Annotated in this window: 33 protein-coding genes, 1 tRNA gene and 3 pseudogenes (1 of these 37 running past the window's edge); 26 read left to right on the top strand and 11 right to left on the bottom strand. The window is 69.8% G+C overall.

Features of this window, described 5'->3' with window-relative positions; translation table 11 throughout:
* Positions 1-715 carry the 3' portion of a MarP family serine protease gene (locus ABIA38_RS37975; RefSeq protein WP_424643540.1) on the top strand. 470 nt of this gene lie to the left of the window's left edge, so only the last 715 of its 1,185 coding nucleotides appear in the window; its start codon lies off the left edge, out of view; the stop codon is at positions 713-715.
* Positions 716-1,119: 404 nt separating this feature from the next.
* Here ABIA38_RS37975 and ABIA38_RS37970 read toward each other — a convergent pair whose 3' ends face one another.
* From ABIA38_RS37970 to ABIA38_RS37950, 5 genes are all read right to left on the bottom strand, one after another.
* Positions 1,120-2,040 (bottom strand): alpha/beta fold hydrolase, encoded by a 921-nt coding sequence (locus ABIA38_RS37970; protein ID WP_424643539.1) that lies wholly within the window; start codon positions 2,038-2,040, stop codon positions 1,120-1,122.
* A gap of 76 nt (positions 2,041-2,116) precedes the next feature.
* Entirely contained in the window at positions 2,117-2,536 is a 420-nt protein-coding gene (locus tag ABIA38_RS37965) for a phage holin family protein (RefSeq protein WP_424643538.1), read from the bottom strand.
* 110 nt (positions 2,537-2,646) lie between these two features.
* On the bottom strand, positions 2,647-3,969 hold the full coding sequence (nhaA, locus tag ABIA38_RS37960) for a Na+/H+ antiporter NhaA (protein WP_424643537.1): 1,323 nt from the start codon (positions 3,967-3,969) through the stop codon (positions 2,647-2,649).
* Between the two features lie 300 nt (positions 3,970-4,269).
* Entirely contained in the window at positions 4,270-5,373 is a 1,104-nt protein-coding gene (locus ABIA38_RS37955) for a hypothetical protein (RefSeq protein ID WP_424643536.1), read from the bottom strand.
* A 438-nt stretch (positions 5,374-5,811) separates the two neighbouring features.
* On the bottom strand, positions 5,812-6,813 hold the full coding sequence (locus ABIA38_RS37950; RefSeq protein ID WP_424643535.1) for a sulfite exporter TauE/SafE family protein: 1,002 nt from the start codon (positions 6,811-6,813) through the stop codon (positions 5,812-5,814).
* A gap of 257 nt (positions 6,814-7,070) precedes the next feature.
* Here ABIA38_RS37950 and ABIA38_RS37945 point away from each other — a divergent pair, with 257 nt between their 5' ends.
* Together ABIA38_RS37945 and acs are read left to right on the top strand one after the other, a co-directional pair.
* Entirely contained in the window at positions 7,071-9,434 is a 2,364-nt protein-coding gene (locus ABIA38_RS37945; protein ID WP_424643534.1) for a SulP family inorganic anion transporter, read from the top strand.
* Positions 9,435-9,580: 146 nt separating this feature from the next.
* Positions 9,581-11,581, top strand: a complete 2,001-nt coding sequence (acs, locus tag ABIA38_RS37940; protein WP_424643533.1) for an acetate--CoA ligase — start codon at positions 9,581-9,583, stop codon at positions 11,579-11,581.
* 58 nt (positions 11,582-11,639) lie between these two features.
* Here acs and ABIA38_RS37935 read toward each other — a convergent pair whose 3' ends face one another.
* Positions 11,640-12,620 carry an ATP-binding protein gene (locus ABIA38_RS37935; RefSeq protein WP_424643532.1) on the bottom strand — a complete coding sequence of 327 codons (981 nt, stop codon included), beginning with the start codon at positions 12,618-12,620 and terminating at the stop codon, positions 11,640-11,642.
* Between the two features lie 204 nt (positions 12,621-12,824).
* Here ABIA38_RS37935 and ABIA38_RS37930 point away from each other — a divergent pair, with 204 nt between their 5' ends.
* On the top strand, positions 12,825-13,631 hold the full coding sequence (locus tag ABIA38_RS37930; RefSeq protein ID WP_424643531.1) for an oxidoreductase: 807 nt from the start codon (positions 12,825-12,827) through the stop codon (positions 13,629-13,631).
* A 403-nt stretch (positions 13,632-14,034) separates the two neighbouring features.
* Here the strand turns inward: ABIA38_RS37930 and ABIA38_RS37925 are convergent, their stop codons facing one another.
* On the bottom strand, positions 14,035-14,841 hold the full coding sequence (locus ABIA38_RS37925; protein WP_424643530.1) for an HAD family hydrolase: 807 nt from the start codon (positions 14,839-14,841) through the stop codon (positions 14,035-14,037).
* Between the two features lie 733 nt (positions 14,842-15,574).
* Between ABIA38_RS37925 and ssd the strand changes: the two genes are divergently transcribed.
* The 7 genes and pseudogenes from ssd to ABIA38_RS37890 all read left to right on the top strand — a co-directional run.
* A complete protein-coding gene (gene ssd, locus ABIA38_RS37920) occupies positions 15,575-16,669 on the top strand; it encodes a septum site-determining protein Ssd (RefSeq protein ID WP_424643529.1) in 1,095 nt (364 codons plus the stop codon).
* The gene (locus tag ABIA38_RS37915; RefSeq protein WP_424643528.1) at positions 16,666-18,087 is read left to right on the top strand and encodes a TadA family conjugal transfer-associated ATPase; all 1,422 of its coding nucleotides are present in this window, start codon (positions 16,666-16,668) and stop codon (positions 18,085-18,087) included. Before ssd ends, ABIA38_RS37915 begins: the two co-directional genes overlap by 4 nt.
* Before the next feature lie 975 nt (positions 18,088-19,062).
* On the top strand, positions 19,063-19,863 hold the full coding sequence (locus ABIA38_RS37910; protein WP_424643527.1) for a type II secretion system F family protein: 801 nt from the start codon (positions 19,063-19,065) through the stop codon (positions 19,861-19,863).
* Positions 19,860-20,573 (top strand): type II secretion system F family protein, encoded by a 714-nt coding sequence (locus ABIA38_RS37905; RefSeq protein ID WP_424643526.1) that lies wholly within the window; start codon positions 19,860-19,862, stop codon positions 20,571-20,573. The genes ABIA38_RS37910 and ABIA38_RS37905 overlap by 4 nt, the downstream gene beginning before the upstream one ends.
* Positions 20,574-20,617: 44 nt before the next feature.
* Complete coding sequence (locus ABIA38_RS37900) at positions 20,618-20,827, top strand: DUF4244 domain-containing protein (RefSeq protein WP_424643525.1); 210 nt, start codon at positions 20,618-20,620, stop codon at positions 20,825-20,827.
* Positions 20,814-21,197 carry a TadE family type IV pilus minor pilin gene (locus tag ABIA38_RS37895; RefSeq protein ID WP_424643524.1) on the top strand — a complete coding sequence of 128 codons (384 nt, stop codon included), beginning with the start codon at positions 20,814-20,816 and terminating at the stop codon, positions 21,195-21,197. Before ABIA38_RS37900 ends, ABIA38_RS37895 begins: the two co-directional genes overlap by 14 nt.
* Positions 21,194-21,520: pseudogene (locus ABIA38_RS37890) on the top strand (Rv3654c family TadE-like protein); the annotation flags it as partial. The gene ABIA38_RS37895 and the pseudogene ABIA38_RS37890, both read left to right, overlap by 4 nt.
* A 972-nt stretch (positions 21,521-22,492) precedes the next feature.
* On the opposite strand, the pseudogene ABIA38_RS37885 reads toward ABIA38_RS37890, so the two are convergent.
* Positions 22,493-24,814: pseudogene (locus tag ABIA38_RS37885) on the bottom strand (DEAD/DEAH box helicase); the annotation flags it as partial.
* Between the two features lie 126 nt (positions 24,815-24,940).
* On the opposite strand from ABIA38_RS37885, the gene ABIA38_RS37880 reads away from it, so the two are divergent.
* The 15 genes and pseudogenes from ABIA38_RS37880 to ABIA38_RS37810 all read left to right on the top strand — a co-directional run bounded on the left by ABIA38_RS37880 (position 24,941) and on the right by ABIA38_RS37810 (position 49,288).
* On the top strand, positions 24,941-25,282 hold the full coding sequence (locus ABIA38_RS37880) for an STAS domain-containing protein (protein WP_424643588.1): 342 nt from the start codon (positions 24,941-24,943) through the stop codon (positions 25,280-25,282).
* Between the two features lie 74 nt (positions 25,283-25,356).
* Positions 25,357-25,824, top strand: a complete 468-nt coding sequence (locus ABIA38_RS37875) for an ATP-binding protein (RefSeq protein WP_424643523.1) — start codon at positions 25,357-25,359, stop codon at positions 25,822-25,824.
* A 254-nt stretch (positions 25,825-26,078) separates the two neighbouring features.
* Entirely contained in the window at positions 26,079-28,433 is a 2,355-nt protein-coding gene (locus ABIA38_RS37870) for a sodium-translocating pyrophosphatase (RefSeq protein ID WP_424643522.1), read from the top strand.
* A gap of 125 nt (positions 28,434-28,558) precedes the next feature.
* The gene (locus tag ABIA38_RS37865) at positions 28,559-29,332 is read left to right on the top strand and encodes a hypothetical protein (protein ID WP_424643521.1); all 774 of its coding nucleotides are present in this window, start codon (positions 28,559-28,561) and stop codon (positions 29,330-29,332) included.
* A gap of 27 nt (positions 29,333-29,359) precedes the next feature.
* A complete protein-coding gene (locus tag ABIA38_RS37860) occupies positions 29,360-30,892 on the top strand; it encodes a DUF7059 domain-containing protein (RefSeq protein ID WP_424643520.1) in 1,533 nt (510 codons plus the stop codon).
* Positions 30,893-31,312: 420 nt separating this feature from the next.
* Positions 31,313-34,192 carry a type I DNA topoisomerase gene (topA, locus tag ABIA38_RS37855; protein WP_424643519.1) on the top strand — a complete coding sequence of 960 codons (2,880 nt, stop codon included), beginning with the start codon at positions 31,313-31,315 and terminating at the stop codon, positions 34,190-34,192.
* Between the two features lie 200 nt (positions 34,193-34,392).
* On the top strand, positions 34,393-37,587 hold the full coding sequence (gene tmk, locus ABIA38_RS37850) for a dTMP kinase (protein ID WP_424643518.1): 3,195 nt from the start codon (positions 34,393-34,395) through the stop codon (positions 37,585-37,587).
* A gap of 127 nt (positions 37,588-37,714) precedes the next feature.
* Positions 37,715-38,899 carry a DNA polymerase III subunit delta' gene (locus ABIA38_RS37845; RefSeq protein WP_424643517.1) on the top strand — a complete coding sequence of 395 codons (1,185 nt, stop codon included), beginning with the start codon at positions 37,715-37,717 and terminating at the stop codon, positions 38,897-38,899.
* Between the two features lie 258 nt (positions 38,900-39,157).
* Positions 39,158-40,522: an alpha/beta hydrolase-fold protein gene (locus ABIA38_RS37840; RefSeq protein WP_424643516.1), complete on the top strand. Its 1,365-nt coding sequence runs from the start codon at positions 39,158-39,160 to the stop codon at positions 40,520-40,522.
* A 100-nt stretch (positions 40,523-40,622) separates the two neighbouring features.
* Positions 40,623-42,254: an alpha/beta hydrolase gene (locus ABIA38_RS37835; protein WP_424643515.1), complete on the top strand. Its 1,632-nt coding sequence runs from the start codon at positions 40,623-40,625 to the stop codon at positions 42,252-42,254.
* Between the two features lie 131 nt (positions 42,255-42,385).
* Positions 42,386-43,930: an alpha/beta hydrolase gene (locus ABIA38_RS37830; RefSeq protein WP_424643514.1), complete on the top strand. Its 1,545-nt coding sequence runs from the start codon at positions 42,386-42,388 to the stop codon at positions 43,928-43,930.
* A gap of 81 nt (positions 43,931-44,011) precedes the next feature.
* A tRNA-Thr gene (locus tag ABIA38_RS37825) sits at positions 44,012-44,085 on the top strand.
* 256 nt (positions 44,086-44,341) lie between these two features.
* Positions 44,342-44,820: pseudogene (locus ABIA38_RS37820) on the top strand (site-specific integrase); the annotation flags it as partial.
* A gap of 900 nt (positions 44,821-45,720) precedes the next feature.
* The gene (locus ABIA38_RS37815; protein ID WP_424643513.1) at positions 45,721-46,698 is read left to right on the top strand and encodes an AAA family ATPase; all 978 of its coding nucleotides are present in this window, start codon (positions 45,721-45,723) and stop codon (positions 46,696-46,698) included.
* A gap of 154 nt (positions 46,699-46,852) precedes the next feature.
* Positions 46,853-49,288, top strand: coding sequence for a S8 family peptidase (locus ABIA38_RS37810; RefSeq protein ID WP_424643512.1), 2,436 nt, complete (start codon positions 46,853-46,855; stop codon positions 49,286-49,288).
* A gap of 9 nt (positions 49,289-49,297) precedes the next feature.
* On the opposite strand, the gene ABIA38_RS37805 is transcribed toward ABIA38_RS37810, so the two are convergent.
* From ABIA38_RS37805 to ABIA38_RS37795, 3 genes are read right to left on the bottom strand one after another with little or no spacing between them, the layout of a single operon-like run.
* Positions 49,298-52,333, bottom strand: a complete 3,036-nt coding sequence (locus ABIA38_RS37805; protein ID WP_424643511.1) for a type I restriction endonuclease subunit R — start codon at positions 52,331-52,333, stop codon at positions 49,298-49,300.
* Positions 52,330-53,724 (bottom strand): restriction endonuclease subunit S, encoded by a 1,395-nt coding sequence (locus ABIA38_RS37800; RefSeq protein WP_424643510.1) that lies wholly within the window; start codon positions 53,722-53,724, stop codon positions 52,330-52,332. Before ABIA38_RS37800 ends, ABIA38_RS37805 begins: the two co-directional genes overlap by 4 nt.
* Positions 53,721-56,093 carry a type I restriction-modification system subunit M gene (locus ABIA38_RS37795; protein WP_424643509.1) on the bottom strand — a complete coding sequence of 791 codons (2,373 nt, stop codon included), beginning with the start codon at positions 56,091-56,093 and terminating at the stop codon, positions 53,721-53,723. The genes ABIA38_RS37800 and ABIA38_RS37795 overlap by 4 nt, the downstream gene beginning before the upstream one ends.
* Between the last annotated feature and the right edge of the window lie 1,578 nt (positions 56,094-57,671).

The following is a 57,671-nucleotide window of genomic DNA, read 5'->3' as shown; positions in this document are numbered from 1 at the left end:
CAACCTGCTCGACCGCAACGGCTTCCCGCAGGTGTTCAGCCCGTTCGTGCGCGAGGACATCCCGCAGGTCCCGCCGCCGGACCCGAAGCTGCTGTCGATGCCGGCCGTACAGGACACCCGGAACAGCATCGTCAAGATCGTCGGCACCGCGAAGAGTTGCGGCAAGGTGATCGAGGGCTCCGGCTTCGTCTACGCCCCGCAGCGGGTGATGACCAACGCCCACGTAGTGGGCGGGGTCAAGAAGCCGACCGTGCAGATCGGCGGCGAGGGCCGCGAGTATCAGGCCGAGGTCGTGCTCTACGACTGGAAGCGCGACATCGCGGTGCTCAAGGTGCCCGGACTCAAGGCCGCCCCGCTGCAGTTCGAGCCGAAGGTGGAGAGCGGCGCGGACACGATCGTGGTCGGTTTCCCGGAGAACGGTGCCTTCCACGTCGAGCCGGCTCGGGTGCGGGCCCGGATCCAGGCCGGCGGCCCGGACATCTACAAGCGCGGCACGGTCAGCCGTGACGTCTACTCGCTCTACGCGAAGGTCCGCCAGGGCAACTCCGGGGGGCCGCTGATCTCGCCGAACGGCAAGGTGGCCGGCGTGATCTTCGCCAAGTCGCTCGACGACGAGTCCACCGGCTACGCGCTCACCGTCGAGGAGGTCCGCGCGGACGCCGAAGCGGGCGCGGTCGGCGACCGCCCCGTGGACACCCAGAGCTGCGCGATGTGACCCACCCGTGCCCGATCGCTCAGCGCGGCAGGCGCAACCGCAACGTCAACCAACGCGCTCGTCGGCGCAATATGCCCACCAATCCCGGGAAATGATCCCCCCGGTCGGCAACCGCGCCGGCCGGCGCCCCTCGCGTGTGCTCGAACCCTTGAGCGCCAGTGGTGTCGATCTCAACCATGAGGGTCTCTGCCGTCTCCGACCGGGTGTCCCCGGCCCCCGCCGCCATGCTCGGAGCGTTGTACGTCCGGCTCATAGGGGGGCGCCTACCCGGGTCACCGACGGCGTAATCGCGCCGCTGTGGCGGGCCGAAAACGGTTCCTCGACCCGGCCGGGCGATCTGTGACGAAGTGTCGGATATCCCCGTCAAGATCACCCGAGGAACGGCCGAAACCACTGTCGGAACTTCAGCGTTCGGGTTCCGGGTCCTTCAGCCAACCCAGCAGTTCCTCGGTGAACGTCGCGGGCTGCTCCTCGTGCGGGAAGTGGCCGACGCCGTCGAGCAGTCGCCAGCGATACGGCGCCTCCACATAGCGTCCCGAGCCGGCCGCCGTGCGCGGCAGCACGACCGGATCCAGCGCGCCGTGCAGATGCAGCGTGGGCACCTCGACGGGGGCCTTCATCCGGGCCGAATACTGGATGCCGTCCGGGCGCGGGATGGAGCGGATCAGCCAGCGGTAGTGCTCGGCCGCGCAGTGCGCGGTGCCGGGTACCAGCATCGCCTGCCGGTAACGCGCGATCGAATCGTCGGCCGGCCGGCCCGGTGCCGACCACGCGCGCAGCATGTCGCCGACCATCGCCGCGCCGTCCCGGATCAGTTGCCGCTCGGGCACCCACGGTCGCTGGAAACCGAAGACGTGCGCGCTCGCGGCCATCTGGTGACGATCCGTCAGCAGCGCGCTGCGCAGTTGTCTGGGGTGCGGCATCGACACCGCGACCAGCCGGCGAACCACCTTGGGCCGCAGTACGGCCGCGGTCCAGCCCAGATAGGCGCCCAGGTCGTGGCCGACCACGATGGCGTCCGGCTCACCCAGTGAGCGGATCACTCCGGTCACGTCCAGGGCCAGGGTGATCGGATCGTAGCCGCGCGGGGTGCGGTCGCTGCCGCCGTAGCCGCGCAGATCCATCGCGACCGCGCGGTAGCCGGCCCGGGCCAGCGCCCGCATCTGATACCGCCACGCCCACCAGAACTGCGGGAAACCGTGCAGCAACAGCACGACCGGCCCCTCGCCCAGTTCGGCGATGTGGAACCGGGCGCCGTTGGCGGCGATGTCGCGGTGCGTCCAGGGCCCGGCCACGTTGACCACGGTGCTCTCGGGAACCGTCATGCCGAGCAGGGTTGCACACTCGCGATCGCACTCCGGATTTCCCGGACCGATCGGCCGGCCCGGGCGTGCCGCCGGGTCAACCGACGTTCTTGAGCGTGGCGATCGTGTCCTGGGTCGTGCTGATCGTCCGCTCCGGCGCCCGCACCTTCTTGAACGACTTGATCCCGTAGAACGCGAGCCCGCCCGCGAGCAACAGGTAGAAGCCGCCGACGATCAGGAAGCTCCACGCCACGCCCAGGCCGAGTGCGTGGATGCCGTAGACGATCGCGAAGCTCAGGAAGATGAACGCGAACACGGCGACGAAGGCCGCCGCGCCGAAGGCGCCGCCACCCTTCGCCACGTTGACCGCGCTGACCTTGACCTCGCTCTTGGCGAGCGCGATCTCGCTGCGGACCAGCGTGGACATGTCGCGACTGGCGGAGGAGAACAGCTCGCCGAGGGAACGTTGCGTGTCGACGGGCACGTCCTGGGCCGGGGACCTGTCGGTGCCTGCCATGGTCACTCCTCGTACGGGTACGGATAATCCGCCCCCGATCATGCCCTGCTGCGGCGATACGTATCCACTGGGGCGCGTCGTACGAGTGTTTCGGATGGGAAACGAAGTAATCAGGAGGGTCCGAGCCGCTCTTCGTGTGGTGTGTCGGCACTCGCTCGATAGATGTCGGGCACGCCGTCGCCGTCGTCGTCGCGGTTCTCCTCGGCGCACAACCGGGCGTAGGAGTTGTTGCGTATTCGCAGCACGATCGAGGCCGCCACGGCCGAGAGCACCGAGCCCACGAGCACCGCGGCCTTGGCCTGTTCGGTCAGTGCCGGGTCGTCGGTGAAGGCGAGTTCGCTGATCAGCAGCGACACCGTGAAACCTATGCCGGCCAGCATCGACATACCGAACACGTCCGCCCACGCCAGGTCGTCGCTGAGTTGGGCGCGGGTGAACCGGGCGACCAGCCAGGTGCCCGCGAAGATGCCGACCACCTTGCCCGCGATCAGTCCGATCATGATGCCCAGCGTCGGCCGCTCGGTGAACACGTCGCCCAGGACCGGGCCGGAGATCGCGACGCCCGCGGAGAACAGCGCGAAGATCGGTACCGCGAGACCCGCCGAGATCGGTCGCACCAGGTGCTCGACGTGCTCGGCCGGCGAGGTCCGCTCGTCCCGGTCCGGGACCACGCGCATCAGCAGCCCCATCGCGACGCCCGCGACGGTCGCGTGTACACCGCTCTCGTGCATCAGGGCCCAGATCACCAGGGCGAGCGGCACGTAGTACCACCAGCCGCGCACCCGGAAACGCTGGAGCAGGTAGAAGACCACGAGCAGGGCGAACGCCGCGGCCAGGGCCAGGAAGTTCACCGAGTCCGTGAAGAAGATCGCGATGATCAGGATCGCACCGAGGTCGTCGACCACCGCGAGGGTGAGCAGGAACGAGCGCAGCGCGGACGGCAGGCTGGTGCCGATCACGGCGAGCACGGCCAGTGCGAAGGCGATGTCGGTCGCGGTGGGGATCGCCCAGCCGTCGGGCGAGCCGCCGCCCGTGTTGACCGCGAAGTAGAACAGCGCGGGCGTGAGCATCCCGCACGCGGCGGCCACCACGGGCAGTATCGCCTGGGCCGGGTTGCGCAGATCGCCGACCACCAGTTCGCGCTTGAGTTCGATGCCGGCCACGAAGAAGAACACCGCGAGCAGGCCGTCCGCGGCCCAGGCGCCCAGGGACAGATCGAGGTTGAGCGCCGCCGGCCCGAGCCGGAAATCGCGCAGGTCCTGGTAGGCGTCGCTCCACCCGGTGTTCGCCCAGATCACCGCCACCACCGCGGCGATCAGCAACAACGCGCCGCCGACGGTCTCGGTGCGCAGCGCGTCCGCGACGAAGTTGCGCTCGGCCGGCGTGGACGGGCGGCGGAAGAACTTGTTGCGTGGTGCGGGGTCGGCACCCACGGGACCTCCAGGTCGGCGGCGGTTCGCGGGCGTATACCGCCTCGCGAAAACGACAAAACAGCGCCGACCAGACTTCCCGGCATGTCTCCCGGGGGAGACCCACGACCCGGGACGCCCAAGTCGCCCCCGATCCCCGTCAGTGTATCGACAAGATTTGCCCAACCGGAGAACGGATTTTCGAATCTGGCGCTAGTGGCGGCCGTCGTGCGCGGCAACGCGCGAGCCCCGCGCCGAAGTTGCCTTCGATGCGGGGCTCGCGGGTGGGGTGCCGTGCGGCCGGTGCGGTTGGTGCCCGCCGGCTCAGTCCTGCCGGCGGGAGAGCACCGCGTGCTCCTCGCCGCCCAGCGACCGGGAAGCGGCCGGCTTGTTCGGGCTCTGCGCGGCGGCGCCGAGGACCGAGTTCCAGTCCGGGGACGAGCCGATCTGCAGGCTCTGGAGCTTGGTGATCACCGCGGGGTCCTGGCCCTCCAGCCAGTCGGTCATCTGCCGGAAGGACACGCAGCGCACGTCGGCCTTGGTGCAGACCGAGGTCACCGTGTCCCGGACGGCGTTCATGTAGATGCCGTCGTTCCAGTCCTCGAAGTGATTTCCGATGAACAGGGGTGCGCGATTGCCCGTATAGGCGCGCTCGAATCCGTTCATGTAGAAATCGTGGGCCTCTTTCTCCCACGCTGCCTTCTTGGACGCGTCGTACTTACCGTGCACCTGCTGCTGCTCGTACATGATGTTGTAGTCCATGGACAGCTGCTGCTTGTTCGGGTTGCCCGGCCACGGCAGCGACTGGAGCGGGAAGTCCCAGATGCCGGTCTCCTTGCCGCGCTTGGGCCACATCTGCAGACCGCCGGCAGAACTCGCGTCGTAGCGGAAGCCCATTTCCTTGCCGGCCTTCATCAGGTTCGCCTGGCCCTCCAGGCACGGGGCCCGGCCGCCGATCAGCTCCTTGCCCGGCGCGTAGTCGAAGGGCAGCGGCGGCAGATCGGCGAATCCGGTGTTGGTCTTCCAGTTCTGGACGAACTTGACCGCCTGTTCGGTTTCGTTCTTCCAGTCCGCCGGGCTCCAACTCTTGCCACTGGTCGCGCTGTTGCAGAAGTGCCCGTTGAAGTGGGTGCCGACCTCGTTGCCCTTGAGCCAGACTTCGCGCATCTGGATGATCGTGTTGCGCACCGTCTCGTCCGACATGAAGTTGATGTCGGACTGGCCGGGGTTGTGCTTGGGGCCGGTGTACATGGCCTTCTTCGTCTTCGGCAGCGTGTAGATGCCGCTCAGGAAGTAGGTCATCTTGGCCTTGTTCGCCTCGGACAGCTTCAGGAACTGCGAGACCAGCTTGTTGCCGTCCTCGGCCGCGCCGTCCCAGGAGAAAATGACGAACTGCGGCGGTTTCTCCCCCGGCTTGAGTTTCTCCACCTTGGGCTGGTTCGGCTGGGGACCGCTGTCGGAGGTCGAGCCGTCACCGATCGGCTTGACCGGACCCGTCGGCGCGTCCGATTCCTTGCCCGGGGCGCTCGGATTTCCGTTGCCGGAGTTCTTTGCAGAGGAATTGCCGGAATCTTTCCCGTCCTTTGCGAAAACCACGAAACCGATAGCGGCCAGGACTGCGACAACGACGAGCACCGCAGCGCCGCGGACAGTTCGCACAGTTCACCTCTTCCCATGGACATGTCGGACCGGGCGGTATTACCTATCGATACATACGCACGCCGGAGCCGCCCGGTTGCGTATGTGCCCGGTCCGCTTTCCCCGCGTACCCCGGGCGCGACCCGGCGGACCGCCCGGGACGCGTGGGCGCGGAGACATCACCGTACGGGGAGCGGGGCCCCGGAAGCGATCCGAGTCCACCCGCGCTCAGGGGTCGGCGCGAAACTCCACGCGTCCGCTGTACATGCCCATCGAGCAGGTCCAGGTGAGCGTGCCGGGACGCGGTGTGCCCAGGTCGAACACGGTTTCGCCGGTCATCGGGAGCACCCGTTGCAGGTCGCGCGCGGGCACCACGAAGCCGCGCGTGCAGCCGGTGGTGTGCTCGGTACGCAACACCAGGACGGTGGGCACGCCGGCCCGGGCGAGCGCGCGGGCCGGGTGGTAGCCCGCGTTCGCGACCCGCACGGTGATCCGCTGCACACCGTCCGCCCCGGTACTCGCCGCGGCCCGGTCGACGGTGCCCGCCGCGGCCGGCGTCCACCAGCCGCCCAGGCGCAGTCCCGAGCCGATCGTCCAGGCGGCCACCGCGAGCACCAACAGGCCGAGCACGGCGGTCAGTCGGCCGCGCAGGACGCGGCCGGAGGCGCCGACGAGCAGGCCGAGTACGGCGAACAGCGGGATGGTGCCCAGGACGAAGCCGGTCAGCACCGCGGCGCCGCCGAACGCGTTCCCACTGGTGACGGCGACCAGTTCGACGCCCAGGGTGACCCCGCACGGGACCAGTACGGTGGCCAGCCCGAGCAGCAGCGGACCGCGTCCGGCGCCGCGGGCCGAGCCGCGCGGCAACAACCGGCCGACCCCGGGCACGCCGAGCATCGCCAGGCCGAAGAGCACCATCAGCGCGCCGGCCAGGAGCATCAGCGACGCCCTGGTCCGCGGCGCCGGTTGGATCGCGCCGCCGAGCAGGCCGAGCAATGCGCCGAGTACCGCGTGACCGGCCAGTTTGCCGCCGAGGAAGGCGAGCAGCGCTCGGGGGAGCAGGTCGCGCGCGGGGGTCGCCGCGCAGCCCGATTCCGGTGCGCCGGCGGCCGGTTCGGCGCACGGGCGGACCGCGCCGACCAGCAGGCCGCCCTGGACCGCGGCGCAGGACGCGCCGCCCGCGACGAACCCCGCGCCGAGTCCGGTCGCGAACAGCGTGAGCACCTGCACGGCACCACCCCCACTCCGGGGAGGTTAAGGGCCATCACACACAGTTCGGAAGATCCTGGACCCGAAACCTCCATTTCACCCATTTGGGTGCACTTTTTACGTTCCGAAAAGGATAGCCTTACTGTGACGAGATAAATACTTAGAGTGAACTTGGCCTATCCGGCCCGGCACTCTCGTTCGACCCGCGCGCCGCCACCCCTGCGGCAGCCATGCCCGCCATGACATGACTGACATGACTGACCCCGGAGGACACGGACATGCCCGTTGCCCCTGCCACCGAGTCCGCGCCCGCGCCCGTGACGAGGATCGCGTCGTTGCGCGCGGACCTCGGCGCCTCGTTCGTGGTGTTCCTGGTCGCCGTACCGCTCTCGCTCGGCATCTCGCTCGCGGCCGGCGCCCCGTTGGCCGCCGGCATCATCTCGGCCGTGGTCGGCGGCATCGTGGTCGGCCTGCTCGGCGGCGCGCCGCTCCAGGTCAGCGGCCCCACCGCGGGCCTGACCGTGATCGTGGCCGGCCTCGTACAGAGCTACGGCTGGCGGGTGACCTGCCTGGTCACCGTCGGCGCCGGCCTGCTGCAGATCCTGCTCGGCCTGCTCAAGGTGGCCCGGGCCACCCTCGCGCTGTCCCCGGCCGTCGTACACGGCGTCGTCGCCGGGATCGGCGTGGTGATCGCGCTGGCCCAGCTGCACGTGGTGCTCGGCGGTGCGGCGCAGCGCTCGGCCTGGCAGAACCTGCGCGAACTGCCCCACCAGATCGGCGAGCTGCGGGCGCCCGCGGTCGCGGTCGGGGTGCTCACCCTGGTCCTGCTGTTCGGTTGGCCGCTGCTCGGTCGGCTGCCCGGCCGCTGGGCGGCGCCGGGCAAGGTGCCCGCGCCGCTGGTCGCGGTGACCCTGGCCACGGTGAGCGCGAGCGTGCTGCACCTGGACGTGGTGCGGGTGGACCTGTCCTCGATCGGCTTCACCACCCCGGTGGTCCCGCCCTCGGGCGCGTGGGGCGCGATCGTGGTGGGCGTGGTCAGCGTGGCCCTGGTCTCCGGGATGGAGTCGCTGCTGTCCGCCACTGCGGCGGATCGGCTGCACGGCGGGCCGCGCGCCGACCTCGATCGCGAACTGATCGGCCAGGGCGTGGGCAACGTGGTCTCCGGCGCGATCGGCGGCTACCCGGTCACCGGCGTGGCGATCCGCTCGTTGACCAACGTGCGGGCCGGCGCGGTCACCCGGGCCGCAACGATCCTGCACGGCGTGTGGGTGATGGTGTTCGTCGGCCTGCTCGGCGGCTTCGTCGAGCGTGTCCCGCTCGCGGTGCTGGCCGCGCTGGTGATGGCGGTCGGCGGGCAGATGGTCAGCCTCGCGCACATCCGACACGTGCACCGGCACCGGGAGTTCCCCGCCTACGCGGCCACCGTCGCGGCGGTGGTGTCGGCCGGCGTGCTCCAGGGAGTGCTGCTCGGCGTGGTGGTCGCGGTGTGCACCGCGCTGTACCGGCTCAGCCGCAGCACCGTGCGGGTCCACCCCGGGGACGGCGTGCTGCACGTGGAGGTGCACGGCTCGCTGACCTTCCTGTCGGTGCCGCGACTGTCGCGGGTGCTGGGCAAGTTGCCGCCCGGGGAGCACGTCGTGGTGGACATGACGGTGGACTACCTCGATCAGGCCGCGTTCGAGACCGTGCACTCGTGGCGGGCGGGCTACCTCGCACGCGGTGGGCGGGTGGACATCGAGGAGATCCACGACGGTTGCTACGAGCGGGCGGCGGGCGGCACGCCCGGTCCGCGGCGCTCCCGACTGACCCCCTCGCCGCGCTGGTTCGCGCCGTGGTGGCACTGGCAGCGCGCGTGCCCGCGCGAGGACGGCACCGCCTCGCAGGCCCTGGTGGCCGGCGCGCGCGAGTTCCAGCAGCGCACCGCGCCGCTGGTCCAGCCGTTCCTGGAACGGCTCGCGCTGGAGGGGCAGAAGCCCGCGCAACTGTTCATCACCTGCGCCGACTCGCGGATCGTGCCGAACCTGATCACCGCGAGCGGCCCCGGCGACCTGTTCACCGTCCGCAACGTGGGCAACCTGGTGCCGCGCGGCGAGGCCGGCGACGCCGAACCGAACACCTCGGACGCCTCGGTGGGCGCGGCGATCGAGTACGCGGTGGCCGTGCTCGGCGTGCGCAGCATCACCGTGTGCGGGCACTCCGGCTGCGGGGCGATGCACGCGCTCCTCGACAACGCGGGCCCGGCGGCCGGTTCCGGGCCCGGCACCACCCCGCATCTGGATCGCTGGTTGCGCAACGGCGATGCCACGCTGGCCCGGTTCGCCGCCGCGCCCGCACCGACGCTGACCGGGCATGTGGTGCCGCCGGTGGAGCGGTTGTGCCTGACCAACGTGGTCCAGCAGTTGGCCAATCTGCTCGACCACGCGGTGGTCGCCCAGGCGGTGGCGGCCGGGCGACTGCGGTTGTTCGGGCTCTACTTCGACCTGGCGTCCGCGCAGATGTACCTCTACGACGCGGTGCGCGGCGACTTCGGTCCGGTGGACGCCGAACGGGCCGAATCCGGCGTGGTGCCGACGGTGGTCGCGCCGGGCGGCGACACGCCCGGCGCCGAAGATCACACTTTTCCGGCGCTCAACGCGGGGTAGCACCCCGTACTATCGCGCGGTCGGCCACGATGCGCGGTGCGCGCATCGGTGGTCTAAACCAATTCTGGTCCTCCTCTTGCCGGCTCGGGCCGGTCCCTGATGAGCTACGGCAAACGGAAGCGACCGCAGCACGGAGGAGTACACGCGTGAGCAACGCAGAGCGGAACACGGGGGACCAGGCGGGTGAGGCGCTGTCGAACCTGCTGCGCGAGGAGCGACGCTTCGCGCCCCCGCCGGCGCTCGCGGCCGGCGCCAACGTCACGGCCGAGGCGTACGAGCGCGCGGCGGCCGACCGGCTCGGCTTCTGGGCCGAGCAGGCCCGCCGGCTCGACTGGGCGGTGGAGCCGCAGGAGACGCTGGACTGGTCCACGCCGCCGTTCGCGAAGTGGTTCGCCGACGGCAAGCTCAACGTGGCCTACAACTGCGTCGACCGGCACGTCGAGGCGGGTCACGGCGACCGGGTGGCGATCCACTTCGAGGGTGAGCCCGGGGACACCCGCACGCTGACCTACGCCGACCTCAAGCGTGAGGTGTCCAAGGCGGCCAACGCGCTGACCGCGCTGGGTGTCGAGGCGGGCGACCGGGTGGCCATCTACCTGCCGATGATCCCGGAGGCGGTGATCTCGATGCTCGCGTGCGCGCGCATCGGCGCCCCGCACTCGGTGGTCTTCGGCGGCTTCTCGGCGGACGCGGTGTCCTCCCGGGTGCAGAACAACGACGCGCGGATCGTGATCACCGCCGACGGCGGCTACCGGCGCGGCAAGCCGTCCGCGCTCAAGCCCACCATCGACGAGGCGCTCACCTCGTGCCCGGACGTGCGCAACGTGCTCGTGGTCCGCCGCACCGGCGCCGACGTGGCCTGGACCGAGGGCCGCGACATCTGGTGGCACGACCTGGTCGAGGCGCAGTCCGAGGAGCACGAGCCGCAGGCGTTCGACGCCGAGCACCCGCTGTTCATCCTGTACACGTCCGGCACCACGGGTAAGCCGAAGGGCATCCTGCACACCTCCGGCGGCTACCTGACCCAGGCGAGCTACACCCACCACGCGGTGTTCGACCTCAAGCCGGAGACCGACGTCTACTGGTGCACCGCCGACATCGGCTGGGTCACCGGGCACTCGTACATCACCTACGGCCCGCTCTCCAACGGCGCCACCCAGGTCATGTACGAGGGCACGCCGGACACCCCGCACCAGGGCCGCTGGTGGGAGATCGTGGCCAAGTACGGGGTGACCATCCTGTACACCGCGCCCACCGCGATCCGTACCTGCATGAAGTGGGGCGACGACATCCCCGCCAAGTTCGACCTGTCCTCGCTGCGCATCCTGGGCAGCGTCGGCGAGCCGATCAACCCCGAGGCGTGGATCTGGTACCGCGAGCACATCGGCGCCGGGAAGACCCCGATCGTCGACACGTGGTGGCAGACCGAGACCGGCGCGATCATGATCAGCCCGCTGCCGGGCGTCACCGAGACCAAGCCCGGTTCGGCGCAGCGCGCGCTGCCCGGCATCTCGGCCAAGGTCGTCGACGACACCGCGATCGAGGTGGGCAACGGCGGTGGTGGCTACCTGGTGCTCGACCAGCCGTGGCCGTCGATGTTGCGCACCATCTGGGGCGACGACGAGCGGTTCAAGGAGACCTACTGGTCGCGCTTCGAAGACCTCTACTTCGCCGGTGACGGTGCGAAGAAGGACGAGGACGGCGACATCTGGCTGCTCGGCCGGGTCGACGACGTGATGCTCGTGTCCGGGCACAACATCTCCACCACCGAGGTCGAATCGGCCCTGGTGTCGCACCCCAAGGTCGCCGAGTCGGCGGTGGTGGGCGCGAGCGACCCGACCACCGGGCAGGCGATCGTGGCGTTCGTGATCCTGCGCGGCAGCGCGTCCGAGTCGCCCGAGCTGATCGCCGAACTGCGCGAGCACGTGGGCAAGGTGCTCGGCCCGATCGCCAAGCCCAAGCGGATCCAGGCGGTGGTCGAGCTGCCGAAGACGCGCTCCGGCAAGATCATGCGCCGGCTGCTGCGGGACATCGCCGAGGGCAAGGCGGCGGGCGATGTCACCACGCTGACCGACTCGTCGGTGATGGACACGATCAAGTCGCAGCTGTCGGCGTCCGACGCGGCCTCCGCTTCCGCCGAGGACTGAGCCGGCGCGTCCGGCGGCCGGGCGGCTCGTCCCTCGGGGCGGGCCGCCCGGCCGTTGGTCAGACCGCCGCGGAGATCGCGTGCGGGCCGAGCACGAACGCCGAGTCGACCTGCTCGGCGAGGTCGACGCCGGTCTTCGCGTTGGCCCAGCTCCGCGCGTTCCGCAGGTGGAACTCGACCATCTGCGCGGTGTATCGCGCCCAGTCGCGCCGCTCGAAGGTGGCGTCCACCGCGCGCACCAACTCGTCGAGCGCGGCGCGGTTGGCCGGCTCCAGGGTCTCGAAGCCCGGGGAGCGGCCCTTCTCCATGGCCCGGACGAAGTCGGACTGCCCGGTCCAGGTCAGCAGGTCCGCGCCGACGTGCTCGCGCAGGAACTCGACGTCGTCCGGGCCCTGCACCTTGTTGCCGACCACCGCGAGGGACACACCCCAGTCGCGCGCGTAGTCGCGGTATTGCCGGTAGACGCCGACCCCCTTGCGGGTCGGCTCGGCGACCAGGAAGGTCAGATCGAACCGGGTGAACAGCCCCGACGCGAACGAGTCGGAGCCGGCGGTCATGTCCACCACGAGGTATTCGCCGGCGCCGTCCACGAGGTGGTTGAGGTATATCTCCACCGCGCCGACCTTCGAGTGGTAGCACGCCACACCCAGGTCGGACTCGGCGAACGGCCCGGTCGCCATCAGCCTCAGGCCCGGCAGGCCGGGCACCTCCCGCGCGCACGCGGCGTGGATCGGGTTGTCGTCGCCGAGCCGGATCAGCCGCGAACCCCGGCCCGGCGGCGTGGTCTTGACCATCTCGGCGGCCGAGCCGATCCGCGGGTTGTCGCCGCGCAACCAGTCCTTGATCGCGGGCAGTTCGGCGCCCAGCGCGGGCAGCGCCGCGGCGGCGCGTTCGTCCAGGCCGAGCGCGGCGCCCAGATGCTGGTTGATGTCCGCGTCCACGGCGACCACCGGCCGGCCGGTGGTCGCGAGGTGCCGGATGAACAGGGACGACAACGTGGTCTTGCCGCTGCCGCCCTTGCCGACGAAGGCGATCTTCACGGATGGGCCCTCCGATGCCGGGTTCGACAATGCCGGTGTGACAGTGCCAATGGGTTTGACAATCGTTTTCGAATAGGATCATCCGTCGCTCAACGTGCCCGAGTCAAGTCGCACGGTAATCGCACCGTGGTGGGCACGCCGATCCGCCCGCCGGGCGCGGACCGGTGTCGCGAGTGCGTTCACGCCCGGCGTAGGGTCGCCCGGGTGAGCACCGCAACCGATCCGCTCGCCGCCCTCGCCGGGTTGCCCGGCGTACCGGAGGCGGTCGAGGACACCCGCAAGGCCGTCGACCGGCTGCTCGGCCACCGCACGATGCGCCGCCGCAGTACGGACATCAGCGCCGAGTCCGCGCTCCGGGGCGCCCGCGCGAGCGCCGCCCTGGAAGGGGCCGACTGGTCGCTGGAGGAGATCCGCCGGCGGACCGACTACTCGGCCGCGCTCGACGAGGGCGGCGCGGTGGTCGCGGGCGCGCTGCGGTTGTCCGCCGAGATCGGCTCGCTGATGGATACCTGGCGGCACAGCCCGCTTCAGGTGCTGGCCCGGCTGCACGTGGTCGCCGCCGCGGACGCGGTGCCCGCCGAGGCGCTCGGCCGGCCGCGCCGGGACGGCGAGTTGCCCGGCGCGTTGGCGTCCGCGGAGGAGGTGGCGGCCCGCCTGGACGGGCTGTCCCGGCTGTTGCTCGCGCCCTCGTCGGCGCCGGCGATCGTGGTCGCCGCGGTCACCCACGCGGAGATCCGCACCCTGGCCCCGTTCGTCTGGGGCAACGGCCTGATCGCGCGCGCCGCCCAGCGGATCGTGCTGGTCACCCGCGGCCTCGACGCCAAGGGCGCGGCGGTGCCGGAGGTCGGGCACCTGGAACTGGGCGTCGAGGCCTACGCCGAGGCGCTGCGCGCGTACGAGAGCGGCACGGCCGAGGGTGTGGCGACCTGGATCCGACACTGCGCGGAGGCGATGACGCTGGGCGCGCGCGAGAGCGTGGCGGTGTGCGAAGCGGTGATGCGCGGGATCTGACGGTCGGTGCGCCGGCCCCCCGGAGGCCCGAGCCGCAGACACGAGCTGCGGACACGAGACGGCGGCGTCCTCGCGGACGCCGCCGTTTTGTCACTTCCACCGAGGTATCAGGCGTGTACCCGTTATGACGATCGACTCCGGCATGCGCATCCACGGGGGGAAGAACATGCCGGTCATCCGACGCGTTCGGCCCCTACGAGGGTCGGTCGCACGTGGGTTCCCGGCGGTCGTGGTCGGTCCGCGTGAGCCGTCCGCCGGAGCGGCGGTGTACGGGCCGTTGGTCCCTTTTCTAGTGGCTTGCCGGGAGGAGGGGAACCCCTGGCCCAAGATCTTTACATTTGACGGTCGTCATCGGCCTTTGTCGGATTTGCTCCGAGCGGGCGTCCCGTCGGGCGTGGGCGGGTCAGCGGCGCTTCCGGGCGAGGTACCAGACGACGCCGGCCGCGGTGGCGCCCGCGCCGATCGCGGTGGCCGCGAGCACCGGGCGCGAGGGTACGGAGAGCGTGGGCACCCGCTGGCGCAGCGCGACCGGGCGGCTGAACACCAGTACCGGCCAGCCGCGACCGGTCGCCTCGCGCCGCAGGCCACGATCGGGGTTGACCGCGTACGGGTGGCCGACCTCGAGGAGCATCGGCAGGTCGGTGACGGAATCGCTGTACGCGTAGCAGGAGGCCAGGTCGTAGCCCTCGGTGCGGGCCAACTCCTTGACCGCCGCGGCCTTGTTGGGTCCGTACGCGTAGAAGTCGATCTCGCCGGAGTACAGGCCGTTCTCGACCACCATCCGGGTGGCCACCACGCGGTCCGCGCCGAGCATGTCGCCGATCGGCTCGACCACTTCGGCGCCGGAGGAGCTGACGATGACCACGTCGCGGCCCGCCGCGTGGTGCTCCTCGATCAGCGACGCGGCCTCGTCGTAGATGATCGGGTCGATCATGTCGTGCAGGGTCTCGGCGACGATCTCGCGCACCGTCTGCACGTCCCAGCCGCGGCACAGCGCGGACAGGTATTCGCGCATCCGCTCCATCTGGTCGTGATCCGCGCCGCCGACGAGGAAGACGAACTGCGCGTACGCGCTCTTGAGCACGGAGCGCCGATTGATCAGCCCGCCGTGGTAGAAGGATCTGCTGAACGCCAGCGCACTGGACCTGGCGATGATGGTCTTGTCGAGGTCGAAGAAGGCTGCTGTCCGCTTCGGCGCCTGGGTTTCCACAGTTCACGAGGATAAGGGCAGCCATTCGGCGTAAACTCCACGTCGCGGGTTTGCTAGAGAACCCCCTCGGGTACATCCTGGAAGTCACGGATCGTTCGCGACCGTGCTAACCCGGTCCGACTCCTCCCCCCCCGAGTCGGCCGTGGAGACGACCCCCGCTCTCCCCCCCGGCGGGGGTCGTCGCTTGTCCGGGGGCTTTTTTGCGCCCACCCGAGTGTGCGGGTCCGCCTTTGGGCGGATCGAAATCCGCGAATCCGGGACGAATCCGAGGGCGAATCCCGGGCGATCCGAACGGGTGTGGGTGCGGGGGATTTTCCGGCGACACCGTTCGTGGCGGCGTTCGACGCGCCGTTCTTTGCTGTTCCTCGCCGTTTCGGGCGGATTCCGGTGCGATTTCGGTGTTCTACGCGCGGTTGTGTGCGCGGTTTTGCTGGTGATCCGTCGGCGGTGTCGCTTCCGGTGCCGCTACCTGTGTCGCTACTTGTGCGGTTGCCGGTGGTTTCGGTTGTGGTTCCGCGTGGGTGGGTGGGCGGGTGGGTGCGGTGGGGCGGGGCGATATGGGGGGCGGAAGGGCTCGGGTGTACCTCACACGAGTGAATCCGCAATCCACAGGTGCGGGGTTGTCCACAGGTACGAACCACCCGCTCGGCCGAGCGCGCGCCGGCGGCGACGGTGGGGTCAGTTCTCGGGAGTGCCGGTTCGGACGGACCTCCCCGACCCCCCTGGAGGTTCCGTGGCAGCGCTCTCCCCACCCCGGCCGGCCCGTCCGCTCCTGGTCACCGGCGATCCGGGTCTGCTCGACGAACTCCTGCGGCTGTGCGCCGTGGCCGGGATCGAGCCGGAGGTGCATCCCGACCCGGGCGCGGCGCGGGCCGCGTGGCCGGGGGCGCCGCTGGTGATCGTCGGCGACGACGTGACGCCGGGCATGGCCCGGTGCGGGCTGCCGCGCCGGGAGGACGTGGTGCTGATCGGCGAGGATCTGGACGACGGCGACATCTGGCGGCGGGCGGTCGACGTCGGCGCGGACCACGTGGTGTTCCTGCCCGATGCCGAGGCGTGGATCGTCGATCGGCTGGGCGATGTCGCCGAGGGCACCGGGCCGGACGCGCACACCATCGCGGTGCTGGGCGGGTGTGGTGGCAGCGGGGTCAGCACACTGGCGTGTGCGCTGGCGGTGACGGCGGTGCGGACCGGGCTGATCACCGCCCTGGTGGACGCGGATCCGCTGGGCGGCGGGCTCGACGTACTGCTCGGCGGCGAGGACGAGAGCGGCCTGCGGTGGCCGGATCTGGCCGGTGCACGCGGGCGGATCGACGGCGGTGCGCTGTCCGACGCGCTGCCGCACCTGCACGGTTCGACGGTGTTGTCGTGGGATCGCGAACGGCCGCCCGCGATCCCGCCGGAGACGGTGCGCTCGGTGTTGCGGGCGGTGCGCCGGCGGCACGACCTCGCGGTGCTCGATGTGCCGCGAGACTCGGACGCGGTGACGGCCGAGGTGTTGCGGCAGAGCGATACGGGGTTGCTGGTGGTGCCGGCCGAGGTGCGGGCGTTGGCCGCGGCGGCGCAGGTGTCGAGGCGGGTCGGGCCGATGGTGCGGGATCTGCGGGTGGTGGTGCGGCAACCGAGTTCGGTGGGGCTGACCTCGGAGGCGGTCGCGCGGGGCCTGGGGCTGCCGCTGGCGGGCGAGTTGCGGCCGGAGGCGGGATTGTCGGCCGCCGCCGAACGGGGCGATCCGCCGGGGCTGCGGACACGCGGGGCGTTGGCCCGGTTCTGCCGGGACTACCTCGCGGGCAACCCGGCCGGCGTGCTGCGTCGGGAGGCGGCGTGAGCGCGCGTGAGGTGCCGCCGATGCCGCCGTTTCCGCCGCCGGGGGCGCCTGGGCCGCACGGGCCGTCGGGGGCGGCCCGGTTGCCCGGGTCGGCGGGGTCGGCCGGTCGGGCCGGCGCGCATGTGGCGCATGGGGCGCCGGCGCGGGTGCCGCAGCCGCCGCCCTGGCCGGTGCCGGTGCCCGCGGCCGGGGACACCGGGGTCTTCTCGGCGCCTCGGCCGCGGCCGGTGCCGGTGGTGGGGCCGGCCGTCGCGGCGCCGCCGGACCCGGAGTTGGTCGAGGCGGTGCGCCGGCGACTGGCCGCCGGCGGGCATGAGCCGACGCCTGCCGCGGTGGCCGCGGCGCTGCGGGCCGAGGGGCGGGTGCTGGGCGAGGCGGCGCTGCCCGACCTGGTCCGGGCGCTGCGGTCGGAGATTGCCGGGGCCGGGCCGTTGGACGCGCTGTTGGGCGATCCCGAGGTCACCGACGTGCTGGTCAACGCGCCGGACGAGGTGTGGATCGACCGGGGTGCCGGGCCGCAGCGTACGGCGGTGACGTTCGCCGACGATGCCGCGGTGCGGCGGCTCGCGCAGCGGTTGGCGAGCGGGGCCGGGCGGCGCCTGGACGACGCGTCGCCGTACGTGGACGCGACGCTCGCCGACGGAATCCGGCTGCACGCGGTGTTGCCTCCGGTCGCGGTTCGCGGCACGTGCCTGTCGCTGCGGGTGCCTCGGCGGACCTCGCTTGGCCTGGCCGACCTGGTCCGGGCCGGGTCCTTGTCGCCGGTCGCGGCCGAACTGCTGTGCGCGGTGGTTTCGGCGCGGGCCGCGTTCCTGGTCTCCGGCGGCACCGGTTCGGGCAAGACCACGTTGCTCGGGGCACTGCTCGGCTGCGCCCATCCGGCCGAACGGCTGCTGCTCGCCGAGGACTCGGCGGAACTGACGCCGCGTCACCCACACGTGGTCCGGCTCGAATCGCGCCCGGCCAACGTCGAGGGCGCGGGCGAGGTCACCCTGCGCGACCTGGTCCGCCAGGCCCTGCGGATGCGGCCGGACCGACTCGTGGTCGGCGAGGTGCGCGGCGCCGAGGTGGTCGAACTCCTGGCGGCCCTCAACACCGGCCACGAGGGCGGCTGCGGCACGGTACACGCGAACTCCGCGGCCGACGTCCCGGCCCGGCTGGAGGCCCTCGGCGCGTTGGCCGGCCTGGGCCGCGACGCGCTGCACAGCCAACTGGCCGCCGCCCTCGACCTGGTGGTCCACGTGGTCCGCGAACGCGACGGCCTGCGCCGCCTGTCCGAGATCCACATCCTGGACCGCGACCCGACCGGGTGGGTGCGCCCGGTCCCGGCAATGACCTTCCAACGCGACGGAAGAGCGCACCCGGGCCCCGGCCACCAACGTTTGGCGGCGCTGCTCGCGGGGTGGTGGCGGGGGTGACCGAGCCGGCGGGCAGGCCGACGGCCCGGGCGGCGGCGGATCGGGTGCGGGCGGTGTCGACCCGAGTCGGGCCGACTTTGGTGCGGGCGTGGTGCGGGTGAGGCCGGGTGGGGCGGGCGTTCCGGGCGTTGCGGTCGAGGGTACGGCCGGGCCGGGTCGCGGCGGTCGGCGGGTGTGGCTGCGGGGAGTATCTGCCGGACCGGTTCAGTGCCGGGCTCGAACTCGACGACCGGGTCCGGGAGTTGCTTCGGGAGCGGGCGGGCGCGCGGTTGTCGGCGCCGGAGACGGACATCCGGCGGCGGCTCTCCGCGTCGTACGACGCCGAGCGGCTGTGGGCGCCGCCCGAGGCGGTGCTCATCGGGGGTGTCGCGGGCGATGGCGGTGGTGGCTGTGGGCCCGGGGCGCTCCGGCCCGGGCGGGGGCGGCGCCGGGTCGGCCCGACGTCGTGTGGGTGGGTCGACGGGCGTGGGTCATCGGCGCGTGGCGGTGTCGGGAGCCACTCGTGGGGTGCGGACGGTTCGGACGGTGCGGTCGGATCCGGTGGGGACATGGATGGCCCGGGACGTGGCGGACCGGGCGTGGCCGGCGTCGGCGGTGTCCTTGGCGCCTGGCGGGACGGCCGCCCTCGGCCCGGGTCGCGGGCGATCGGTGACGCCGTTGGTGGGGCGGTGCGTCGGCGGGTTGGGCGCCGGTGGAGCCGGGTCCGTCCGGCGTTGTGTGGGCGGGTTGGTGGGTGCCGTCGGTGGCGCTCCATACCTGGCGCGGCGGTTGCCGACGCGATGCGGGCCGGCTTCGATGCGGGCGGCTTCGGGTGGGCTGTGGGTTGGGGCGTAGAGCGGGCCGGTTGGCGGACGGAGCGGCAATGGGCGCCGATCGTGTTGCGCATCGCGGGTACTGCGGGTGGGGCAGTGCAGGGGTGGAGGGGTGGTGGGGCGGGTGATTGCGGCCTTGGTTGCGGCGGGTGGGGTGGCCGGCGTGGTTTGGGTTTTGATGGCGCGGGGCGGGCCCGGGCGGGTGCTTGGGGTGTTGGGGGCGGGTGCGGGCGAGCGGGTGCGGTGGCGGGCCTGGGGGGTTCGCGCGGCGCGGCATCGGGTGCCGTTGGTGGTGCTCGGGTGCGGCGGCGGGGCGGCGCTGGTGCTGGGGTCGGTGGTGCCGTTGTTGTTGGCCCTGCCGGGGGCCTGGGTGGTACGTCGGCGGCGGGCGCGGGCCGCGGCGGAGCGAGAGGCCGCCGCGGTACGGAGCGGGGTGGTCGGGCTGTGTGCGGCGCTCGCGGGGGAGTTGCGGGCCGGGCGGACTCCGGAGGAGGCACTGGGGGCGGCTGCACAAGCGGTGGATGGGCCGGTTCCGGCGGTGGTGGGCGAGGCGGTCGGGGCGGCTCGGGTCGGTGGTGACGTACCGGCCGCGCTGGACCGGGCGGCGGGCCGGCCCGGAGCGGCCGGGCTGCGTCGGATCGCGGCCTGCTGGCGGATCGCGATCGGGCGGGGCGCCGGGTTCGCGCCGGCGCTGGATCGGATCGCGGCGGGTCTGCGGGCCGAGGAGGACGCGTACGAGGAGCTGGTCGCCGAATCGGCCGGGGCACGCTCGACCGCGCATGTGCTGGCCGGGCTGCCGGTGTTCGGCCTGTTCCTGGGCAGCGGTCTGGGTGCCCGGCCGCTGGACGTGCTGTTGCGCACGCCGGTCGGGATCGGCTGTTTGTGCGTGGGGCTGACCCTGGCGGTCGTCGGTCTGGAGTGGACGGATCGCCTGGTGGCCCGAGTCGGACCGGTCCCGACGTGAACGGGGTGGCGGTGCTGGTCGCGGTGGTCGCGGCGGCCGGGGCAGCGGGTGGCGCGGTGCGGGGGAGTGGGCGGCGGGGACGGTGGCGGCCTGCTCGGGGGCCGGATGCGGTGCTTGGGCGGCGGGTTGCCGCCGGGCTGGGTGGGCTGGCCGTGTTCGCGTTGTTCGGGGGGTGGGGTGCCGGGTGCGCGGGGGTCGTGGTGGCGGTGGTGCTCGACCGGCGGCTGGCTCGGCTGGAGCCGCGGTCCGGGCGGGTGTTGCGGGAGCGGTTGCGGGCCGATCTGCCGTCCGCCGCCGATCTGTTCGCGGCGTGCCTGGTGGCGGGCAGCGCGCCGGTGGAGGCCGCCGAGGCGGTCGCGCACGCGGTGGGTGGGCCGTTGGCGGCTCGATTGCGGCCGATCGTGGCCTCGTTGCGGCTGGGCGGGGATCCCGGGCGGTGCTGGTTGGGGCTGACCGACGATCCGGTGCTCGCGCCGTTGGGACGGGCGCTGGCGCGGGCCGCGACGGGTGGTGCGCCGGCGGCGGCGCTGGTGGCTCGGATGGCCGACGAACAACGGGCCGAGCAGCGACGGGCCGCCACCTCGGCCGCCCGTCGGGTGGGGGTACGGGCGACGGTTCCGCTCGGGCTGTGCTTCCTGCCCGCGTTCCTGCTGATCGGCGTGGTCCCGATCGTGATCGGGCTGGGCACGACGCTGCTTCGCCCGTTCTGATTCATCCATATATGTATATAGATGTATCAACAGGGGGGAATCTCATGCGAATTCTTCGACCGACTCTGGTTCCGGTCGCGCGTCGGGTGTGGCTGCGGCTGTGCGACGACGCCGGGATGACGACCGCCGAATACGCGGTCGGCACGGTCGCCGCGGTGGCCTTCGGGGCGGTGTTGTTCAAGATCGTGACCAGTCCCGGGGTCGCGGCGGCGCTGACCGGCGTGATCACGAAGGCGCTCGATGTCTCGTTCTGATGCCGAGCGTGGGGCTGACGGGGCGAACGGCTTCGTGACCGCGGAGACCGCCGTGGTGTTGCCGGTGCTGGTCCTGCTCACCGCGATGCTGGTGTCCGGAATCGGTGCCGCTGCGGCGCAGATCCGCTGCGTGGATGCGGCACAGGCGGGGGCGCGGGCGCTGGCGCGGGGCGAGCCGAGGGAGGTTGCGGTGGCCCGGGCGCGGGCCGCCGGGCCTGGTGGGGCGCGGACGGAGGTGTCCGGCGGGGATGGGCTGGTGCGCTTCCGGGTGGCCGCCGAGGTCGGTGTACCGGGGGCGGCCTGGGCCGGGGTGCGGTTCCACGTGGAACATGCGGCGGTCGCGGCCGTCGAGGACGAGGTGCCGCCGTGAGCACGGGCCGGTCGGCACAGGAGGGTTCGGCGACCTTGTGGGTGGTCGCGCTCGCGCTGGTACCGATCTGTGTGGCGGCGCTCGTGTTCGCCTACGCCGGCGCAGTCACGGCCCGCCACCGCGCGGGCGCCGCCGCCGACCTGGCGGCCCTGGCCGCAGCGAGCCGCGCTGCGGCGGGAGCCGGCGCGGAAGAGGCCTGCGCCCTGGCCCGCCGAGTGGCCAGGGCCCAACACGCCGAACTGACCCACTGCCACGTCACCAACGGCTTCGCCGAAGTCGAGGCAACGTCCCCCGCCCCCACAGGCGGGGCAACCGTGGTCGCCCGAGCAGGCCCAGCCGAACCACCCGGCCCACCTGAACTGTCCGGCCCGGCCGACCCGCCCGGCCTGGTCACGCCACCGGACCCACTCGGCCCGGTCACGCCACTCGGCCCACTCGGCCCGCCCGGCCACGCCACCCGGTCTACGCGGCCCGACCCGCCCGGCCCGGCCACGCCTCCCGGCCCGGCCGCGTCTGCCGGACCGCCTGCTTCGAGTGGCGCGGCCGGGTCTGCCGGCTTGGCTGATTCGGACATCCCTGCCGAGCCGACCCATCCGCCCACCAACGCACCCCGGCCGAGCTTGTCCGGCGGCTGGCCCGAACTGCCCAGACATGAACGCCACTTCGCCGGACGACCCGAGGCCGGCGGGGTGCGCCGACGGCCGCTGCTTGCCGTTGCCCACGCGGGCGCGCGGTCCGCCAAGTGGTCCGGGCCGGTGGGTCGAGCCGGTTCGCCGTCAGCTCGCTGGCGGGTTCGACGAGGTGGAGGTGGGGCCGGTTACGCCGCTCCCGTCGGTCGGCCCGGCCGCGCCGCTCGGGCCCGCAGCGCTGCTTGCGCGGGCCGCATCGCGCGTGCGGGCGTTGCCGGGGCCGGCAGCGCTGCTCGCGCCGGCCACACCGCCCGTGCCGGCTTTGCTGCTCTCGCCGATCGCCCCGGCCGGGCCGCGCGCCTTGGTCGGCTCGGCTTTGCTGTTCGTCCTGATCGGGCCGGCTACGGCGCTCGACCCGGCCGCGTCGCTCACGGCCGCCGACCCGGTTGCGTCGCGTGTCCCGGTTGGCCCACTCATGCCCGCCGACCCGGTCGCCCCGCGTGTCCCAGCCGGCCCGGAGATGCCGCTCACGCCCGCCGCCCCGCTCGCCTCGGCCTCGGCCGCGCCCGCCTCGGCACCGCCCGCCCGTGGCGCGCCCGTCTCGCCCGCGCCCGCCCCGGTCGCGCCCGTCCCGGCACCGCCCGCCTCGCCTCCGTCCCCCGACGCGAGCAATGCGTTCAGCAATGCGACCGCGCCCGGCTTGTCCAAGGGCTGGTTGGCGTTGCCGCATTTGGGGGACTGTACGCAGCTTGGGCAGCCGTGGTCGCATTCGCAGGAGGCGATGGCCTGCTTCGTGGCCGTGAGCCAGGACTGCGCGGTGATGTAGGCGCGTTCCGCGAAGCCCGCGCCGCCCGGGTGGCCGTCGTAGACGAAGACCGTGGGCAGGCCGGTGTCGGGGTGCAGCGAGGTGGAGACGCCGCCGATGTCCCAGCGGTCGCAGGTGGCGAACAGCGGGAGCAGGCCGATCGAGGCGTGTTCGGCCGCGTGCGCGGCGCCCGGGAGGTCGGTGGGGGCGATGCCGGCGGCGGCGACCTGGTCGGGCGTGACCGTCCACCACACGGCCCTGGTGCGCAGGCTGCGCTGGGGGAGATCGAGTTTGTGCTCGCCCAGGACCTCGCCGGTGATGATGCGTTTGCGTTGGAAGGAGACGACCCGACTGGTCACCTCGACCGAGCCGAAGTGCAGTCGGGCCGCGCCCCATTCTCGGCTGCGCGCGGTTTCCAGGACGCGGATCTCGGTGACCTCGCGCGCGCTGGTGGTCCAGTCCGGATTCGCCGCCCGGACCAGTGCGACGCCCTCGCCGAGGTCGAGTTCGCGCACGAGGAAGGTGTCGCCCTGATGCAGGTGCACCGCCCCGGGGTGCACCGCCGAGTGCGCCGCGGGCGCGTCCACCGTGCCGAGCAGCCGCCCGGTGTCCTGCTCGACCACGCGTACCGCCGGCCCACCCGCGCCGCGGATGTCGGTCAGGTCGGTGGCCCGCTCCCGGCTGGTCCAGTACCACCCGGTGGACCGCCGACGCAGCAACCCGCGCCGTTCGAGGCCCGGCAGCAACTCGGCGGCCACCGGCCCGAACAGGTCCAGGTCCTCCTCGGTGAGCGCGAACTCGGCCGCCGCCGCGCACAGATGCGGGGCCAGGACATAGGGGTTGTCCGGGTCCAACACGGTCGCCTCGACCGGCCGGTCGAACAACGCCTCGGGATGGTGCACCAGGAACGTGTCCAGCGGGTCGTCGCGCGCGATCAGGATCGCCAGCGCCTCCTGTCCGGCCCGCCCCGCCCGCCCGGCCTGCTGCCACAGCGAGGCCCGGGTGCCGGGGTAGCCGGCGATCAGCACCGCGTCCAGGCCGGAGATGTCCACGCCGAGTTCGAGCGCCGTGGTCGCGGCCACCCCCAGCAGGCTGCCGTCGTGCAGCGCCCGCTCGATCGCCCGCCGCTCCCCGGGCAGATAGCCCGCCCGGTAGGTGGCCACCCGCTCGGCGAGCCCCTCGTCCACCCGGGCCAGCCGGTCGCGCGCGATCACCCGCACCACCTCCGCGCCGCGCCGCGAGCGGACGAAGGCGACCGTGCGCACCCCGTCGAGCACCAGGTCGGTGAGCAGCTCGGCGGTCTCCGCGGTCGCGGTACGCCGTACGGGCGCCCCGTGTTCACCCTCATGGCCGGTCAGCGGCGGCTCCCACAGCGCGAACACCAGTTCGCCGTGCGGCGAGCCGTCCTCGGTCACCTCGACCACCGGCGCGCCGATCAGCCGCTCGGCCGCGGCGGCCGGATCGGATACCGTCGCCGACGCCAGGACGAACACCGGATCGGATCCGTAGCGGCGACACACCCGACGCAGCCGGCGGATCAACTGGGCCACGTGCGAGCCGAAAACCCCACGGTAGGTGTGGCATTCGTCGATCACCACGTAGCGCAGCGAGCGCAGGAACGGGCCCCACGAGCGGTGTCCGGGCAGCAACGCACGGTGCAACATGTCCGGATTGGTCAGGACGTACGACGCGTGTGCGCGGATCCACTGGCGGATCTCGACCGGCGTGTCCCCGTCGTAGGTCGCGGTCCGGACACACCCGAGCGCGGGGTTCGCGACCCGCAACTCCTCGACGGCGCGCGCCTGATCCGAGGCCAGCGCCTTCGTCGGGGAGAGGTAGAGTGCGGTCGCACCGCGCCCACTGGGCGCGCCCGCGCCCTCGACCAGGGTCGTGAGGACCGGCAACAGATAGGCGAGGGACTTGCCCGAGGCGGTGCCGGTGGCGATCACGACCGAGCGGCCCTGTGCCGCAACAGAGGCGGCGCGGGCCTGATGCTCCCACGGCAGTTCGATACCCGTCGCGCGAAACGCGTCGCCGACTTCCGGCCGAACCCAGTCGGGCCAGGCCGCGGTAACACCTTCGCGAGCGGGTATGCGCCGGACGTGCGTCACTCGATCGGGTCGATCCCGACCCGCCAAAAGGCGGCCGAGAAGACCTTCCGGGGGGCGTGTACTGGGCTGCATCGGGCACCAGTGTTACATCCAATGTCGCGGGATTCATCGTCCCCTAGTGCCCATAAGTGGTTGAATGCCTTGGCGGCTGCCGATCCATGGGGGGCGACCGCTCAAGAGCAAGGTGCTGGAGGATCCGTGGACTTGTCCCTGTCGACCCGAACCGAGGGCGGTCGTACGATCGTCGAGGTGGGCGGCGAGATCGATGTATACACCGCACCCAAGCTGCGCGAGCAACTGGTGGAGCTCGTCAACGAAGGCCAGTTCCACCTGATCGTCGACATGGAAGCCGTCGACTTCCTGGACTCGACCGGGCTCGGTGTGCTGGTGGGCGGCCTGAAGCGGGTGCGTGCCCACGAAGGGTCGCTACAGCTGGTGTGCACTCAGGAGCGCATCCTGAAGATCTTCCGCATCACCGGCCTGACCAAGGTCTTCCCGATTCATCCGTCGGTGGCCGCGGCCATCGCCGCGTCCGACTGACCGACGTACGTCCTGACCGGACGCACACCGCACCCGCGCCGGCCCGGGCGGGTGCTCGCACGGCTGGGGGAACCATGGCCATCGTCGAGCTGCGCTTCAGCGCGCTGCCCGAACACGTCCGCACGGCGCGGCTCGTCGCCGCCGCCGTGGCGCGGCGCGCGGGGGTTGCTGAGACGGTGCTCGACGAGGTGCGACTCGCCGTCGGCGAGGCGTGTTCCCGTGCCGTCGGGATGCATCAGGACCGGGCGGACGACGACCGCCCGGTCACGGTCACCCTGGACGACGGCAACGGCCGCTTCTGTATCGAGGTCAACGACGGCGTCCCACAGCCGGCGTTGACCGAGGCGGGTCTCGCGGAGGGGGCCGGGCTGATGCCCGACCTCTCCGGCAACGGGGCCGGCCTCGAACTCATCGAGAACGAGATGGGCCTGGCCGTGATCCTCGGCCTGGTCGACGATCTCGACGTGCGGGCCGGCGCCGAGGGCGGCGTGATCCGCATGTCGTGGCCCTCCGGCGCGAAATCCGCCGAGACCGTGGGCTGACCGAGCCCCCCACCCGCTCCACCTGATCGCCCCCGGGATGCCCGGGGGCGATTTCGGCGTTTCCGTGTATCCCGATTTCCGGGCCGTAAAACCTGATTCCGGATCGATGCGCCAATTTTGGGAATCACGCCCGGATTTCATCGGTAATTTGATCTGATCATGGCGATTCCCATGGTCTGATCATGATCACTTGCATACACTCCTTTCGCATTGAGAAGTCCCGATCTGAAAGTGCTCCTAGCCAAGGAGGACGAATGTCCGGGATCCACCCCTCCGAACTCACCCTCGCCGCCGACGTCTCCGTGTCCGGCGGCAACCTCACCTACGTCGTGATCGTCGCGGTGATCGCCCTCGGCGCCCTGGGCGTCGCGGCCGGACTCGTGCGTCAAGTGCTCGCGGCCGACGAGGGCACCGAATCCATGCGCCGGATCGCCGGTGCGATCCAAGAGGGCGCGGCGGCCTATCTCGCCCGTCAGTTCCGCACGCTCGCGGTGTTCGCCGTGGGCGTCTTCTTCCTGCTCATGCTGTTGCCCGCGGACGACTGGAACCAGCGGCTCGGTCGTTCACTGTTCTTCCTGGTCGGCGCGGTCTTCTCGGCCGTCACCGGCTACGTCGGGATGTGGCTGGCGGTACGCAGCAACGTGCGGGTGGCCGCCGCGGCCCGGGCCGGTGTGGCCGGCCGGGACACCGCGATGCGGATCGCCTTTCGCACCGGCGGCGTCGCGGGCATGTTCACCGTCGGCCTCGGCCTGTTCGGCGCCGCGCTCGTGGTGATCCTCTACCGGGAGAACGCGCCCAAGGTGCTCGAGGGCTTCGGCTTCGGCGCCGCGCTGCTCGCGATGTTCATGCGCGTGGGCGGCGGCATCTTCACCAAGGCCGCCGATGTCGGCGCCGACCTGGTCGGCAAGGTCGAACAGGGCATCCCCGAGGACGACCCGCGCAACGCCGCGACGATCGCCGACAACGTCGGGGACAACGTGGGCGACTGCGCGGGCATGGCCGCGGACCTGTTCGAGTCCTACGCGGTCACCCTGGTCGCCGCGCTGATCCTGGGCAAGGCGGCGTTCGGCGACGCGGGCCTGGTCTTCCCGCTGATCGTGCCCGCGATCGGGGTGCTGACCGCCGTGGTGGGCATCTACACGGTGGCCCCCAGGCCCGGCGACCGCAGCGGGATGAGCGCGATCAACCGGGGCTTCTTCGTCTCGGCGGTCATCTCGCTCGTCCTGGTCGCGGGTGCCGCGTTCCTGTACCTGCCGAGCAAGTTCTCGGACCTGGACGGGCTGAGCGACCAGGAGATCCTCAACCACGACGCCGACCCGCGCGTGTTCGCGCTGGTGGCGGTGCTGATCGGGATCGTGCTCGCGGCGGTCATCCAACAGCTGACCGGCTACTTCACCGAGACCAGCCGGCGACCGGTGCGCGATGTCACCAAGACCTCGCTGACCGGTCCGGCCACGGTGATCCTCTCCGGCATCGCGCTCGGCCTGGAGTCCGCGGTCTACGCGGCGGTGCTGATCTCGGTGGCGGTGCTCGGCGCGTACCTGCTCGGCGCCGGGATCATCATGCTCGCGCTGTTCGCGGTCGCCCTCGCGGGCACCGGCCTGTTGACCACGGTCGGGGTGATCGTGGCCATGGACACCTTCGGGCCGGTCTCCGACAACGCGCAGGGCATCGCCGAGATGTCCGGCGACGTGGAGGGCGAGGGCGCCCGGGTGCTGACCGAATTGGACGCGGTCGGCAACACCACCAAGGCGATCACCAAGGGCATCGCGATCGCCACCGCGGTGCTCGCGGCGACCGCGCTGTACGGGTCCTACCGGGACGCGGTACGCACCGCCGAGGACGAGGCGGGCGGCCTCGCGGACGTCTCCAAGCTCACCTCCTTCGCCTTCTCCACCGACATCACCCAGCCGAACAACCTGGTCGGGCTGATCCTGGGCGCCGCCGTGGTGTTCCTGTTCAGCGGCCTGGCGATCAACGCGGTCTCCCGGGCGGCGGGCGCGGTGGTGTTCGAGGTGCGCAACCAGTTCCGGACCCGACCCGGGATCATGGACGGCACCGAACTGCCCGAATACGGCCGGGTGGTGGACATCTGCACCCGCGACTCGCTGCGCGAGCTGGCCACTCCCGGACTGCTCGCGGTGATGGCCCCGATCGCGGTCGGCTTCACCCTGGGCATCGGTCCGCTGGCTGCGTTCCTGGCCGGCGCGATCGGCACCGGCACGCTGATGGCGGTCTTCCTGGCCAACTCCGGCGGCGCCTGGGACAACGCCAAGAAGATGGTCGAGGACGGCAGTTACGGCGGCAAGGGCTCCGCCGCGCACGAGGCCACCATCATCGGCGACACGGTCGGCGACCCGTTCAAGGACACCGCGGGACCGGCGATCAACCCGCTGCTCAAGGTGATGAACCTGGTGTCCCTGCTGATCGCGCCGGCCGTGGTCAAGCTGAGCATCGGCGCGGACGAGAACGGCGCGGTCCGAGCGCTCGCGGCGGCCTTCTCGGTCGTGGTGATCGTGGGCGCGGTCTGGTACAGCAAGCGCAAGTCGGTGGTCGTCGGCGAGGACGAGGGCGACCACGAGGAGCAGCCGACCAAGGCGGCGGCCTGACCTCGAACCGGGGTACGTACGGGCGCGGAACCGGCGAAACCGGTACCGCGCCCGTGCCGCGCGGTTGACCGGACACCTTCGCGTTGTGCGAGTCTGCGTCCGGCTCCGAGCGAAGGTGGAAAAGCGTGTCGAGGAAGTTCCCGGCGATCTGCGCACTGGTCCTGGCCGCGGCCCTGACCGCGTGCGGCGGTGGCGACGGCAAGAGCGATGCGGACAAGAAGAAGCAGGCCGACCTCAAGGCGTGGGCCGCGAAGGTCTGCGCGGCGGACGTGACGGCCCGGATCGACGAGGCCCGCGCGGCGCTTGTCGACGTGGCCAAGGTGATCCCCAACGAGCAGCCCGCGACGCTGCGCACCCGGCTGGCCCTGGACATCTCCCGGCTCGCCGACGCGGACAACGCGCTCGCCGACGCGATCGACCGGGCGTCGATACCCGCGGTGCCGGACGGCGCCACGCTGCGCATGTCCGTGGTCGCGGAACTGCGCGACACGGCCAAGGGCTGGGCCGGGATCCAGACGAAGGTGGCGGGCCTGGCCACCGAGCAGCAGAACGTATTCGCCGACGGGCTGCGCTCGCTGAACCCGGAGATCGACGCGCTGCGCACGTCCTCGCACACGGCCCTGGCCAAGCTGCACCGCGGCGAGGCGGGCAAGGCGCTGGCCGCGGTGCCGGGCTGCGCGGCGGGCAAGGCGGACCCGGTGCCCACCGCCGCACCGGCGACCTCCGCACCGGCCACGGGCGGCGCGCCGAGCACCTCCGCGAACCCCGCGCCGAGCGGATCCGGGTCGCCGAGCGCGCCCGCCCCGTCCGGCTCCACCGCGCCCGGCAGCCCGCCGCCGAGCGCCGGCGCGCAGTCGTCGCAACCGGCGACTTCGAGCGCGCCGCCGGCGGCCGGCTGACCCGCGCGGGGCCGCGCACCGGGCAGGATGGTGCGCGTGACCATGAACGACTCCTCCCAGGTGGCCCGACTCCGCGAGGCCCTGATCGCGGCCGGCTACACCGTCGACGGCTGCCTCGACCTGCTCGGCCGGCAGGCGTACGGGGCGCTGTCGCGCGGTGAGACCGTGCCCGCGCTGCGTGCCCTGCGGGCCGATCCGGCGAGCCCGCTCGCGGTGCTGATCCGGCTGTTCCTGCTGCAGAGCGCCGCCCCCGAGGCGCACGTGCGCCGTGCGCTGCCGCTGGCCGAGGCGCTGGCGGGCGGGCTGTTGGCGCGGGACGGCGAGTCGGTGCGGCCGCTGGTGGACATCCGGCCCTACGGCGAGGCGGACACCGACTGGTGGGTGGTCTCCGACCTGGGGGCGGGCATCGGCGGGGTCAACGGGCCGGTCCGCGCGGACCATGTGCTCGGCATCGGCGGGGCCTCCACCACGCTGGCCGGGATCACCGTGCGCGAGCCGGTCGGCCGAGCCCTCGACCTGGGCACCGGGTGCGGCGTACAGGCGCTGCACGCGTCGCGACACGCCGACTCGGTGCTGGCCACCGACGTCAACAAGCGGGCGCTCGACCTGACCCGGCTGACCATGGCGTTGTCCGGGGTGGGCAACGTCGGCCTGGCCGAGGGCAGCCTGTTCGAGCCGGTCGAGGGCGAGCGGTTCGACCTGATCGTGTCCAACCCGCCGTTCGTGATCACCCCGGTGGGCGAGCGGTACACCTATCGCGACGCGGGGCTGCCCGGCGACGAGGTGTGCCGGCTGCTTGTGGCGCAGGCGCCGCGCTTCCTCAACGAGGGCGGCTACTGCCAGCTGCTGGCCAACTGGCAGCACCTGCGGGGGCAGGACTGGCAGGAGCGGCTGGCCGCGTGGCTGGCGCCGACCGGGTGCGACGCCTGGGTGGTGCAGCGCGACGTGCAGGACCCGGCGCAGTACGCCGAGCTGTGGCTGCGCGACTCGGGCGACCACCACGGCGCGGCCTACGCCGAGCGCTACGACGCGTGGTTGGCCGCGTTCGAGCGGGACGGCGTGGAGGGGATCGGCTTCGGCTGGATCACGCTGCGCGCGGCCGGCCACGACACGCCGACGGTGCGCGTCGAGGACTGGCCGCATGCGATCGAACAACCGCTCGGCTCGGAGGTGCACGCCTGGTTCGGCCGGCAGGACCGGCTGGCCCGGACGGACGACGACGCGCTCCTCGAGGTCGCCTTCCGGCTCGCGGACGACGTGGTCCAGGAGCAGACCGGCGCGCCCGGCGCGGAGGATCCCGAGGCGGTCGTCCTGCGGCAGCGGCGCGGGATGTGCCGGGCGGAACGGGTGGACACGGTCGGCGCGGCCCTGGTCGGGGCCAGCGACGGGCGGCTTTCGGCCGGCGTGATCGTGGACGCGATCGCCGAGCTGATCGACGAGGATCCGGCCGAGCTGCGCGATGCCGTACCCGCCGAACTGCGCGGTTTGGCGGCCGCCGGATTCCTGCTGTTCCCCGAGGTCGGGGCGGACTCCTCGGCGGCGTCGGACAGCGCCGGCTGAGCCCGGCTTGGCCCGGTGCACCCTGTATCCGGGGCGGCACGCCTGTACAGTCGCAGGTGTTGTCCCCACCGGATGCTCCTTGCCGTTGCCAAGAAATTGTGTTGTATGGAGGCGGCGCGGCTTCCCGCTCGACCCCGAACCGACGGGGTCGGGAGGCGGGAACCGCGATGCGCGCGTTACCGTTCGAGGGGCGTGGGACCCGGCCGTCGGAGTAATCGCCGGATCCGGGGGGACGGTCCGGACGGACAGCCGCACCGGGACGACTCCGTGACGCAAGCCGAGCAGTACCGGTTTGACACAGGGGGTCGACCCCCGGTCACACTCCGCCACACGTCCACCGCAATGTGAATACGTATCCCGAGTACGACCTTGCCCGGCTGGGCACGGTCGCTGCCGACGACGATGGAGAGAGAAGCGAAGGTGTCCCCGAGCAGCGAGACCGCGCGCGACGGCCTGAGACTCGTCATTGTCGAGTCCCCGGCCAAGGCGAAAACGATCAAGGGCTATCTCGGCCCCGGTTACGTGGTCGAGGCGAGCGTGGGACACATCCGCGACCTGCCCAACGGCGCCGCCGAGGTGCCGGCCGAGTACGCGGGCAAGCCGTGGGCCCGGCTCGGGGTCGACGTCGATGCCGACTTCCAGCCGATCTACGTGGTCAACGCGGACAAGAAGTCCCAGGTCGCCAAGCTCAAGAAGCTCCTCAAGGACGCCGACGAACTCTTCCTCGCGACCGACGAGGACCGCGAGGGCGAGGCCATCGCGTGGCACCTGCTCGAGGTGCTGCGGCCCAAGGTGCCGGTGCACCGGATGGTCTTCCACGAGATCACCCGGGACGCGATCCGCACCGCGGTGGACAACCCGCGCGAGCTCAACCAGCGGCTGGTCGACGCGCAGGAGACCCGCCGCATCCTGGACCGCCTCTACGGCTACGAGGTCTCGCCCGTCCTGTGGAAGAAGGTCGGCCCGCGGCTTTCGGCCGGTCGCGTGCAGTCGGTGGCCACCCGCCTGGTGGTCGAGCGCGAGCGCGAGCGCCGCGCGTTCACCTCGGCGTCCTACTGGGACCTGCTCGGCGTGTTCGGCACCGGTCGCCCCGGCGACCCGTCCGACCCGAGCACCATGAATGCGCGCCTGGCCTCGCTCGACGGCAAGCGGGTCGCCTCGGGCCGCGACTTCGGCCCGGACGGCAAGCTCAAGAACGCCGGCGTGCTCCAACTGGACGAGACCGGCGCCCGGGCGCTGAGCGCCGCGCTGGAATCCGCGTCGTTCTCGGTGCGCGCCGTCGAGCGCAAGCCCTACCGCCGCTCCCCGTACGCGCCGTTCCGCACCACCACCCTCCAGCAGGAGGCCTCGCGCAAGCTCGGCTACGGCGCCAAGCGCACCATGCAGATCGCGCAGAAGTTGTACGAGAACGGCCATATCACCTATATGCGTACGGACTCCACCACGCTGTCCGAGACGGCCGTCACGGCCGCCCGGGCGCAGGTGCGCGAGCTGTACGGCGCCGAGTACGTACCGGACGCGCCGCGCGTGTACGCCGGCAAGGTCAAGAACGCGCAGGAGGCGCACGAGGCGATCCGTCCCTCGGGCGACCGCTTCCGCACGCCGGCCGAGACCGGGCTCTCCGGCGACGAGTTCCGGCTCTACGAGCTGATCTGGATGCGTACCGTCGCGTCGCAGATGAAGGACGCGGTCGGCCAGTCGGTCACCGTGCGCATCGGCGGTGTGGCCCAGGGCGCGGATCTGCCCGGGCGGGACGCGGAGTTCACCGCGAGCGGCAAGATCATCACCTTCCACGGCTTCCTCAAGGCCTACGTGGAGGGTTCGGACGACCCGGACGCGGAGCTGGACGACCGCGAGCGCCGGCTGCCGATGGTCACCGAGGGGGACGCGCTCAGCGCCGATCAGCTCACCCCGGAGGGCCACGCGACCAAGCCGCCGGCCCGCTACACCGAGGCGTCGCTGATCAAGGAGCTGGAGGACCGGGAGATCGGCCGCCCGTCCACGTTCGCGTCCATCGTCGGCACCATCCTGGACCGCGGCTACACGTTCAAGAAGGGCACCGCACTGGTGCCCTCGTTCCTCGCCTTCGCCGTGGTCGGGCTGCTGGAGCGGCACTTCGCCACGCTGGTCGACTACGACTTCACCGCGAAGATGGAGGACGACCTCGACCGGATCGCGCGCGGCGAGACCGCGGCCGTGCCGTGGCTGCGCAGGTTCTACTTCGGTGACGACAGCCGGCCCGACGACGACCACCTCGGCGGGCTCAAGGCCCTGGTCACCGACCTCAGCTCGATCGACGCCCGCGAGGTCAACTCGTTCCCCGTGGGTGAGGGCATCGTGCTGCGGGTGGGCCGCTACGGCCCCTACGTCGAGCGCGGCGACCGGCGTGCCGACGTGCCCGACGACCTGCCGCCGGACGAGCTGACCGTGGCCAAGGCCGAGGAACTGCTCGACAAGCCCAGCGGCGACCACGAGCTGGGTGTGGACCCGGTCAGCGGTCACCTGATCGTGGCCAAGGACGGCCGCTACGGCCCGTATGTGACCGAGGTGCTGCCCGAGCCCGAGGCCCCCGCCGCGCCGGCCGCACCCGCCGCCGCCGACGGGGCCGCCAAGCCGGCCAAGAAGACCGCGAAGAAGGCCGCCGCCAAGAACGGCCCCAAGCCGCGGACCGCGTCGTTGTTCAAGTCGATGTCCCTGGACACGGTCACCCTCGACGACGCGCTCAAGCTGTTCACCCTGCCGCGCGTGGTGGGCAAGCACCCGGAGACCGGGACCGAGATCACCGCGCAGAACGGCCGCTACGGCCCCTACCTCAAGATGGACACCGACTCGCGCTCCCTGGAGACCGAGGACCAGCTGTTCACGGTGACCCTGGACGAGGCGCTGGCGATCTACGCCCAGCCCAAGGCGCGCGGTCGGGCCGCGGCCAAGCCGCCGCTGAAGGAACTGGGCACCGACCCGGTCAGCGGCAAGGCGGTCACCGTCAAGGACGGGCGGTTCGGCCCGTATGTGACCGACGGCGAGACCAACGCGACGCTGCGCGCGGACGACTCGGTGGAGACGATCACCCCCGAGCGCGGCTACGAACTGCTCGCGGACAAGCGGGCCAAGGGCCCGGCGAAGAAGACGGTCAAGAAGGCGGCGGCCAAGAAGGCCCCGGCGAAGAAGGCGACGGCGACGAAGACCGCCGCGAAGAAGACGGCCGCCAAGAAGACGACGGCCGACGGCAAGACCACCAAGTCCGCCGCGGCGAAGGCGACGGCGAGTGCCGGCGCGAAGAACGCGGCCGACAAGGCGTAGGCGGCAGGACTGGATGGCGAAATAGGGTCGAGGTAGGGATATCTCGGCACGTTTCGATCGGGCGGCGCCGGCGGGATCCGGCGCCGCCTCGGTCGGTTCCGGCGACGACCTCGGGCCCTGTGCTACGGTCCGCCGCCGGAGCACGGGGGATCGGTCGAGGTTGCCGTTTCCCGTCAGGTGACGACGTTAGGGTTCTCCGTATGACGCACGCGGAGCAGCAAGCGCCGGATTCGGCGATACCGCCCCGTCAGGTCGAGCCGACAGAGGGCATCGGGGGCGTGCTGAGCATCCGCCCCTTCCGCCGCTTCTGGTTCGCGGTCGCGGCATCGGCGCTGGGCGATTGGCTCGCGCTGCTCGCGCTGACCTCGGCCGCGCTGTGGACGGCCGACGGCGACTATCGCAAGCACGCCACGGCGGTCGCGGTGGTGTTCGCGCTGCGGATGTTGCCGGCCGCGCTGGTCGCCTCGGTGGCGGGCGCGATCGTGGACCACCTCGACCGGCGCTGGACGCTGGTGACGTGCGACGTGATCCGGGCCGCGGTGCTGGTGTCGGTGCCGTTCGTGGACCGGATGTGGTGGATCTGGGGCGCCACCGCGGTGGTCGGCGTGGTCGGCGCGCTCGCCGGACCCGCCCGTGATGCCACGGTGCCCAACCTGGTGCCCCGGCAACGGCTCGGCACCGCGAACCAGTTCAACCTGGTGACCTCCTACGGCGCGGCCCCGGCGGCGGCGTTGTTGTTCATCCTCGGCGCGCTGATCGGCACCGCGTTCTCGCACGACGTGTCGATGTTCGCCGAGCACCCCTCGAACCTGGCCTGCTACACCGCGGGCGCGGTGTTCGTGCTCGCCGCGGTCTTCGCCTTCTGGATCCGGATGCCCACGCGCGGGCGCTCGGTCAGCACCCGGCGGCCCAACCCGTTCAAGGTGCTCGCCGACGGGCGCAAGGTGTTCGGCCACGGCCGTACCGCGCGCGGGCTGATCGTCGGCATGGTCGCGCTGTTCCTGGCCGGCGGCGCGCTGGTGGCCGGCGCACCGCTGTTGGTGGCCGGGCTCGCCGCGGGCAATGCGGCGTACGGCACGGTGTTCCTGATGCTGATCGCGGGTGTCAGCGCGGGCATGTTGTGGGGGCCGCGGGTGGTGCCCGCGTTCAGCCGGCGGCGGCTCTACGGCATGGCCGTGATGCTCGCCGGGCTGACTCTGCTGATCCTGGGCGCGGTCGCCAACGTGGTGATGGCCGCGGTGCTGGCCGCCGTACTCGGGGTGTTCGCGGGCGTCGCGTGGGTCACCGGATACACCATGTACGGGCTCGACTTCGGTGAGGACCTGCGGGCCCGGGCCTTCGCGTTCGCGCAACTGATCGTGCGGGTCGCGCTGTTCGTGGCGCTGGTCGCCGGGCCGATCGGCGCGGGCTTCGCGGGCGAGCGCACGTGGGTGGTCGCGGACCGGTTCACCTTCACCTACAGCGGGGCCGCCCTGGTGCTGGCCGGCACCGGTGTCCTCGTGCTGATCCTGGGCTGGATCGCGCTGCTGAGCGTGGACGACCGGCGTGGCGTGCCGGTGCTGCGGGACCTGGTCGCGGCCACCCGCAACGAGGACCACATCACCGGCCGACCGGCCGGTGCGACCGGCTTCTTCATCGCCCTGGAGGGCGGCGAGGGCGCGGGCAAGTCGACCCAGGCGAAGGCCATCGCGGCCTGGATCCGGGCCAAGGGCCACGAGGTCGTGGTCACCCGCGAGCCCGGCGCGACCGAGGTCGGCAAGCGGCTGCGGGCGATGTTGCTCGACCTGGACGGGGATCCGGTGGATCCGCGCACCGAGGCGCTGCTGTACGCGGCGGACCGGGCCGAGCACGTGCAGACGGTGATCCTGCCCGCGCTGCGGCGCGGCGCGATCGTGATCAGCGACCGCTACATCGACTCCTCGATCGCCTACCAGGGTGCCGGGCGCGGCCTCGGCGCGCGCGAGATCGGCCGGGTCTCGCGCTGGGCCACCGACGGGCTGCTGCCCGACCTGACCATCCTGCTCGACCTGGACCCGGCGGTGGGACACGGCCGCTTCACCGAGGCGCCGGACCGGCTCGAATCCGAGCCGCGCGACTTCCACCTGCGGGTCCGGCACGCGTTCCTGGACCTGGCCGCGCACGACCCCGACCGCTACCTGGTGGTGGACGCCGACCAGGAGCCGGACGCGGTCACCACGCCGATCCGGCACCGGCTCGACCGCGAACTGCCGCTGTCCGAGCAGGAGAAGCGACAGGCGCTCGAGCTGGCCAAGCGGATGCGCGAGGAGGACGCCCGGCGCAAGGCCGAACAGGCCGCCCGGGACGCGGAGAAGGCCGCGCTGATCGCCCGGCTGCGGGCGGAGAGCGAGGAGCGCCAGCGCCAGGCCGAGCAGGCCCGCCTGGAGGAGGAGTCGGCCCGACTGGCCGAGGAGGAGCAGCGCTTCGCCGAGGAGGAGGCCCGGCGGGTCGCCGCCGAGGCCGACGAGCGGGCCCGGACCGCGGCCGAGGCGGCCGAGGAGGCCCGGCTGCACGCCGAGGCGGAGCGCCGCCGGCTGGCCCTGGAGGCCGAGCGCCGGGCGGTGGAGCAGCAGCGGGCCGCGGAGGAGGCCCGGGCCCGGGCCGAGGAGGCCAAGTTGCGCGCCGAGGAGGAGGCCGAGCGCCGGGACGAGCAGCGTCGCCGACTCGAGGAGGCGTCCGCGCTGCAGGCCGAGCAGGCTCGGGTCAGCGCCGAGGAGGAGCGCGAGGCCGCCCTGGAGCGGCAGCGGGTGGCCGAGGAGGAGCGCGACCGGTTGCAGGCCGAGGCGGCCCGCGAGGTCGAGCGGATGCGCGCCGAGGAGGCGATCCGGGCCGCCGACGAGCGCCGGCACGCCGAGGAACGCCGTCGGGCGGAGGACGCGCTGCGCCGGGCCGAGTCGGATCGGCGCCGGGCCGAGCGGGAGACGTCGAGGGCGTCCGAGGCCGCCGCGTCCGCGCAGGCGCGGGCCGCCCAGGATGTCGCGGCACTCGCGGCCGAGGCGGGGCCGGCGGCGGACCCCGATCTGCTCGAAACGCCCGTACACGGGATCCGGCGGCCGGATCCGTCGTTGGCGGACACGCCCGTACACGGCATCCCGAAGCCGGCCGCGGACGACGCGGACACCACCGAGCTGCAGCAGATCCGACTGCGCGAGGCCGCCGAGGACACCCGGGAGATCCCGAAGCTCACGTTGGACGAGACGCACGCACTGCCGGTCGTCTCGCCGCCCGCCGATCAATCGTTGGCCGACGATCTGCTCGGTCCGTGGACGGGTGCGCCGGACGCGGAGCCGGAGACCGAGGCGGGCGCGGAGTCGGACGGGTCGACCGGGTCGGGCGAGCCGGAGCGGAAGCGGCGCTGGCGGCGCAACAAGTCCTGAGCCGGACGCTCGACCTCGGGCCGGGACCGACCGGGCGGAGCCGGGCCCGGGGTGACGTGGCGTCGATTGTCACGTCACCCCGGTACGGTCGTATCCGGGACACACCGGAACGAGGAGACAAGAGCGCGTGACCGTCTGGGACGACCTCGTCGGGCAGGACCGCGTCGCCGAGCAGTTGCGCACCGCGGCCGGCGCCGCCCGGGCGGTCCTCGCGGGCGAGGGTGTCGGCGGGATGACCCACGCGTGGTTGTTCACCGGCCCGCCGGGGGTCGGCACGGCGACCGCCGCGCGCGCGTTCGCGGCGGCGCTGCAGTGCGTCAGTCCCGATCTGGCGCTGGGCGCCGAGCCGGGTTGCGGGCACTGCGACGGTTGCCATACCGCGCTCACCGGGACGCACGCCGACGTCGACGTGGTGGCCACCGAGCTGCTGTCGATCGGCGTCAAGGAGACCCGGGACCTGGTCCGTCGGGCGGCCATGACGCCGGCGGGCGGGCGCTGGCAGGTGATCATCCTGGAGGACGCGGGCCGGCTCACCGAGGGCGCGGGCAACGTACTGCTCAAGGCCATCGAGGAACCCGCCGACCGTACCGTGTGGTTGTTGTGCGCACCCTCGCTCGAGGACGCGCTGCCCACGATCCGCTCGCGCTGTCGCAATGTGGCGCTGCGCACACCGCCCGCCGGCGCGGTGGCCGACCTGCTGATGCGGCGGGACGGGATCGACCCGACGATGGCCGCGTTCGCGGCGGCCGCGGCGGGCGGCGACATCAAGAGCGCCCGCCGCCTGGCACTGGACGAACAGGCGCGCGGGCGCCGCGCCGACGTGTTGCGGATCCCGATGGTGGTGGGCGACATCGGCCAGGCGATGGCCGCCGCGCAGCGCCTGGTGGACGCGGCGGCGGCCGACGCCAAGCAGGTCGCGGCGGACCTGGACGGCCGCGAGACGGAGGAGTTGCGAGCGGCGCTCGGTGCGGTCGGCGGGGGCCGGATGCCCAGTGGCACGGCCGGCGTGATGAAGGAACTGGAGAACAAGCAGAAGAAGCGGGCCACCCGTACCCAACGGGACTGCCTGGACCGCGCGTTGGTCGACCTGACCGCGTTCTACCGGGACGTGTTGGCCGTGCAACTGCGCGCCGCGGTCCCGCTGGCCAACGACGTGCTGCGCGCGGACCTGGACACGGTGGCCCGATCCTCCACCCCGGAGGCCACCCTGCGGCGCATCGAGGCGATCCTGTCCTGCCGACGCGCGATCGACGCGAACGTGGCGCCGCTGTTGGCGGTCGAGGCGATGGTGCTGACGCTGCGGGCGGGGTGAGGTTCGCTTCCGCGCCCGGGTGGGCCGTGCACGAGGTGTCGGGTCGGGCCGTGCGTTGCGCGGCTGTTCGCGCCCGGCCTGCCCACGGGGTTGGGCTGTTCGCTTCGTGATGGCCTGCTCGTGGGGCCGCTTCACTCCTTGGGGCGGAGGTGTCCTCGACGCGGAACCCGGGAGCCCTGCTTCGACGTCATGGTGGGAGAGTTCGCGAAGAACATTGTGGCTGGTGAGGTGCGGAAGGACGGTGCGGGGTTGCGTTCCGTGACCAGGACGCTCAAAGGTCTGCTGATCGCGGTGACCCTCGGGGCGGTTGTCGTTCTCGTCTTGCGGGCGCGGGAGTCCCGCGCCGCCGCGAAGGCCGAACCCGGGCCCCGGCCCGCCGAGTTGCCATCGATGGAGCCGCCGGTCGAGGTGCGGGTCGAGCCGCCGGTCGAACCGCGGGCGGCGGAGCGGCCGGTGAAGCGGCCGGCGGCTCGACCGGCAGCTCCGGTGTCGGTGCCGACACCGGAACCGTCCGGGCCGGCCGCCGAGTCGAAGCCGGCGCCCGTGCTGCGGGCCGCGGTGTCGGTGCCGGTCGTACCCGTCGTCGCGGTCCCGGGCCGGCCGGACCCGGCGGTCGATCCGGCGCCGGCGCGGCGGCGGCGTGGGGTGCGGTCGCCGGTCGGGGTGGGCGTGCTCGCCGTCGCCGTGGTCGCCGCCGGGGTCGGCGGTACCTTCGCGTACCAGGGGATTTCCGGCGATCACGCGCAGAACGTCGCCGCCACCAAGGTCGCCCCGCCGGTCGAGCCGGTCGTCACGTCCGGGCAACCCAAGGCCGCGCCGCAGAAGTTCACCAAGGTGGCCGCCAAGTCCGGTGGCACGCTCACCCGGATGAACCTCGCCGGCCGGCAGTCCGGGGTCACCGCCGATGTCTGGGTCTGGCTGCCGCCGGGCTACGACACCCCCGCCAACCAGGGCCGCAACTACCCGGTCCTGGTCACCCATTCGTCGCTGCCGGGCGTCGGGACGAACAGCTTCGTGGACGACTCGGTGTCGTTCCTGCCCAAGCTTGCGGGGGCGATCGAGGCCGGTACGGTCCCGCCGTACATCGTGGTGGCGCCCGTGTTGATGCCGTACTCGAAGCAGGAGGCGGACGCCGACCAGTCGGCCGCCAAGGACACCGAGTGCAGCGACATCCCGAACAAGCCGAAGATGGCCACCTTCCACAACGACGACGTGCGCGAGGCGGTACTGGCCACCTACCGGGCCAGTGCGGATCGGGCGTCGTGGGCGCTGATCGGCGACGGGTCGGGCGGGCTGTGCGCGGTCAAGTACGCGTTGCAGTATCCGCAGTACTACGCCGCCGCGGTCGGGTTGTCCGGCCGGACCACGCTCAAGTCCCCGCTGTGGGGCACCGATTCGGCGGCCAGGGCGGCCAACGATCCGGTCAAGCTGCTCGACGCGCGCCCGGATGTACAGATCCTGCTCTCCGGCCAGACCGGCGGCACCGAGTTCGCCGCCAAGGCAAAGGCGCCGACCATGGTCAAGGCGATCACCGGCGCGGGTGGGACCTCCACCGACACGGCGCGCCTACTGCCCGAGGCGTTCACCTTCCTCGGCCGCAACACCCGCAACCCGGCGGCGTGAGCGGGGCCGGCGCGGCCCGGCGGCTGGTTCCGGGCGGTCGGACGTGGTCCCGCGGGGTCCCATTCGTGCGCGGGTGGGCGTTCGATGGTAGGCAGTACGCGTGAAACGAATATCCCGAGTGGGGTTCCTCGGCCGGGCGATCCCGGTCGCGCTCGCCGTCGCGACGGTCGCGAGCTGTAGCGTCGCGTCCGATCTCGGCGATGCCGCGGGCGCCGACCGCAGAGGCACGTCGAGCCCCACCGCGGGCGGTGCGAAGGGGCCCGCCACGCCGGGTGATCCCGATCCCGCGTTGGCGCGCTTCTACACCCAGCAGCCCACCTGGAAGGCCTGCGAGAGCGACGACCCGGACCAGCGCAACCAGTCCAAGGCGTTTCGCTGCGCGACCTTCACCGTGCCGCTCGACTACACCCGGCCGACCGGCCGGACGATCGACATCGCGGTCACCCGGAAGACCGCGGCCAAGCCCGCCGGCCGGCTCGGCTCGCTGCTGCTCAACCCCGGCGGCCCGGGCGGCTCCGGGGTCAAGGCGGCGTGGTGGATGGCCGAGGACACCATCGGCAAGCCGGTCCAGGACGCCTACGACCTGATCGGCTTCGACCCGCGCGGGGTCGAGCGCAGCGCGCCGGTGAAGTGCATGACCGACGCCGAGCGCGACGCGTTCGTGGCCGAGGACCTGCCCGAGGACCCGGCCCGGGCCGAGGCCCGGGCCAAGGAGCGGGGGAAGGGCTACGCGGCCGAGTGCCAACAGCGCTCCGGCGAACTGCTGCCGTTCGTCGGCACCGACAATGCCGCGCGCGACATGGACGTGCTGCGGGCGGTGCTCGGCGACGACAAGCTCAACTACCTGGGCTTCTCCTACGGCACCTACCTCGGCGCCACCTACGCCGAGCGTTTCCCGCACCGCACCGGTCGGCTGGTTCTGGACGGCGCGGTGGACCCGGCCGCGGACAGCCTGAGCGCGGCGGTCGAGCAGCAGGTCGGCTTCGACCGGTCGCTGCGTCGGTTCGCCGAGGACTGCGCGGGCCGCTCGGGCTGCGCGCTCGGCAACGATCCGAAGACCGCGCCGAACAAGGCCGCGGACTTCCTGGACGGCCTCCAGAACCACCCGCTGGTCGGCCGGACCGGCCGCAAGCTGACCTCCAGCCTGGGCTGGACCGGGGTGATCAGCCTGCTCTACGGCGCCAAGGACACCGCGTGGAAGTATCTGCGCGACTCGCTCGCCGACGCGATCGTGCGCAAGTCGCCGGACGCGCTGATGTTCTACGCCGACAACTACAACGGGCGCGACGAGCAGGGCCATTACGACAACAGCTCCGACGCGTTCGTGGCGATCGGCTGCGCGGACGGCACCGGGGACGCGCCGACGCCGCAGCAGGTGCAGACCGCGCTGACCCGGCTCAAGACCGAGGCGCCGCTGATGTCGCGCGATGTCACCGCCGAGGACCTGACCGGACAGAGCTGCGAGAACTGGCCGTTCAAGTCGCCGACCAAGCCGCACCCGATCCGGGCGCAGGGCAGCGCGCCGATCCTGGTGGTGGGCACGACGGGCGACCCGGCCACGCCGTACGCCTCGGCCGAGAAGCTGGCGAACCAGCTGGCCGACGCGACGCTGCTGACCTTCGAGGGTGAGGGGCACACGGCGTACGGGGGCAACAGCACGTGTGTGGACGGGGCGGTGGAGGGGTTCCTGCTCAAGGGGACGATGCCGGCGAAGGGGAAGCGGTGTAGTTGACGGCTCGGTTGCGTCGGTTGCGTCGGTTGCGTCGGTCGCGTCGGTCGCGTCGTTCGGGCGGATCGGGTGCTCGCGTGGTTACCCTCCCCAGAGGGGCACGGTCGTACCGGGCTAGCGGAGGAGCGGGTCGCATGATGCGGGGTTCGTGCGCGAGGGTCGCCGCCGCGGCGGTCGGTCTGCTTCTGGTGGCGGGGTGCGGATCCGGCTCGTCGGCCAAGTCGCCGGATCGGGTCGCGGACTCCGCGACGGCGCCGGTGACCGGGGACGGCCAGGTCACCGACAAGGCCCCGCCCACGGCGGCGGCGGAGCCGATCGGCTGGACCCCGTGCAGCGGCGGCTTCCAGTGCGGCACGCTCCAGGTGCCGCTGGACCACGCCAAGCCGGACGGTCCGAAGATCAGGATCGCGGTGCTGAAGAAGCCCGCCACCGGGCCGGACCGGATCGGTTCGCTGGTGCTCAACCCGGGCGGACCGGGCGGCTCCGGCCTGGACTTCGCGCAGTACGCGGCCACCCGCTATCCGGCCGAGCTGCGCAAGCGGTTCGACATCGTCGGCTTCGACCCGCGCGGGGTCGGGCGCAGTACCGCGATCAGCTGCCTGCCCGACACCGCGATGGACGCCTTCACCCAGCTCGACGCGACGCCGGACACCCCGGACGAGGAACAGGCGTGGGTCGACGGGGAGCGGGCGTACGGCCAGGCCTGCGCGAGCAACTCGGGCGATCTGCTGGGCCATGTGAGCACGGTCGACGCGGCGCGCGACATGGACCTGCTGCGCGCGGCGCTCGGCGACGCCAAGCTCTACTACCTGGGCGCGTCCTACGGGACGTTCCTGGGCGCGACCTACGCCGAGCTCTACCCCCAGCGGGTGGGCCGGCTGGTGCTCGACGGCGCGATGGACCCGAGCCTGTCGGCGGCGGACGCCAACAAGGTGCAGGGCGGCGGCTTCGAGACCGCGCTGGCGGCGTTCCTGGACAACTGTGTCGGCGGCGGCTCGTGCTCGCTCGGCGCGACCCGGGCGGCCGGTCTGGCCAAGATCCGCGGCCTGTTGCAACAGCTCGACGCCCGCCCGCTGCCGGGCGACGCGACCCGCCGGGTGACCGAGTCGATCGCCACCACGGGCATCCTGTCGCCGCTCTACTCCAAGGACCAATGGCCGAACCTGCGGCGGGCGTTGGACGCGGCACTGCGCGGTGACGGGCAGCGGCTGCTCGAGCTCAACGACCAGTACTACGAACGCGGTGCGGACGGGAAGTACAGCAACCTGATGCCCGCCAACGCGGCGGTGAACTGCCTGGACGCGCCGCCCGCCGCCACGTCGCGCGAGCAGGTCCGGCACGACCTGCCCGACTACCTGGCCGTGTCCCCGACCTTCGGCCGCAACCTCGCCTGGGCGGGCCTGTCCTGCGCGTCCTGGCCGGTCCCGCCGACCGGCCGGCCGCACCCGATCCGGGCCGAGGGCGCGGCCCCGATCCTGGTGGTCGGCACGACCCGCGACCCGGCCACTCCGTACGCCTGGGCCCGCGCCCTGGCCGGCCAACTGGCCTCCGGCAACCTGCTGACCCACGACGGCGACGGCCACACCGCCTTCGGCCGAGGCAGCGACTGCGTGGACCGCACGGTGGTCGACTACCTGACCCAGGGCACCGTCCCCACCAAGGGCAAGACCTGCCACTGACCCACGACAAACGCGCGTGTGGACCACCCCGACGGGTGTGTACACTCATTCCCTGTCGCCACCTTCGAGGTGGCAGGACAAGCCGCCTTAGCTCAGTCGGCTAGAGCGACGCACTCGTAATGCGTAGGTCAAGGGTTCGACTCCCTTAGGCGGCTCAATATATGGACAGGTAAGACCCCGTTGACCTGGGGTTTTACCTGTCCATTGCTATTTCTTGAACAAGAGGAACTACTCAAGGTAGTTCCTCCTTGTTGAATATGTCACCAACTGGGGACGTCATGGGGACGCGTCAAATAGCTACAAATGCGGACATGAAGGTGTACGATCAGCATCTTTGTGTCCTATGCGTTGCTCTGTGTTTCGGTGGTCGCGACAATCCGTGTTCGATGCACGTTCGCGCCCTCGGGGCTTGAGGGCTGGCCGCTCGCCTGGGTGGAGGACGAGGAGATCGGCGAGGCTTCTGTGGGGGCGCTCGGAGGTGAACACCTGGAATGCCCGCGGCAGTGCTGTCCTGGACGGCTGGTGCTCCGAGTGCGGGTACGAGGGGCCGACGGTCTCGGCCTGGGTGAAGCGGCTGGCCGTGTCGGACTCCGAGACTTCGGCCTGCTTGTCCGTCGATCGGCTGATCGCCCATGGCGAGGTCCATCTGCGGGAGAAGACGCTGTTGCGGATGCTCTACGAGACCTGCACCCGCGCCGAGGAGTGCTCGTGGGCGTCAACATCGAGGAGTTGGACCTCACCAGGCGCCGGGCTCGGTGAAGGTCAAGGGCGCCACCGCCCGCCGCCGGGGCGGCCGGGTACGGGAGGACTTCGTACTCGAGACCGTCTACTGGGACGCTGGCACCGCGAGACTCCTGCTCTGGCTGATCAGGGGCCGCACCCGCGGTCCGCCGGTCGCCCGGGTGGGTGTTCGCGTGCCCCCGGATCCGACAGGCCTTCTCGCGGCGGGCCCCGCCGAAGTCGCCGGTTGGGTCCTCGTCTCAAGGCAGCCCTTTCGGGTAATTTCCGTGCGGGGTCGGGGTCGCGGTGGGACCTTTCAGAGTGGGGCCGTTGGGAGTGGGTGCCGCAGGATCAGGGCCCACCCCGGGAATGGCCCGTAGGGCACCCAACGGGTGATAGCGGGTCTGGGGGTGAGGGCGGCAACTCTCGTGGGTACAAAGGCTGTTCGGTGGCGACGGCGCGACCATTGGGCCGGGTCGGCGTTGGATCGAACGCGCGATGCACGTCGGCCACCGCGCAGTCAAAGGGGCTGCGAGCACATGCCATCGAGGTGGGCTCGGGCGCAGGCGTTGTATGCGCGGTTCGGCGTGCGCTCTTCCCGTCCTGTCGGGCGTGTGACGTGGGAACTGCCTTCTGGCTGCCTGCGGCTCTCTCTGCTCGCGTGATTCTCGGCTACTTGTCTCAGTCGACGCGTGCCCCTGAGAGTAGGGACCGCACATGAGCCCCGCAACGGAATCAGCGTGACATTGCACGGCGTGATCGATTTTGCAACAACCCCCGCCACGGGCTGCTGCCTAACAGGAGTGTCATGGACCTGTCACCACTCGCCAACCTGTTCCCGGGCGTAGATCGTGGCGCTGGGGGTAGCCCGTCGAACGAGAGCTGGTCAGCGGGTTTGGCGCCCTGGCTCCGTCGGTGCAGCGAAGATACCGTTCGGGTCGCTGGCGGCAGTCGCCTGGATCAGTCTTGTCAGTAGTCTGCAGTACCGTCGGGATTCGTGACACTCTGAGGTCGCCCTCCGGGGACCAGGCGGGGCGGGCTGGTGACCTAGGAAGGAGTGCCCCAGTCTGATGGCTGCGTCTGCTGAACATGTTAGGGCGCTGGTAGAAGCGCATGCGTCGGGTGATGACCGTGGCTTCTACGCGGTTGCTCTGCAGGTAGCAGCGCGAGAAGCGCGTCAGGGGCACACGCGCGCTGCTGCTTCACTTCGGGACTTCATCGATGCTGCCAGAAGGTCGCGTGTTCGCCATCTGGAGCCGGTGGCATCGCCACCCCTAGAGGGCGAGCTGGCCGGGATGCTGATCCACAGCCATCCCGAGTACAGCCTGGATCAGATGACACTCGATCCGGAGGTGCGCGCTCATCTTGATCTGGCCTTGTCTGAGCAGCGACAGCGGGGAAAGCTGGCGGACTTCGGCTTCTCACCTGTCCACCGAATGCTGCTAACCGGTCCGCCCGGAACAGGTAAGAGTATGTCGGCGTCGGCGATGGCACATGAGCTTGGCTTGCCGCTGTACACCATCCGGCTCGACGGGCTTATCAGCCGCTTCATGGGAGAGACAGCGGCAAAGCTGCGCGTGGTCTTTGACACGGTCGAGCGCACGCGTGCCGTGTACCTCTTCGACGAGTTCGATGCCCTCGGGGCAGAACGGATCGCGGGCAACGACGTTGGGGAGGCCAGGCGCATCCTGAACTCGTTCCTGTTGTTCCTCGATGAACTTGAGCCTCACAGCCTGGTGGTTGCGGCGACCAATCACGCAGGCATTCTGGATCGCGCGCTGTTCCGTCGATTCGACCTCATCGTGGGATACGGCCGGCCGAGCCGGAGCGAGGCTGTGGAGGTCCTCCGCCGCCGGCTATCGGTGATGGACACATCATGTGTGCCGTGGGCTGAGGTAGCGTCAGGAACAGTCGGACTCAGCCATGCGGAACTCGTGGCCGCGGCCGAATCGGCCGCGAAACAAGCGATCCTCGGAGGAAGCGACGTGATTGATCCCGCCGTACTCGACCGGGCCTTGGCCGAGCGTCGTACTGCCGCCGGTGCCTGAGCGGGAGGGCGGGCGGAGGTCCCGTCACCTGGAGTTGCCCCCGGCAGACGATCGTTCATTCAAAGCGTCCGGCAGCGGGAGCGGGGGAAAGATTCGCCCCATCACAGATCGCCTTGCTCATGCGAGCCGTCTCAGGACCGCACTGACCGCCGCCTTGGACGCGGGGGAGGTTCGACGAGCCCGTATCCCGTCAGGGGAAGCGGCCGACGAGACATTGCTGGCCGTCACCTCCGCCGCCGGCTATTTACTACCGATTGCGAAGCTTGATTCGTCCGGCTGCCGTCTGGTGGCTATGTCCTCCCCGCCCGGTAAGACGCGGCCTGAGGTCGCTCTCGTCGCTGTGGGTGGCTCGGGGGCGGATCGGCTCGGCCAGCGCATCGACGCCTATGCGGAATCGGGGGCTGTGTCAGATGGAGGGCCGAACCTCGTCAGCAGTGCTGGCGACGCCGATCTCGTCGCCAATGTTGATGAGATTTCTCTGGCCTCGGTCGGTGACCTGTGGCGTGGGCTTGAGGCGCTGCCCACAGGTGTGCGCTGGTGGCAGGTGTGGCTGGAGCGGTCGGTCCTACAGGAAGAAGAGCCCCTGGAAGTCCTTCGGCGGCTCGGTCCCGTCCTCGGCCTGACCTTGAGTAGGCATACTCTCACGTTCGCAAGGCGTTCGGTCGTTCACGTACAAGGTACTTCCGCACAGCTCGCCGGACTGGTGGGGACTAATGCTCTGCCCACGGAGGTGCGTCCCTCCTCAGCTGCTGAAGCCTTCGTCGAAGCCCCTCTTTCTCTACAGGAAGACCTCGTCGCAGATCTCCTGTCCCGAACGATCCCAGCACAGCGCGAGGACGCACCCGCTGTCACAGTTCTTGACGGAGGTGTGCTTGCCCATCACCCCTTGCTGAAGCACTCTCTGTCCCGGAGCCTGACACTCCACACTGAAGGACTGGCAGGCGATGTGGACGGGCATGGCACTGCCATGGCAGGACTCGCTTTGTACGGGGACTTTGCCGAGGTTTTGGGTACCAATCTTCCCGTGCATCTATGCCATCGCGTTGAGTCGGTGCGAATTCTGGGACTTGACGGCGAGCCCCGGTGCGCTGGTGACTACGGAACGATCATGGCGGAAGCCGTTGCGCTGACGGAAATCGATGCCCCGCTGACCCGGCGCGCTTTCTCCATGTCCGTCACTGACCACACGGAGGCGGTGTCGCCTGAGGCAGGCCAGCCCACCGCATGGTCCATCACCGTGGACGCCCTCGCTTACGGACACGAGGTGGTCGTCTCCGACGGTGGGGAGGTCACCGTGCTGACCCCGAATCGACCGGGGCCGGGGCGCCTATTCCTCGTCTCCGCAGGCAACGTGCGCGAAGGATATGACCAGGATCATCTAACTCGCTGCGATCTCACGCCGGTAGAGGATCCCGCACAGAGCTGGAATGCGGTCACTGTGGGGGCGTATACGCGAATGGCCCGACTACCCACGCAAGGGTCGGCTTATGCCGAGTGGCGCCCTATGGCCTCGGAGGGCGAACTGTCGCCATTCAGTCGTACGGGAGTGCAGCTGGACAGCCGATGGCCGAACAAGCCTGACATTGTGATGGAGGGCGGCAATCTGCTCTGGCAGTCAGCGCCAGGCGGCGAGCTCGACACCGTGGCTGCGCCCAGCCATGGACTGCTTACGACGTCCCGGAGTTCCCACCAGCTGGTCCACGCCGTGCACGCTACGAGCCCTGCGACTGCACAGGCTGCCCGCCTCGCCGCGCTGGTGATGGACCGCTATCCGAATCTGGGTCCCGAGGCGGCGCGGGGGCTGCTGATCCATTGCGCTGAGTGGACTCCGACTATGTGGGGACACTTTGCAGCTGCGGGCGCTTTCAAGACCAAGGGCAACAAACAGCTCCTGGGTGCACTGCTGCGCCGGTATGGATGGGGTGTGCCAAGTGAGGAGCGCCTCCTGAGCAGCTCCCTCCACGATCTCACCCTCATCGCTGAGGAAGAACTCTTGCCGCTTCGCGCCAGTAGAGGACAGCTGGCGTTTGCCCAGATGCAAGTCCACTCACTGCCCTGGCCGGTCAGGGAGCTGCAGGATCTTGGGGACGAACGCGTCCACATGCGCGTCACGCTCTCGTACTTCGTGGAGCCCTGGGTTGGTGGCCAGGGTTGGCGAGATCGCTTCGCGTACCCGTCACACGAGCTTCGCTTCGACCTGCCTCGGCAGGGCGAGGGCCCGGCAGAGTTCCAGCTGCGTGTTTCAAATGACGCGGCAGCGGCCGAAGTGGGCCGCGCAGCGGGCGGCCGAAAGCGCAAGACGAAGCTGGACCCCGGCTGGCTCCTTGGCTCTCAGCAGCGGCAGCGCGGCAGCTTGTGCTCGGATATCTGGGAAGGAACGGCAAGCGATCTCGCTGAACGGGCTCACCTCGCCGTGTACCCGGCAGGCGGTTGGTGGAAGCGTCAGAATGCGATGGACCGGGCCCAGGTACCCGTGCGGTATGCTCTGCTGATTAGCATCCGGACTCGGGACACCGAAACGGACCTCCTTACTCCTATCCGCAGTGAGATTGAAGCGAGGATCTCCGTCCCGGTGTCCATCGAGCTGTAATGCTGGCCGTCAGTCCGAAGAGCCGCTCTGCTCCGAGGAGGGTGGCCCATCGATGTTCCCGTCATTCTCGCCGGATGTTGGATCGTAGGTCTCTCGGAAGACCATATCGGTTAGCCACCGCTTGAACGAGGGATCCCCTGCGAACTGACGGTACAGCTCGGTGTCTGTCTTGAGAAACGCCATGATCGCCCGCAGCACCGCGGCATCGCTTTCGACACGGGCGTTCTGCTCGTCGTTGAACTTCTGGGCGTTGAGGTATTGCTTGTCCTCGCGGACTTTCGCCGGGATTTCCACCCCGATGAGATGGCTTATCCGGTCCTTGTCAGTCCAAGGGATGTTTCCGAAATTTCGGTTGAACTCATTGAAGATGACCGAGGCGCGCTGCAGCTCGACCTCCGGGCGCTGGCCTTGGCCCGTCGGAGCGGTGACAGTAAGCTCCGCGTCTTCGTCCCCCAAGGCGATACTGATCGCAGTCTGCTGCTCGGCCCGATAACTCTCCAGGTCAACCGTCTCCAGGATGCCTCGGGAGAGATCTTCTTCGATGGGCGCGGGCAACTTCGGGATAAGGAACGTCAGCAGGATCGACAGCTTTAGCCACTCCGGGTTGCGGTAAGGCAGGATGCCGGCAAGGTAGTCGTAGGTGCGCACAAACGCCTTGGCCGTCCCCTTGAATTCGACCTGCTGGTCCTCGCTGCCGAGTTCCCGATATGCCAGCACGAGCTGGTCGAGAAACGTCTCCAGGTGTGCGCGAGGTTCCTTGGCCAGAAACATCTCTACGAACCTGTCGATGTCGTCCTGGCCGAAGACCCCTGCCACATCGAGGATCGCCCGCAGGTCATGGAGAGTGTTGGGGTCGATCTCGTCAGCGAGCATCGTGGTGCGATACCACTTCTCGAAGGACTTCTGGATGACCTCGGTCTTGTTATAGAAATCCAGAACCGCAACGTCGCGTTTGTCCGGATGGGCGCGGTTGAGCCGGGACAGGGTCTGGACAGCTCGGACACCGGACAACGTCTTGTCTACGTACATGGTGTGTAGAAGCGGCTCGTCGTAACCCGTCTGGAATTTGTCCGCGCAGACCAGGATGCGGTACGGATCCTCTCGGAATGTCTCCTCGATGGCACTACTTGGGAAACCGTTGATACTGGCTTCGGTGACCTTCTTGCCGGCGTGCTCGTGTTCACCGGCGAAGGCGACGATGGCCCGGTAGGGGCTACCTAGCTTTTTCAGGTAAGCGTCAATAGCGAAGTAATAATCTAGTGCCCGCTGGACGCCTTCAGTCACGACCATGGCGCGGGCCTTACCCCCCACCTTCCGCGGCCGTATCACGTTGTTCAGCAGATGATCAACCATAATCGACGCCTTGGCCTGGACAGCGTGAGTGTTGCCCTCGACATACCGACGCAGCTTCTTCGCGGCCTTCTTGGCATCGAACTCGGGGTCGTCTTCTACTGACTTGACGAGTTTGTAATAGCTCTCGACCGTCTGGTAGGTCTTCAGGACATCGAGGATAAAGCCCTCTTCGATCGCCTGCTTCATCGTGTAGACGTGGAAGGGGTACTTCTGACTGCCTGCCCCTGGACGACCGAAGTAGCCGAGCGTCCTGGGCTTGGGCGTGGCCGTGAACGCGTAGTAGCTGGCGTTTCTGAGCAGCTTCTGGCTCTCGATGATCCTGTTGATCTTGTCCTCTGTCGTCTCCTCTTCCTCGGTGGCCTCGCCAGCGGGACCGAGCGCATTGCTCATCGCATGTGTTGTTTTACCGCCCTGCCCGGAGTGCGCTTCATCGATGATGATGGCGAACCGTCGTTCCCGATGAGTGTCGCCAATGTCCTGGAGGATCACCGGGAACTTCTGAACCGTGGAGATGATGATCTTTGTGCCGTTGGCAAGGGCCTCGCGCAAGTCCTTCGACTTGTCGGCGTGCTTGAGCAGGGACCGGACCTGTGTGAATGACCTGACCGTACGCTCGATCTGCGTATCCAGGTTGATGCGATCGGTCACTACGATTACGGCATCGAACACGGATGAGTCGTCACCGCCCAGACCCACCAGCTGGTGCGCCAGCCACGCGATGGAGTTGGACTTGCCGCTGCCAGCCGAGTGCTGGATCAGATAACGCTGGCCCGCGCCGTTTGCCTCACTGTCCTTGAGGAGCGCACGGACGACGTCGAGCTGGTGATAGCGAGGGAAGATCTGCCGCCGCGTAGTTTTCCGGGTCTTGGGATCCTTCTCGAGCAGGCGAACCGCGTAGTGCTCGATGATGTCCGAGAGGCTTGCTGGCGACAGGATATCCTGCCAGAGGTAGGCGGTGCGGTATCCGTCCGGATTGGGCGGGTTACCGGCGCCGCTCTCCCACCCCTTGTCGAAGGGGAGAAACCAGGACTTTCTGCCTGCCAGTTGCGTGCAGAACCGCACGGAGTGCTCGTCCACAGCGAAGTGGGCCAGACAGCGGCCGTCAGCAAAGAGCGGATCACGTGCGTCACGCGAGTTCTTGTATTGCTCGACCGCGTCCTCCACGGTCTGCTTGGTCTGGCGGTTTTTCAGCTCGAACGTCGCCAGCGGCAGGCCGTTGACAAAGATGGCCAGATCCAGTGCCAGTTGAGCTTCATCCTGGCTATAGCGCAGCTGACGGGTCACGGTCCAGCGATTTGCGAGGTGGCGCTGCTCGGCCACCTTGTTTCCTGGCGAGGGCGTCGCTCCGTAAAAGAAGACCTCGAAGGATCCTGTGCTAGTGGAGTGATTCATCCCCTTCCGCAAGAGGTCCACGACGCCGTAATTGGTGATGTATCCCTGGATGCGATTGAGGAACTGAGCGCGGACTTGAGACTGAGGCATGGCCAGTTCGAACGCCGCAGCAGCCTCGGGCTGCGTCTCCTTCAAGAACGCCTGGAGCTGTTCGGTGTCAATGGCACGTCCGCGGTCGTAGGAGGAACGCGAACCTTCTCTCCATCCACCCGACTGTGAGGTCATATCTGCAACGATGTCGCGCTCGAGAGCGCCCTCACTCATGTCCGTTCCGCCGTATAGCCTTGCCGTGCCGTTCACATCGCCTCCTCGGCCGCGTCGTCGCCATCCAGGTCCGCGTTCATCCTGCCCTCGTCGGTTTCGTATGCCGCGACCCGGTTGGAGTTGTCCGCGTCGGGCAACGTGGCTGCGGCGGCCCGTACGTCAAGCTTGCCAGTCACTACGTCGGAGGTCAGTCGAGTCTGGTATTCGCGGAGGAGGGAAATTTCGCGCTCGGCGCGCGTAATCGCAAAGTCAATCTGCCGCGTCTCTTGTGCCACGTATCGCACAATGGACGTTTGCACATCTATCGGAGGAACCGGTACGCGAGTCGACTTCACTTCGGCAAGCCCGAGACCCTGCTTCGTGCCGCCGTATTCATTAACTTTGAACTGCTGCTGCCCTGATTGTGAGTGCAAGCAGAGAGCGAGGTAGTCGGAATTGATAAGTTCTGGGCGAGGCCTGATGAGTGCAACGTGTTGGTTCACGTAGGTAGGGCGCTGCAGTTCATTATGGATGACTCCGATGTTTCCGGTCATCGCCCCAGTAATGCAAACGAGCAAGTCACCTTCCTGGGCGCGAGTTCGAACGCCTTCAGTGCTTTTAGGGATCGTGACGCACTGAACTTTTTCCAGCTTGAGCTTAAGTCGCCTTCCAATGTTTCCGCTTTGCAAGAACCAGTCCCCCGTATCGGAGTAGTAGTCCGCCCATCCCCGCGAGCCGGACGTAACGAGCCTCGCGATCCGCTTTACCTCCAGATGCTTCAAACTGGTTGGTAGTGCGAGGGGTCCGGGCACACCCTTCGTTACGGCATTTTCAATCACCGCAGCGCGTTGTTCGTCAAGAAGCGCGATGAGCCTTCTCTTGATGCGGATTGCTGCGCCAGCCTCTTGTTCGATACGCCGGACATACTTGACGATGGCCTGCTGCTCTTCGGTCGGCGGGAGCGGGAGATACTGTGAGCCAAACTGGCTAAATCGAAAGTCCGTGGACCGCTCGCGAATTCCTTTAGCCAGAGCCGTAATCCAGCCAGAGAGAGCCATATGCCTGATGAGTAGGGCGTAGTACTCGGCCTCGATTCCCGGGCGAGGCTGGCAAACTGCGTAGACTGGAGTGGACTTTCCTTCGGAGTCGGACACTCCGACGGCGCCGGCGAAAGCGTCCATGGCGTGAATAACCAAGTCGCCCTTGCGGACCCCCTGATATCCAATTTCTTTGACGGATTGTGTAAAACCTGTCGTCCGTCGGTTCTTTCGCAAGGTGACAGTTCCGTCACGGAAGCAAGTTACAACTTCGTCGTCTGGCCTGACGCTGCGTGACACGAGTGTAAACAGGTTCTTTCCGCGGGTGGTCCCCCAATGCGCAGGGGTGCGGCCTACCCATGGTTGCGCGATGGCCGTATATTGCGGGTAAGTGGAGAGTTTCGCCTTCACTCGGATCCCTCGTAAAACAGTTCGCCGAGAAGTCCCTCGGTCTCCTTCTCCAGGGCCACAATGTCCGCCCGGATCTCAGCAAGGCTGCGCGACACTGGCGGCTTGTAGAAGTGGCGAGCGAAGCTGATCTCGTAACCCTTCTTCGTTGCGCTTTCGTTGATCCATGAATCGTCCGCATATGGCAAGACCTCGCGCTGGAAGAACGCCTCAATCCCGCCGGGCTCCAGGAGCGGTACCTGCTCCGTGTCGCGGAGCTCACTGTCGGACTCGTACTCGGTGACCCGGGACTGAGGCTTCCCTGCCTTCGTCAGCATCGGCTTGTCGATCTTGTGAAGGCCGTACAGGGGGCGGGCCTCCGTGTCGCCCTTGTGGACCTTGAGGATTACGGGCTTCGCTGTCTCGTCGCGCCAGCTCACGCCACGCAGCAGGGCCTTGCGGTTGGCTGCGCTGAGCTTGAATCCGAGCCGACCCATCGCTTCGCCGGCCTCGCGGTCGAACTCGTTGTAGTCGTCGAAGACCTGCTCGCCTAGCTCGTCGAGTAGCGCGGTGCCGACCGTGACGAGTTGCCCGTCCCGCTCCCACGTCACAGAGTTGAGCAACTTCTTGCGCGAGGCCTCCTTGAGGACTGGGATGTCAGCGTCCGGTTCCTCCTCGTCGGATCCGGTCGCGCGGGCCCATAGCTCCAACTGCTCCCGCACCTGCCTGGCAACGTTCACGAAGTTCGTGTGTAGATCGTCGCCGAATTTCTCGTAGAGCAGCTCTCGTGCTTCCCTGTCGCCCGATGCGAAGCGCAGTATCTTCACGCGCTCTTTCGTAAACTGGCTACGCAGCCGGAGTGGGCGCTCCACTGTGATTTTCCAGTAGCCGAATTCCTCGTTCTTGAAAATCTTCGAGTGCTGGGTCTGCGTGAAGTCCTGGAATACCTGGGTGACGCACTCGATGTCGGTGGGCGACAGCTCGCAGCTCTTGCTTCCTAGGTTCTTGCGCAGAGGGGTCGACCAACCGGTGGCGTCGATCAGCTGCACTTTCCCTTTGCGGTCTGCCGACTTGCGGTTGGTGATCACCCAGATGTACGTCGCGATGCCAGTGTTATAGAACATGTTCAGTGGAAGTGCGACGATGGCTTCGAGCCAGTCGTTCTCGATGATCCAGCGACGGATGTTGCTCTCACCACTGCCAGCGTCCCCCGTGAACAGGGACGAGCCATTGTGGATCTCGGCGATCCGGCTACCCAACCGCGACTCGGTCTTCATCTTCGAGACCATGTTCGCCAGGAAAACCATCTGACCGTCGCTGGAGCTGGTTACCAGAGATGAAGGTGCTGTCTCGCCGTCGAAAATCACATTGAACCGCGGGTCGGAGATGTTTGCCTTCCCGCCAAGGCGCTCTTGATCGGACTTCCAGCTCTTGCCGTAAGGAGGGTTGGCGAGCATGAAGTCGAAGCGGTGGTCAGGGAAAGCGTCGTTAGAGAGCGTGGACCACTCAGGTCCGCCTTTGATATTGTCAGCCGCCTCGCCATCACCCTTTAGAAGCATGTCAGCCTTGCAGATGGCGTATGTCTCGGAGTTGATCTCCTGACCATACAACCGGGTAACGACCTCCTCTCCACCATGCTCGGCCGAGAGCTTGCGCAGAGTTTCCTCAGCGACAGTCAGCATTCCGCCGGTGCCGCAGGCGCCGTCGTAGAGTAGGTAGGTGCCGCCCTTGATCTTGTCTGCTACGGGCAGAAACATTAGCCTCGTCATCAGCTTGACCACGTCACGTGGGGTCCAGTGCTCGCCGGCCTCCTCGTTGTTCTCCTCGTTGAACCGGCGCACCAGGTTCTCAAAAATCGTTCCCATGGCGTGGTTGTCGAGAGCCGGAAGACGGACCCGCCCGTAGGCATCGAGTACGGGTTCGGGGGAAAGATTGATCTCCGAGGACAGCAGCTTGTTGATCAGCATTCCCAAGGTGTCGTTACGAGACAGCTTAGGGATTTGGTTGCGGAATTCGAAGTTGTCGAGGATTTCCTTGACGTTCGGGGAAAAGCTATCCAGGTACGCCTCGAAGTCGATGCGGAGTTGCTGCGCGGTAGTCCGCTTGGCGAGCTTCTGGAGGGTAAATGGAGAGGTATTGTAAAACGCTTCCTTCGCTGCCTGCCTCAAAGGGGGGTCCAACTCGGCGGGATCGACCAGTCCAAGGTTCGTGAGTTCCTTGTATGTCCGGAGGACCTCGTCCTTGGTTTTCTCGAGTACGGCGTCAAAGCGGCGCAGTACCAGCATGGGGAGGATGACATCGCGGTACTTACCGCGCACGTATACATCGCGCAGTACGTCGTCCGCGATCCCCCAGATGAAGCTCTCGATGCGACTCTGCTGCGCGCTGTACACCCTGTATCCGTCTCTCCCTGGCCGCGCAGACTCTGCTCAAGTCGGCACGTCACGCTTCCTACCAATGACAGCGACGAGCGTAGTCGAGGAGCCTCACCTGCGAGGGGCGTCTGGCCTTGTCGGTCCAGCCATCCACCGAGATCCGTGCGTGACGCAGCACGGTCTCTCAGTGCTTGCATCGGCTGCCGTGCGGCAGCAGCAGCCGCTGTCAACGTGAGTGCTGAGCTCATAGGCACGGCCTCGACCGCGAGCTCAGCCGCGCCGTCCACCTAGGTGTCGTCCCTGGCGGTTGCGGTCGCTGGCGGACTCGCCCATGGTCACAGCGGCGGCGATCGGCACCGCACCCTTGCTGACCTCCGGCCAACCCGCGTGGGTTAAGCCGACTGCCCTGGTAAGCGAGGCCACCTCCGGTTCGCAAGGCAGCGGGGTATCCGGGACGAGGAGGGGTGCCTGTGGCGTTTCATAGGGGCGAAGCTTGGAACTCGGTAGGGGAATCGTGATCCTCCCGTCGCGCCAAAGCCGCCAGCGCAGGAAGCGATTGCACACGCGGCTTCGGGTGCTCTGGGGTGCTACGAGGCCGAAGGTGGATCAGGGCCGGGGGTTTCTGTTGGACGTGGTAGAGGCCGGTCGGCGAGCGTGGAGGATCGGGTGCGGGAGCGACGCGTAAGCAAACGGGGCAGCACGTGCCGGTTCGGGCGGTATCGGGGGGCCCGAGGGTATCTCTCTGGCCTGCAGATTCATCACCTAGTGATCGACGGCGACAGAAGCCAACGTGATCACTCTCAGGTTTGTAATGCATAGGTTAAGGGTTCGACTTCCTTAGGTGGCTCGCTATATGGGCAGGTGAGATCCCATTGATCTGGATTTTTCTTTTCTATTGCTATTTCTTGACTAAGAAGAGCTGCTTGTGCGGTCGATCAGGCGTTTGAATATGATGATCGGCGATGTCGGGGTCGTGTTCTACGCTGCCAGGCATGAGGTCTGTGAGCCACCCACCTCGAGTGTGCTGATGAAGCGGCGGTTGCCATCGACACCGGTGATCCGCAACTGCGCGCCCGAGCGCGGGGCGTTTCTTGCGTGATTACCCGCATGCGTTTCGGCCAAGTCGACGGGTCGAGCGCGCGGCCCGAGCGTCCTCACCGCCGGACTCGACTTGGACCTGCAGATATGACCCACCATCCTTCTTCGCCCTGCGCTTGCTGGGTGCTGGCGCAGGAGATACGGGCCTACTTCTGCGGGTATGGCGATGCGTAGCCGCCTGGACCACTGCGCGAGGAATCACCTCGGACAACGCCCCGAAAGGCTGTCCCGTGGGGACGCTCAGGGGACGGGATAAGAAGGCTCGGTGCCGAAGGATCGGGCAAGGCCGGGGCAATGCAGGGCACTTGACCTCGTGTTTTACCGAAAGGCGAGGCAGGATCGGCAAGGATCAGGGGAACCCTGTGGGCGCTCGTAATGCGTAGGTCAAGGGTTCGACTCCCTTAGAAGTGGTCTCATTTGGCGTATCGCCGGTAGCAGATGAGTGCGGAGGCGATGCTGACGAACGCACCGAAGTGAGAGGCCTTGACCTCGTATCGG

Source organism: Embleya sp. AB8, from assembly GCF_049739465.1.
Classification (GTDB): Bacteria; Actinomycetota; Actinomycetes; order Streptomycetales; family Streptomycetaceae; genus Embleya.
This window is presented reverse-complemented; position numbering and strand designations above follow the sequence as displayed.

Coding starts and splice junctions, on each gene's coding strand:
- ABIA38_RS37970 (WP_424643539.1), bottom strand. CDS start 2,040: ATGACGGTTCCCGAGAGCACCGTGGTCAACGTGGCCGGGCCCTGGACG.
- ABIA38_RS37965 (WP_424643538.1), bottom strand. CDS start 2,536: ATGGCAGGCACCGACAGGTCCCCGGCCCAGGACGTGCCCGTCGACACG.
- ABIA38_RS37945 (WP_424643534.1), top strand. CDS start 7,071: ATGCCCGTTGCCCCTGCCACCGAGTCCGCGCCCGCGCCCGTGACGAGG.
- ABIA38_RS37900 (WP_424643525.1), top strand. CDS start 20,618: ATGCGAATTCTTCGACCGACTCTGGTTCCGGTCGCGCGTCGGGTGTGG.
- ABIA38_RS37895 (WP_424643524.1), top strand. CDS start 20,814: ATGTCTCGTTCTGATGCCGAGCGTGGGGCTGACGGGGCGAACGGCTTC.
- ABIA38_RS37875 (WP_424643523.1), top strand. CDS start 25,357: ATGGCCATCGTCGAGCTGCGCTTCAGCGCGCTGCCCGAACACGTCCGC.
- ABIA38_RS37870 (WP_424643522.1), top strand. CDS start 26,079: ATGTCCGGGATCCACCCCTCCGAACTCACCCTCGCCGCCGACGTCTCC.
- ABIA38_RS37860 (WP_424643520.1), top strand. CDS start 29,360: ATGGTGCGCGTGACCATGAACGACTCCTCCCAGGTGGCCCGACTCCGC.
- tmk (WP_424643518.1), top strand. CDS start 34,393: ATGACGCACGCGGAGCAGCAAGCGCCGGATTCGGCGATACCGCCCCGT.
- ABIA38_RS37830 (WP_424643514.1), top strand. CDS start 42,386: ATGATGCGGGGTTCGTGCGCGAGGGTCGCCGCCGCGGCGGTCGGTCTG.
- ABIA38_RS37815 (WP_424643513.1), top strand. CDS start 45,721: ATGGCTGCGTCTGCTGAACATGTTAGGGCGCTGGTAGAAGCGCATGCG.